The organism is Mesorhizobium qingshengii, from assembly GCF_900103325.1.
GTDB classification, from domain to species: Bacteria; Pseudomonadota; Alphaproteobacteria; order Rhizobiales; family Rhizobiaceae; genus Mesorhizobium; species Mesorhizobium qingshengii.
In genome coordinates, this window is the sequence record NZ_FMXM01000012.1 from 1 (window position 1) to 57671 (window position 57671).

Here is a 57671-nt window from a genome sequence, read left to right on the forward strand (position 1 = left end):
AGATGATGGTTGATCCGGCTCCACAGACCCGTTGCTCTCCATTCGTAGAAATAACGCTGAACGGTTGAACAGGGCGGGAAATCCTTCGGCAGCATACGCCACTGGCAACCCGTCGAGGCGATGTAGAGCAGCGCGTTCAACACCTCTCGCAAATCTGTGGTGCGGGGACGCCCGACACGTCGCGCCGCTGGCAGAAAGGGCTGCACCAGGCTCCATTCACGATCCGTCAGATCGCTTGCATAACGGGTCGCGCGCCGGGCATAGTGCCGACGGGTGATTTCAGTCCAGGCCATCGTGAGCTCCATCGAATCTTTGCAAATCCGACGGAATCACAACCTATTGAAATCACCCACTTCTTTTTGAGGCAGTCTCTTACACCGTCTCAATGATCAACATGGAGACGTTCTTCCAAAATACCTTCGTAGTAGCCTTCGCCAAGCCCGAGAGATCAAGACGCGAGACATAGGACAGGCAGTTGGCCGGACTGTATCGCTTGAAGAAGTTTTCATGGACTTGCCCATAGATCAGCAACCATTCAGCGGTTTTCTAGCTGATTTTGGCAATCTCGTCAGCACACATAGCGAACAGGACGAAGACATTGAATTGTCAGAAGACGACGAGATCGAATTTGGCAGTTTTATAGTACATTCTCATCCAAATATACTCTCGACACTTATGCATCGATCTTTTGACAAGTTCGATCCGCAGTCATGGTATCAAGAAGAATGTGATCGTAGCGATGAAAAGAGATTTCGCCGAAGGTCCGTTTTGCCCAACCGAATTGTTCTGCTCGGCGGTCCTGGTCAGGGGAAATCCACCATTGGACAATTCTTAGCGCAGCTTTGTCGCGCCAGGCTTTTGCGAGAGACTCGAAGCGCCCAGACTCCGGAAATAAATTCGGCGATTGCAGCCATCCTTAAACGCGCCGCAGTTGAGAGCATTCCGGTCGACGGCCCTCTTCGTTATCCGTTCCATGTGGAACTGCCGAGGTACGCTGATGCGTTAAGCGAGGCACACAGAGTCGATTCCAATCTCTCTATTGCTGCTTATCTCGCCAAACAGGTGGAAAAAGCTAGTGATGTTGGCGTCACGAGTGCAGCGTTTCGCCGTTGGATGAAGGAAATACCGACGGTAGTTATCTTGGATGGCCTGGACGAAGTCCCACATAGCGGCAACAGAACTCAGGTTATTTTGGCTATAGAGGAGTTCCTTGATACGCTGCACGAAGAAAATGCCGATAGTCTGATCCTCGCGACGAGTAGACCCCAAGGCTATCAAGACGAACTCTCTCCGAAGCTATGGGAACATTGGAATCTTGAGCTTTTGGACACGTCCGATGCCTTGAAACTTGCCTCTTATGCTGCCCCAATTTTGGTCAGCGAGGAGTCTCGCCGTGATGAAATAATGACGATACTATCCGAAGCAGCTCAAGAAGAGGCGACAGCACCTTTGATGAGCAGCCCGCTGCAGGTTATGTTGCTGTTTCAACTTGTTTCTACTCATAATAATATACCTAAGGATCGTTGGACATTATTCTATAGACATTATGAAACTCTTCGAGATCGAGAGATCGCCAAGGGCGGCCGAAACGGCCAGACTATTGGAAGATTTCGATCGCAGATTGATCGCATTCACTATGACGCGGGTTACCTGTTACATCTCCGAGCGGAAGGGACGGGCGGGGCAAACGCGTTCTTTACGATTGCGGAATTCTCGACGCTGGTCATGGATCACCTACGCCGAGACGGATTCGACGACGACCTACCCAGGTTAACTCACGAAATTGTTGATCTCGCGACAAACCGTCTGGTCTTTCTCCGCTGCCAAGTCGAGGGCCAGGTGGCCTTCGACGTAAGGTCACTTCAAGAGTTCATGGCTGCTGCGCGTCTAACAACAAGTCCAGAGGGCCGCATAAAAGACCGGCTTTATGAAATTGCAGGGAGAGCTCATTGGCTCCACGTTTTCAAAATCGCGTGCAGCAAAATATACGCTTCCAATGCACATGAAGCACTTCGTGAGCCGATCATAGCGTTACTAGATAGCTTAGATACAGGCGACCGGTCTCCCAACGATCGAATCGTGAAGGTCGGCGCTCGGTTGGCGCTTCAGCTCCTTACGGACGGGACCGCTTCGAGTCTTCCGATCTATCGCAGGAAGCTTACCGTAAGGGCTATCAAACTACTTTCAGTTCCCGACCGCGACGTAATTCGATCACTCGCACGCGCCTTGGACCTGAGCAACAGAGAGATACTGGAGCCTTTTTTTGTTGAAGCGATTAGTGGCGGGGACATAATCAGTCGTCACTCAGCTTTGCGCTTGCTTGGACTTGTAAGCAGAGATGATCAAGATCACAATTTTGATTGGCCCTCGGAGCTCCTTGCCAAGTCGTGGCCAACGACGCCAAGCGAAGTTTTGGAAATCTTTGATGAACTCTCTTTTATTCCTCACTCTCGTAACATCATTGATCGAATAAAAACGTCGCTTTGGCAAACAAGCCCGGCTAGATGTTTAGCATGGATAAGGGACATGGCGTCGGATTCTCCCGACGAGCGCGAAATACCGCCAGATTTACTTATATGTGAACCAGCATCGCGTCAGAAATACTCCAATTTTTATGACAAATATGGATCTCGAACCAACATTTCTTTTTCTTATGTTGGAATGAGATCGTCGGTTTTTGTGGAGCAGGTTCCTGATAGCGCACTTCCTATTTGGCGCCTCGCAAGATCCGTGTCGAGTTTTTGCGAGGATCCTACAACAGCCTCGGCCGCAGCCTTTCTCGACGAGATGTGTCGGCTTGACTTGCTGGAGGAAGCGAAGTCCCTGCAGCTTCCGTGGGTGCTTCGGGCTCTGTTGGTGAATGTCGGCGATGTCGAAGCTCTACGAAAGCGCAGCGACGAACTCCGCGCTGGGCTGCATGGAGACACTGCTGCGTGGGAGGCTGCGGAAACTCGATGGGAATCGAGCGGCGTCACGCAGTTGGAGCTAGTTCCCACCAATGGCGAGGGCGGGATTCCCAGCAACTTCATTACACAGGGCGCACCTCCTCCCACCGGCCGAAGAATTGAAAGGGGTTACGCCAACGCACTTCCCGAGCTACTCGACCTAGTCGAGCGCCTGCCGACCAGCATTTGGGCTTTGAATACACTTTTGTTCTATATTTCGCGAACTGACCTGCCCCTAGATGACGAACGGGCCAACGCGATATTGATTGGATCATCGAAGAACAAAGCCCCCTCGGGACAAACGTCAAGTTGGCTTGTTGCGGCGATTGTCGCAGCTTGGCCGACTGCGAAAAATCACGAATTACTGGCGGATCGCTTGCGTGAACTTTTACCCATTAAGCAATCGTTATTTTCTAGGTCTTCTTCACATCTTGAGACCCTTTTAAATATCTTTTCATCAAACCCCGATCTTCGAGATCTATTGCCATTGATAGCAAATCTTTATCGCGCACTGTATAGACCCTCCGAAGAGGGTAAGCTTTCGAGACTCGAGTTTCAGGAGGTACCTGGCGATAGGTCGGAGATTTCTGCGAGCATTATGATGCTGAGGATTCTCGAGGGGGACATCGATTCAAATCTGTCAACCATCGTGCAAACATTGCTCGCTTCTGAGTCTGTTCCGGTGCCTTTCTTGCTTCGAGCCCTGGCCCGAGATTCCGAACGGCGAACCCGTACAGAGCTAGCGCTCGCAATCGCGCGGGAGGTATTGACGCGACGGAAGGTTCAAGCGTCAAGGATTGCGTATGACACACTTAGCAACGCGGTGGATGCACAGCCAGTATTGCTCGCACAAGCGGCTGTTGCAGATCGGCTAGAGCTGCCACAAGCGCTGGCACCGCCATCGTCCGCCGTAAGTCAATAAGCTAGACCGAACTGGCATTTCGTAGCTAGATCGTCGGTCCGTCCGCCGCACGGACCGTTCGTCACGTCCCTGCCGTGTACGCCGCGATCGCCGCCATGTTGACGATGTCGCTATCCTTCGCGTTCAACGACACAATCTGAACCGGCTTGTTGAGGCCGACCAGCAGCGGGCCGATCACCGTCGAGCCGCCGAGTTCCTGCAGCATCTTGGTCGAGATCGAGGCCGAGTGGAACGCCGGCATGATCAGCACATTGGCCGGGCCGGTCAGGCGGATGAACGGATATTGCGCCATGGCGCGGGCGTTGAGCGCGACATCGGCGGCCATCTCGCCATCATATTCGAAATCGACGCGACGCTTGTCGAGGATGCGCACGGCTTCCTGGACGCGCTCGGAGCGTTCGCCCTGCGGATGGCCGAAGGTGGAATAGGCGAGCATGGCGAGCCTCGGCTCGTAGCCCATGCGGCGGGCGAAGCCGGCCGCCTCCTCGGCGATGTCGGCGATCTGCTCGGCGTTCGGCATGTCGTGCACGGCGGTATCGGCGACGAGCACGGTTCTGCCCCGCGCCAGCACGATCGAGACACCGATGACGCGGTGGCCGGGCTTGGCGTCGATGACGCGGCGGATGTCGTCGAGCGCGGTGGAATAGTTGCGGGTGACGCCGGTGACGATGCCGTCGGCGTCGCCCAGCGCCACCATGCAGGCGGCGAAATGGTTGCGGTCGTTGTTGATCAGGCGCTGGCAGTCGCGGAACAGGAAGCCCTTCCGCTGCATGCGCTCGTAGAGATAGTCGGTGTAGATCGCGTTGCGGCGCGACAGTCGGGCATTGATGATCTCGATGCCTTGCTTGTTGAGGTCGATGCCGGCGTTCTTGGCGTTCTCCTTGATGACGTCGTCACGGCCGAGCAGGATGGCGGTGCCGAGCCGCTGGTTCACGTAGGAGACGGCGGCGCGCATCACCTGCTCCTCCTCGCCCTCGGCGAAGACGATGCGCTTGGGCTGGCGGCGCACACGGTCGTAGATGCGCTGCAGGGTCGAGGCGATCGGATCGCGGCGGGCGGACAGTTCCTGGGCATAGCGGTCGAGGTCGAGGATCGGTTTGCGGGCGACGCCCGAATCCATAGCCGCCTTGGCCACCGCGATCGGGATGGCCGAGATCAGGCGCGGGTCGAACGGCACCGGGATGATGTAGTTGGGACCGAATTTCGGCCGGTTGCCCTGATAGGCGGCGGCGACGTCGTCGGGCACGTCCTGGCGCGCGAGGGCTGCCAGTGCGCGTGCCGCGGCGATCTTCATGTCGTCATTGATGGTGGTGGCCCGCACATCCAGCGCGCCACGGAAGATGTAGGGGAAGCCGAGCACGTTGTTGACCTGGTTCGGATAGTCCGACCGGCCGGTGGCCATGATGGCGTCGGTGCGGATCTCGGTCACTTCCTCGGGCGTGATCTCCGGGTCGGGATTGGCCATGGCGAAGATGATCGGGTTCTTGGCCATCGACTGCACCATCGCCGGGGTCAGCGCGCCTTTGGCGGAAAGGCCGAGGAAGACGTCGGCGCCGTCGAGCGCCTCGGCGAGGCTGCGCGCCTCGGTCTTGATCGCATGCGCCGACTTCCACTGGTTCATGCCTTCGGTGCGGCCCTGGAAGACGACGCCCTTGGTATCGCACAAGGTGATGTTCTCCGGTGCGAAGCCCATCGCCTTCAGCAGCTCGATGCAGGCGATGCCGGCGGCGCCAGCGCCGTTGCAGACCATTTTCGTGGTCTTCATGTCGCGGCCGGTGATTTCCAGCGCATTGATCAGGCCGGCGGCCGAGATGATGGCGGTGCCGTGCTGGTCGTCGTGGAAGACCGGAATGTCCATCAGCTCGCGCAGGCGTTGCTCGATGATGAAGCACTCCGGCGCCTTGATGTCCTCGAGGTTGATGCCGCCGAAGGAGGGGCCGAGGTAGCGCACGCAGTTGATGAACTCGTCGGCATCCTCGGTGTCGACCTCGAGGTCGATGGAATCGACATCGGCGAAGCGCTTGAACAGCACCGCCTTGCCTTCCATAACCGGCTTGGAGGCCAGCGCGCCGAGATTGCCGAGGCCAAGGATGGCGGTGCCGTTGGAAATGACGGCGACCATGTTGCCGCGCGTCGTGTAGTCGAAGGCGCGACTGGGGTCCTCGGCGATGGCCAGGACGGGAACCGCGACACCCGGCGAATAGGCGAGGCTCAGGTCGCGTTGGGTGGCCATCGGCTTGGTGGCGACGACCTCCAGCTTGCCGGGGCGACCCATGGAGTGGAATTCGAGCGCTTCCTGCGCGCTGACGGACGGACCGCTGTTCTCGGTTTTCCTGGCCATGATGTCTTGATTTCCTCACCGATGCAGCACCTCGTTGAAGCGGGTGCTTTGTTTCGGTCCGAATTAAGACCACACGCCGCCGCGTGTAAACCGCCAGCGAGCGGGAATCGCAGACGGAAGGGCAAATGCAGGCAAGCGACAGCCTCCGTCGTCCCCTGCTTTTCGCGGGCCCGGCATTAAACCGCGCGATCACTTCTGCTAGCGTGCCGCGTATGAACATGCACACCCTGAACGAGCCCGACGCTCCCGAGGCGATGACGTCATTGCCAACTGCCACTGCCGCCGTCACGCCGATGATGGAGCAGTTCATCGAGATCAAGGCGGCGAACCCGGATTCGCTTCTGTTCTACCGCATGGGCGATTTCTACGAGCTGTTCTTCGACGACGCCGAGAAGGCGAGCCGCGCGCTGGGCATCGTCCTGACCAAGCGCGGCAAGCACCAGGGCCACGACATTCCGATGTGCGGCGTGCCGGTGCATGCCGCCGACGACTATCTGCAGAAGCTGATCGGCCAGGGATTCCGCGTTGCCGTCTGCGAGCAGATCGAGGATCCGGCCGAGGCGAAGAAACGCGGCGGCAAATCGGTGGTGCGCCGCGACGTGGTGCGGCTGGTGACGCCAGGCACAATCACCGAGGACAAATTGCTGGCGCCGTCGGAATCAAGTTTCCTGATGGCGCTGGGGCGGGTGAAGGGCGGGGCGGAGCACTCCTTCGCCCTGGCCTGGATCGACATCTCGACCGGGGCCTTCCGCGTCACCGACACCACCGCCGACCGGCTGCTCGCCGACATCTTCCGTGTCGATCCGCGCGAACTGATCGTCGCCGAGCCCGTGTTCCATGATCCGGAGCTGAAGCCGGTGTTCGACGTGCTCGGCCGCGTCGCCAACCCGCAGCCACCGTCGCTGTTCGATTCGGCCTCGGCCACCGGGCGCATCACGCGCTTCTTCGACGTGGCGACGCCGGACAGCTTTGGCGCTTTTTCGCGCGCCGAGCTGTCGGCGATCTCGGGCGCCATCGCCTATGTCGAGAAGACGCAGAAGGCCGAGCGGCCGCCGCTGTCACGCCCGGAGCGCGAGGAGCAGGGCTCGACCCTGTTCATCGATCCGGCGACACGCGGCAATCTGGAACTGCTGCGCACGCTGTCGGGCAGCCGCGAAGGTTCGCTGTTCAAGGCGATCGACCGCACAGTGACCGGCGGCGGCGCAAGGCTGCTCGCCGACCGGCTGATGGCACCGCTGACCGACCCGGCGGCGATCGGCGAGCGCCTCGACTCGGTGTCGTTCTTCCGCTCCGAGACGCGGCTGTGCCAGGCGGTGCGGGCGAACCTGAAGAGCGTCGCCGACATGCCGCGCGCTTTGTCCAGGCTGGCGCTCAATCGTGGCGGCCCGCGCGACCTCGGCGCGCTGCGCGCCGGCTTCGAGGCGGCGGGCGCGATCGCCGAGATCTTCGCCGCGACCGCCCTGCCCCAGGAACTCACGGCGGCGCTGGCGGCTATTCATGCGCTGCCCCAGGCGCTTGCCCAGCATCTGACGCAGGCGCTTGGCGAGGAATTGCCGCTGCTCAAGCGCGACGGCGGTTTCGTGCGCGGCGGCTACCATGCCGATCTCGACGAGATGCGGGCGCTGCGCGACGAATCGCGCAAAGTGATTGCCGGGCTGGAGCGCTCGCTGATCGACGAGACCGGCATCCGCTCGCTGAAGATCCGGCACAACAATGTGCTCGGCTACTACATCGAGGTGACCGCCAACCATCACGCGGTCATGGCCGGCAGCGATGGCGCCAAGGCGCGCTTCATCCACCGCCAGACCATGGCCAACGCCATGCGTTTCACCACGACCGAACTCGCCGAACTCGAGACAAAGATCGCCAATGCCGCCGACCGGGCGCTCAGCATCGAGCTGGCCGCATTCGACGCGTTGACGGCGGAAGCGGTCGGCGAAGCGGAAAAGATCCGCGCCGGCGCCGATGCACTCGCCGTGCTCGACGTGTCGGCGGCGCTCGCGCTCTTGTCGGAAAGCGAGGCCTGGTGCCGGCCGGTGGTGGATTCCAGCCTCGCCTTCGAGATTGCGGGCGGCCGGCATCCTGTCGTCGAGCAGGCCCTGCGCCGCTCCGGCGAAGGCCCGTTCGTTGCCAATGACTGCGACCTGTCGCCGGAGGGGAGCGCGAAAAACGGCGCGATCTGGCTTTTGACCGGCCCCAACATGGGCGGCAAGTCGACCTTCCTGCGGCAGAACGCGCTGATCGCCATCCTGGCCCAGACCGGCTCCTTCGTGCCGGCGACGTCAGCCCATATCGGCGTCGTCGACCGATTATTTTCGCGCGTCGGCGCCTCGGACGATCTGGCGCGCGGCCGCTCGACCTTCATGGTCGAGATGGTCGAGACGGCGGCGATCCTCAACCAGGCGGGCGAACGGGCGCTGGTGATCCTCGACGAGATCGGCCGCGGCACCGCTACTTTCGACGGCCTGTCGATCGCCTGGGCGGCGGTCGAATACCTGCACGAGAAGAACCGCTGCCGGGCGATCTTCGCCACCCATTTCCACGAAATGACCTCGCTCGCCGGCAAGCTGGCGCGACTGCACAACGTCACTATGCGGGTCAAGGAATGGGAAAACGACGTCGTCTTCCTGCACGAGGTCGGCAAGGGTGCCGCCGACCGCTCCTACGGCGTGCAGGTGGCGCGGCTAGCCGGCCTGCCGGAAGCGGTGGTCGACCGGGCCAAGGAAGTGCTGCACCAGCTGGAAGAAGGCGAGGTTTCCGGCAAGACCAACCGGCTGGTCGACGACCTGCCATTGTTTTCGGTAGCCGTGAAGCGAGAAGCGCCGAAGCCGGCGAAGAGCGACGCGCTGGGTGCGGCGCTTAGCGACATCAATCCCGACGAGATGACGCCAAGGGAAGCGCTCGAAGCACTGTACCGGCTGAAGGGACTGGCGGGGAAATAGTCAGATCATCTCCAGCCCGCGCTTGCGGGTCGGTGGCGGGAAGGCACGGTCGAGATCGGCGATATCTTGCTGCGTAAGCCTGATGTCGAGCGCGGCGACATTCTGGCGGACATGCTCCTGGCTGCTGGCCTTGGGGATGGCGATGACGCCGTCCTGGTGCATCACCCAGGCAAGCGCGATTTGTGCTGGCGTCGCATTGTGGCGGGCGGCAACGGCGTCGAGCCGGGCATTGCGCGCCAGCGCGCCCTGCTCGACCGGCGAATAGGCCATCAGTGGAATGCCACGCTCGCTGCTCCAGGGCGCCAGATCGAACTCGACGCCGCGCCGGACCAGATTGTAGAGCACCTGGTTGGTCTGGACGTTGGCGCCGGACGGCAGCAATGCCAGTTCCTGCATCTCGTCGGTATCGAAATTGCTGACGCCCCAGTGGCGGATCTTGCCGGCCTTCTTCAAAGCCTCGAAGGCCGCGACCGTCTCTGTCAACGGCACGCTGCCCGGCCAATGCAGCAGATAAAGATCGATGCAGTCGGTGCGCAGGCGCTTCAGGCTGTTCTCGCAGGCGCGCAGGACGCCGGCGCGCGAAGCGTTGGACGGCAGCACCTTTGAGACCAGGAAGGTCTCGGCGCGGCGCCCGGCAATGGCTTCGGCCACCACCTCCTCGGCGCCGCCGCTGGCATACATTTCAGCGGTGTCGATCAGCGTCACGCCAAGATCGAGGCCGAGCTTCAGGGCGTTGACCTCATCGGCGCGACGGCGGGCGTCCTCGCCCATCTTCCAGGTGCCCTGACCGAGAATGGGGACGACTTCGCCGGAGGGCAGCGTAGTGGTTCTGATGATCGACGGCATGGCGGGGCTCCGGTTGGGGCTTGATCGCATCACAGCCCCGGCGAGAAATCCAGAGACAGTCCTCCCCGGATTTTCTTCGCCACCGGCAGAAAGCTCACTTCACGGGATGAGCGGCAAGCCAGTCCTGCATCTGCTTGATCTCGGCTTCCTGCGCGGCGATGACCGCCTCGGCCAGTTTGCGGATTTCCGGATCCTTGCCGTTGGCAAGCTCGACCTTGGCCATGTCGATGGCACCCTGGTGATGCGGGATCATCCCCCTGACAAAGTCGACATCGGCATTGCCGGAATATTCGATCATCATGTCGCCATGCATCTTGTCCATCGCCGCCTTGTAGGCGTCGGTCGAGGGACTGTCCGCGCCCATCGCCATGCCGGCCATGTCGTGTTTCATTTCCTCGCTCTGCGCCGGAACACTTTCGAGAAAGACGGCAAGCAGCATTCCGGCCGCCATCAGCAACAGCACGAGTTTCTTAGCCAAGGTCATTCATGGTCTCCTGTTGAGTGGATGTCGTATTTGGGGGCTTTGCTCAGAGTTTCAACGTTCTCAATCGCAACGCATTTGATATCACCGACACCGAGGACAGGCTCATCGCCGCCGCTGCCAGCATCGGCGACAGAAGCGTGCCGGTGAGCGGATAGAGCACGCCGGCGGCGACCGGCACGCCAAGCACGTTGTAGAGGAAGGCGAAGAACAGGTTCTGGCGGATGTTGCCGATCGTCGCCCGCGCCAGCGTGCGTGCCCGCACGATGCCGTTGAGGTCGCCCTTGACCAAAGTGATGCCGGCGCTCTCGACCGCGACATCGGCGCCGGTGCCCATGGCGATGCCGACATCGGCGGCGGCAAGTGCCGGTGCATCGTTGACGCCGTCGCCCGCCATTGCGACGCCAGCGCCCTTGGCGCGCAGTTCCTCGACGAGCGCTGCCTTCTGTTCCGGCAACATTCCGGCACGGACCTCGTCGATGCCGAGGCTTCTGGCGATCGCGTTGGCCGTGCGCTCATTGTCGCCGGTCGCCATGATGATCCTCAACCCGCTGTCGTGCAGCGCCTTGATCGCCTCGGCCGTGGTCGCCTTGATGGGGTCGGCGACGGCGACGATGCCAGCCAGCTTCTTGCCCGCAGCGACAAACATAACCGTCTTGCCTTCAGCCTGCAGCGTCTCCGTCCTGGCTGCGATGGATGCGATGTCGATGCCGAGATCGGCCATCATCGTCGCGTTGCCGAGCGCGACCTTCTGTCCCGACACGGCGCCGGAAACGCCCTTGCCGGTGACCGCCTCGAAATCGCTGGCCTCAGTGATCTTCAGGCCACGTGCGCCAGCCCCCTCGACGATCGCCTCGGCAAGCGGATGCTCCGAGCCTTTTTCCAGAGCGGCGGCAAGCGCCAGCAATTCATTGTCGACGATGCCCTCGACAGCGACGACATCGGTCAATCGCGGCCGGCCCTCGGTCAAGGTGCCGGTCTTGTCAACGATCAGCGTGTCGACCGAGGCAAAGCGCTCGAGCGCCGCGGCTTCCTTGATCAGCACACCTGCATGCGCCCCGCGCCCGGTGGCGGTCATGATCGACATCGGCGTGGCGAGGCCGAGCGCGCAAGGACAGGCGATGATCAGCACCGACACTGCCGAAACAATGGCGAAGATCAGGCTGGGCTCCGGTCCGAAGATCGCCCAGGCGGCGAAGGCCACGAGCGCGACAAGAACGACGGCCGGGACAAAGTAGAACGACACGCGGTCGGCCAGCCCCTGGATCGGCGCACGCGAGCGCTGCGCCTTGGCGACGAGCTCGACGATGCGCGCCAGCGTGGTCTCGGCGCCGATCCGGTCGGCACGCATGATCAGCGAGCCGTTCTTGTTGAGCGTGCCGCCGGTCAGCGCATCGCCTTCGGCCTTTTCGACCGGCAACGGTTCGCCTGTGATCATCGATTCGTCGACTGAAGAACGGCCGTCCAGAACGGTGCCGTCGACCGGCACGGCGTCACCGGGGCGAATGCGCAAGCGGTCGCCGGCCTTGACCGCGTCGAGCGGCACGTCGCTTTCCGACCCGTCGGCGGCGATCAGCCGCGCGGTCTTCGGCGCGAGATCGAGCAAGGCACGGATCGCCGAGCCGGTCATTTCGCGGGCACGCAGCTCCAGCACCTGGCCAAGGAAGACCAGCGCGACGATGACCGCAGCGGCCTCGAAATAGACCGGTACCGCGCCACCATGGCCGCGAAACTGGTGCGGGAAGATATCCGGAAACAGCGTGGCGACGACGCTGTAGAGATAGGCCGCGCCGACTCCGAGCGAGATCAGCGTCCACATGTTGGGGCTGCGGTTGAGGATCGAATCCCAGCCGCGATGAAAGAAGGGGAAGGCGGCCCAAAGCACCACCGGGCTTGCCAGGACCAGCTCGATCCAGACCTTTGTCCGATCCTCGACCAGGCCTCCAAACGTCAGGCCGATCATGGGCGCCATGGCCATGATCAGAAGCGGGACCGACAGGGCCGCGCTAACCCAGAACCGCCTGGTAAAATCGACCAGTTCGGGATTTGGCCCTTCATCGCCTGTCGGCACGCCCATCGGCTCCAGGGCCATGCCACAGATCGGGCAGGAGCCGGGCTTGTCGCGGATGATCTCGGGATGCATCGGACAGGTGTATTGCGTGCCCTTGGGCATCGGCTGCGGCGCCGGCCTGTCGCCAAGATATTTCTGCGGCTCGGCCTCGAATTTCGCCTTGCAGCCGGCGGAGCAGAAATAGAAGCCTTGGCCTTCGTGACGGACAAAGTGCTTCGCCGTGGCGCGGTCGACACTCATGCCGCAGACCGGGTCGGTGGCCGTCAGGAATTTCTCCGGCTCGGCGACAAATTTCGTGCGGCAGCCTTCGCTGCAGAAATGATAGAGGTGGCCGCCATGCTCGGCGCTTGGCTTGCCGGCCGCCGGATCGACGGTCATGCCGCAGACCGGATCGCGCACCACGCTCGTGTCGCCAGCCGCGGCTTTTGCCGCGCAGCAGCTGCCATGCGCGCCATGCGCGTGATGATCGTGATCTGAATGCGTCATTTGGAAGTGCCTCGATGCCTCTGCTTCAATGCTGGAGGTAGTGCTTCCAGTAACTGGAAGGTCAAGGGCTGTTCTGAATTTTCGCATTTCGGGTACCGCTCGCGCGATTCGCCCGGAAAAAGCCCATATCTCGTAGCGCAGCGTGTGCTAATAGACCCCGGTCTTCCAACAACGCTGCCGATCCCGTAGACAATGAAATGTCTGGTCATCAATCTCGATCGGTCTCCAGACCGGCTTGCCCATATCACGGCGGAGTTTGCCCGCATTGGCATCGCCTTTGAGCGAATCGTCGCAATCGATGCCCGTGACCATCCCGACCTGGTGCTGCAGCCACAGCATGCGATGTACGCCATCCGGCGCCTGTCCCGCAGCGAGATCGCCTGCATGCATAGCCATCGCGCCTGTTGGTCGATCATCGCGCAGGACGACGCGCCCTACGGCGCCGTCTTCGAGGATGACATGGTGTTTTCCGCGAAAGCCGGTGCCTTGCTGGCTGATGCCGGCTGGATTCCGGCCGACGCCGATGCCATCAAGCTCGAAACATTCTTCAGCAAAACCATGATCCAGCGGAAAAAGACTTCCGTTGGTCGCGGTTTTTCTGTGTTCAGGCTCCGCAGGAGCCACATGGGAACCGGCGGCTACGTCCTCTCAAGGCAGATGGCACGCGATCTCCTGGAAGCAACCGCGCAGACCAACGCCGCGGCCGACGATCTCGTCTTCAACCCGGCGTTCCCGACATCGGGCAGCAAGACGATCTACCAGCTCGTTCCCGCGCTCTGCGCGCAGGACCAGTTCGTGGACGACAGGCTGCCAAGCCTGCTTTCCGAGGAACGGGACGCCGAATGGGTCGCGAGCGGGCTGACCGTAAAGCGCAAAAAGCCGATCGCCGAGAAAATACGTATAGAGACCAGGCGGATCGTCGAGTGGATCATCGATTTCTGCAGGCTGCGGCAATATAGGGTCATCCCGCTCGATCCGCCCGCGGCAAAGGATCAGGCCGCTTGCAGGGTCGCCAGCGGAGCCCATACCCAGCGCCGTGAAAACGCGCTATAGACGCCGCCCAAAAGGCAAGGCCAACCGGTACCTATGGCGAAAATCTCCCTGAAGCTCGATGAACTGATCGACGGCGAAGCCTTGCGCCGCGAGATGACCGCGCTGACCCGGGCCACGGCCGGGGACGGCTCGGGACAGACCGCGCGCAGCGGTGTGCTCCAGCTTCTCAAGGGGCGGCTGGCGGACGGGCGCGCCATCGCCGAACGCATGCTGAGGGACGACGGCAGCGGCCGTGCCTGCTCGGCGCGGCTGTCGCATCTCATGGACGAGATCATCCGGGCGCTTTACGATTTCGCCGTCACGCATGTCTACCGGGTCAAGAACCCATCTTCGGCGGAGCGCATGGCCGTCGTCGCGGTCGGCGGCTATGGCCGCGGCACGCTGGCGCCCGGGTCCGACATCGACCTGTTGTTCCTGCTGCCCTACAAGCAGACGCCGTGGGGCGAGCAGACCGTCGAATACATGCTCTACATGCTGTGGGATCTCGGGCTCAAGGTTGGCCACGCCACCCGCAACATCGACGAATGCCTGCGCCTGTCGCGCACCGACATCACCATCCGGACCTCGATCCTCGAAGCGCGTTTCCTGTGGGGCGAGCTCAAGCTCTATGACGAACTGATGCTGCGCTTCGACCATGAGGTGGTGCGCACGACTGGCCCCGAATATGTCCAGGCCAAGCTTGCCGAACGCGACGACCGCCATGCCAAGGCTGGTGAAAGCCGTTATCTCGTCGAGCCCAACGTCAAGGACGGAAAAGGTGGCCTGCGTGACCTGCAGACGCTGTTCTGGATCGGCAAGTACTTCTACCGGGTGCGCACCGGCGAGGAGCTGGTCGACAAGGGCGTCTTCACCGAAGGCGAATACCGGGAGTTCCAGAAGGCCGAGGATTTCCTGTGGGCGGTGCGATGCCACATGCATTTCCTCACCGGCAAGGCCGAGGAACGACTGCATTTCGACATCCAGCGCGAGATCGCCGAGCGGCTGGGTTACACCAGCCACCCTGGACTGTCGGCGGTCGAACGTTTCATGAAGCACTACTTCCTCGTGGCCAAGGATGTCGGCGACCTGACCCGCATCTTCTGCGCCGCGCTCGAGGAAGAGCAGGCCAAGCATGTGCCGGGCTTCAACCGCATCTTCCTCACTTTCTCGCGGCGCAAGCGCAAGCTTGCCGGCACGTCGGACTTCATCGTCGATAATCACCGCATCAACATCGCCGACGACCAGGTTTTCCAGCGCGATCCGGTCAATCTGCTGAGGTTGTTCTGGTTCGCCGACAAGCACGGTCTGGAATTCCATCCCGATGCGCTGAAACTGTTGACCCGCTCGCTTGGCCTGGTCAACAAGTCGCTGCGGCGCGACGAGGAGGCCAACCGGCTGTTCCTCGACATCCTGACCTCGGATCGCAACGCCGAACTCAACCTGCGGCGCATGAACGAGGCCGGGCTGCTGGGCAGACTAATCCCGGATTTCGGCAAGATCGTCGCCATGATGCAGTTCTCGATGTACCACCATTATACGGTGGACGAGCATCTGATCCGCTGCATTGGCGTGCTGGCGGAGATCGAGCGTGGCGACGGCGAAAAAATCCACCCGCTGTCGCACACGCTGATTTCGGGGCTCAGGAAGAGCCGCGAGGCGTTGTATGTCGCCGTACTCCTGCACGACATCGCCAAGGGCAGGCCGGAGGATCACTCCGAGGCCGGGGCCAGAATCGCCCGCCGTATCTGTCCGCATATGGGGCTTTCGGCCGCCGACACCGAAACGGTCGCCTGGCTGGTCGAGCATCATCTCGTGATGTCGATGACGGCGCAGACCCGCGACCTCAACGACCGCAAGACGATCGAGGATTTCGCCTCGATCGTGCAGTCGGTGGAGCGGCTGAAGCTGCTTTTGATCCTGACCGTGTGCGACATCAGAGGCGTCGGACCGGGCGTCTGGAACGGCTGGAAGGGCCAGTTGCTGCGCACGCTCTACTACGAGACCGAACTGCTCTTGACCGGCGGGTTTTCGGAAGTGTCGCGCGCCCAGCGGACGGCGGCGGCGCGCGAGCGTCTGGCCGAGGCGCTCGCCAACTGGCCGGACAAGGCGCGCAAGCGCTATGTCGGCCTGCACTATGAGAACTACCTGCTGACCGTCGATCTCGCCGACCAGTTGCGCCATGCCGAGTTCATCCGCGAAGCCGACGTTGCGGGCAACAAGCTCGCCACCATGGTCAAGACCCACCAGTTCGAGGCGGTGACCGAGATCACCGTGCTGGCGCAGGATCATCCCCGCCTGCTCTCGGTTGTCGCCGGGGCCTGCGCCGGAGCCGGCGGCAACATCGTCGACGCGCAGATCTTCACCACTTCGGATGGCCGCGCCCTGGACACCATCCTGATCTCCCGCGAGTTCGACCGCGACGAGGACGAGCGCCGACGCGCCGAGCGTGTCGGGCGGCTGATCGAGGACGTGCTGTCGGGCAAGAGCTGGCTGCCGGAGATGATCGAGAAGCGCACCAAGCCGCGGCGCGGCGCCAAGGTGTTCAAGATCCCGCCGCGCGCCGAAATCCGCAACACGCTGTCGAACCGTTTTTCGGTCATCGAGGTCGAGGGCCTGGACCGGCCCGGGCTGCTGTCGGAGATCACCGGAACGTTGTCCGACCTGTCGCTCGACATCGCCTCGGCCCACATCACCACCTTCGGCGAGAAGGTCATCGACACCTTCTATGTCACCGATCTCACCGGCCAGAAGATCGACAGCCCGGCACGCATCGCCACCATTCGCAACCGGCTGATGACGACGCTCGAAGGCATCGCGCCCGAGCGCGGCGGCAAGGCCAAGGCGGCCGCCGAGTGACGATCACAATCCACTTGTCCCCATCCCGCAGGCAGTTCCCAGACCTATGAGCCTCGTCAAGAAATTCGCAACGGTCGCTTCCGGCACGCTGATGAGCCGTGCGCTCGGCTTCGGCCGCGAGATGCTGATGGCGGCGGCGCTCGGCACCGGACCTATCGCCGACGCCTTCAACGCCGCCTTCCAGTTTCCCAACACCTTTCGCCGGCTGTTCGCCGAGGGCGCCTTCAACGCCGCCTTCGTGCCACTGTTCGCCAAGGAGATAGAGACCCATGGCACCGATGGCGCCAAGCGCTTCTCCGAGGAAGTGTTCGGCGTGCTGTTCACGGCGCTGCTGGCGCTGACCATCGTCATGGAACTGGCGATGCCGCTGATCGTGCGCTATCTGGTGGCGCCGGGTTTTGCCAGCACGCCGGGGAAATTCGACACCACGGTGACGCTGGCGACGATCATGTTCCCCTACCTGATCTGCATGTCGCTGGGCGCCATGATGGCGGGCATGCTGAATTCGCTGCGCCGCTACTTCGCCGCCGCGGTGGCGCCGGTGTTCCTCAACATCATCCTGATCGGCGTGCTCGCCTATGCCTGGTACAAGGGGGCGGACGCGCGCACCGTCGGCTTCGGCCTGTCGTGGGGCGTGCTTGCCGCCGGACTGGTGCAACTGGCGATCGTCTGGGTGGCGGTGCGCCATGCCGGCATCTCGATCGGCTTCCGCCGCCCGAAAATGACGCCCGCGGTCAAGCGCCTGCTGATCCTGGCGCTGCCGGCGGCGATCACCGGCGGCATCACCCAGATCAACCAGCTGATCGGCACGGCGATCGCCTCGGCGCAGAACAGCGCGGTGTCCTCGCTCGCCTATGCCGACCGCATCTACCAGCTGCCGCTCGGCGTCGTCGGCGTCGCGGTCGCGATCGTGCTGTTGCCCGAACTGTCGCGGGCGCTGAAGTCAGGCAATCTGATCGAGGCCGCCAACCTGCAGAACCGCTCGGTCGAGTTCACGCTGTTCCTGACCCTGCCGGCGGCCGCCGCGCTCTGGGTCATGTCAGAGCCGATCGTGCGGCTGGTCTATGAGAGAGGCGCGTTCGCCGCCAACGGCTCGACGCCGACGGTGGCGGCGATCCTGGCTATCTTCGGCCTCGGCCTGCCGGCCTTCGTGCTGATCAAGGCATTCACCCCCGGCTATTTCGCCCGTGAGGATACGCGCACACCGATGATCTTTGCCGCCATCTCGGTGGCGGTCAACGTCACCACGGCGCTGACGCTGTTTCCGTCGATGGGCGCGCCCGGCATCGCCGTCGCCTCGGCCGTTGCCGGCTGGGTCAACGCGCTGATGCTGCTCGGCGTCCTGATCCGGCGTGGCCATTGGGGCCGCGACGTGCCGCTGATGAAGCGCATTCCGCGACTGGTGCTGTCGGCGATGGTGATGGCGGTCGCGCTCTATTTTGCCGAACACTGGTTCGCCGTCAGGCTCGGCCCCGGCTCACCGCTGATCGTCAAGGCGACGACGCTTCTGTCGCTCGTCGCCGGTGGGGCGCTGCTCTACTTCATTGCCGCCTTCGTCACCGGAGGCGCCGATTTCGGCATGATCCGGCGCAACATCAAGCGAGGCACGGCAAAGGGAACACCCCCCGCCGTAAAAACCGAAGCAGACGAATAGGCCAGGCAACCGACGGCGACGCCGGTCTTGATCGGAGCGCCGTGTTCGTCCATAAGCGCGCCGTCGAAAGACTTTCGCCGCGCGCGAAACGGCCCTCCACAAGCCAAGGGAACAATAATGACCGCCTTCAAGCCACTCGTCTTCTCCGGCGTCCAGCCGACCGGCAATCTGCACCTCGGCAACTATCTCGGCGCCATCAAGAAATTCGTCGCCCTGCAGGACACATCCGACTGCATCTACTGCGTCGTCGACCTGCATTCGCTGACGGCCCAGCTCGTCTATGAAGACCTCGCCGACCAGACACGGTCGATCACCGCGGCGTTCCTCGCCTCGGGCATCGACCCGAAGAAGCACATCGTCTTCAACCAGTCGCGGGTCATGCAGCATGCCGAGCTTGCCTGGATCTTCAATTGCGTGGCGCGCATCGGCTGGATGAACCGCATGACGCAGTTCAAGGACAAGGCCGGCAAGGACCGCGAGAACGCCTCGCTCGGCCTGCTTGCCTATCCCTCACTGATGGCCGCCGACATCCTGCTCTACCGCGCCACGCACGTGCCGGTGGGCGAGGACCAGAAGCAGCATCTGGAACTGACCCGCGACATCGCGCAGAAATTCAACAACGACTTTTCCGCGCGCATCGCCGGTCTTGGCGTCGGTGTCGAAATGCAGGTCGGCGAGGAGACCGTGCACGGCTATTTCCCGCTGACCGAACCGGTCATCGGCGGGCCAGCGGCGCGCATCATGTCGCTGCGCGATGGCTCGAAGAAGATGTCGAAGTCGGATCCGTCCGATCTGTCGCGCATCAACCTGACCGACGACGCCGATGCCATCTCGAAGAAGATCCGCAAGGCCAAGACCGACCCGGAAGCGTTGCCGAGCGAGTTGGATGGCCTGGCCGCCCGGCCCGAGGCGGAAAACCTGGTCGGCATCTATGCCGGTCTCGCCGAGATGTCGAAGGCCGACGTGCTGAAGGAGTTCGCCGGTCAGCAGTTTTCGGTGTTCAAGCCGGCGCTGGCCGACCTGGCGGTGGAAAAGCTGGCGCCGATCGCCAGCGAGATGCGCCGCATTTCCGATGACCGCGCCTATGTCGACGCGGTGCTCAAGGACGGCGGCGAGCGCGCCGGCGTGCTCGCCGAAGCGACGATGAAGACGGTGCGCGACATCATCGGACTGCTGCAGGACTGATCCCAGCGTTGGTGCACTGCACTACACTGGTACAAGGCCGGCGGCTTGCCGCCGGTCGGCCGCGGTGGCAGATTGCGGCCGAAACCACATCGAGCAGATAGACATGGTCTCCAAACGCCTCAGCCGCGAAGCCGGCCACCGCCGCAAGTTCCTGGCGATCATCGACGATACGCCGGAATGCGAACGCGCCGTCGCCTACGCCTCGAAGCGGGCGCAGAGCACCAACGGCACGCTGGTGCTGCTCTACGTCATCGAGCCGGACGACTTCCAGCACTGGCTGGGTGTCGAGAAGATCATGCGCGAGGAAGCAAACGCCACGGCGCGCGCGGCACTCGACAGCTATGCCAACAAGGTGCGGCAGAAACTTGGTATCGAGCCGGAGATGGTGGTGCGCGAAGGCAAGCCGACGGATGAGATCCACAAACTGATCGAGGAAGACCAGGACATCGCCATCCTGGTGCTGGCCGCCGGCGCCGGCAAGGAAGGGCCAGGGCCGCTGGTCGGCGCAGTCGCCGGCAAGGGTGCCGCATTCCCGATCCCGGTGACCGTGGTGCCGCAGAACCTGTCGGACGAGGAGATCGACAGCCTCGCCTGAGATGTATTGATATCAGGCGATGCCGGCCTGACCTGAATCTCAGCACGTCTCAAGCGTGTGAGAAGCAGCAAAAACATTCCGCCAACCGGCCATTCCGGCGACGCGTTTCGCTTGAATGTCCCGCCAATAGAGCTTATTTAGAATTATTCCAAACTAGTTGCCCGAAATGGGCGCGGAGACGGCCATGTTCATCCAGACCGAATCGACACCAAACCCGGCGACGCTGAAATTCCTGCCCGGCAAGGAAGTGCTTCTGGAAGGCACCGCCGATTTCCGCGACGCCGACAGTGCCGCCGTTGCCTCGCCGCTGGCCGGCCGGCTGTTCGAGATTCCGGGCGTGACCGGTGTCTTCTTCGGCTATGATTTCATCACCGTGACCAAGGATGGCCCCGACTGGCAGCATCTGAAGCCGGCTATCCTGGGCGCCATCATGGAGCATTTCATGTCCGGCGCGCCGGTCATGGCCAAGGCCGGCCCTGCCGCCGAAACCAGCCTGACCGGTGAGTTCTACGACAAGGCCGACGAGGAACTCGTCATCACCATCAAGGAACTGCTCGACACGCGGGTCCGCCCGGCGGTCGCCCAGGATGGCGGCGATATCACCTTCCGCGGCTTCGAGAACGGAACGGTTTTCCTGCACATGAAGGGCGCCTGCGCCGGCTGCCCGTCATCGACGGCGACGTTGAAGCACGGCATCCAGAACCTGCTCCGGCATTTCGTGCCTGAAGTGCAGCAGGTCGAGCAGGTCTCCTGAGGCTTCCCCCCGCCGGCGGGTGAAATGTTCGGCGGCCAACCACGCCAACGAAAACAAAAAACCGGGCCAAATTGCCCGGTTTTCTGTCTGGGACGTCCGTTGTTGCCTAGACGGTCCGCGTACGAAAGCTGCCTCTATCTGATCACGATTTCCGAAAACCGGTACCGGTTTTTCGGGATCATGGTCTAAAGAACAATGACCTTGGCGCCCACCGAGGCGCGGTCATAGAGGTCTATAATATCCTGGTTCATCAGGCGGATGCAGCCCGACGACATTGCCTTGCCGATAGAGTTCCATTCCGGGCTGCCATGCAGGCGATAGCCCATGTCGCCGCCCTTGTTGAACAGATACATGGCGCGTGCGCCGAGCGGGTTCTTCAGCCCAGGCTCCATGCCGCCGGCAAACTTGGCCAGTTCCGGCTGACGCTGGATCATCTGCGAAGGCGGCGTCCAGGTCGGCCACTCGCGCTTCAGCGCGATGTGGGCTGTGCCGTGCCATTCAAAGCCCTCGCGGCCGACGCCGATGCCGTAGCGCATCGCCCGGCCGTCGCCCTCGACGAAGTACAGAAACTTGTTCTGCGTATCGACGATGATCGTGCCCGGCTTTTCCTTGGTGTCGTAATTCACCTCTTGCCGATGGTACTTCATCGGCACCTTCTCGATCGGGATGCGCGGCAGCTGGTAACCGGCGTCGGTGACCGCGCCGTAGTTGTTGGAGAACATCTGCGAGCCGATGGTGCTGCAACCGGCCATAGCAGTGGAAAGCGCCAGTGCGGCGACTATTGCAAACGACTTCATGCGCATCAGGTGATCCGGTGCCCCGCCCCAGCGGCACGAGTCGGCCGCTTTCTCACCATCATTCATGCTGGCATTTGCTTTGCTTGCCAAGCACGCGATGCCTATATGATGGGGCTTACGTGCCGGTAACCGTATCACTATGGCATTTCGGCAACAGCCTTCACAGGATTGTGAAGGAAATTCAAAGGGCCAAGCTCGAGGGCTCGTTAAAAACCGAGGAAAATCGTCATGAATGTCGGTGACGCCGCCCACCGTTCAGGCCTGCCGGCCAAGACCATCCGCTACTACGAAGAAATCGGCCTGATCGCACCGGCGCGCGCCAGCAATGGCTACCGCGACTATTCCGGCGACGACATCCACCGGCTTGCCTTTCTGCGCCGCGCGCGCAACCTCGGCTTTTCCATCGACGATTGCCGGCAGCTGATGGCGCTCTACCAGGATCGCGGCCGCGCCAGCCACGATGTGCGCGAGATTGCCGCCGCGCATGTCACGGCGATCGAGGAGAAGGTGCGGGAGCTGCAGTCGATGCGCTCGACCTTGCAGAAGCTGATCCACGCCTGCCATGGCGATGCGAGGCCGGACTGCCCGATCCTGGATGACATGGCGGGAGCGCTCGGCGACAAAGCCGCTTCGGTGTCGGCATAAGGACCGCGCCGGCGGCCCGGGGGCGTTTTTGGCGGCGTCGACCAATTTCCTCGCGCATCTAGGCGCGGCAACCGACTGCTCTATTTCCTCATCGTCGCAATGATCAACGATGGAGGTTGGCATGGATCGGCGATTGTTTCTGACTGGAATGCTCGGACTGACAGGCGCTGCGGCAATTGTCGCCGTTGCGCGCCCTGGCACCGCACTGGCTGGCATCCCGAGTACGGGACCCGGCATTCTCGATGAACTCGACAAACCGTCCGACGACATTCTGGAGCCGGATGGTCCGGATACCCAGAACGGCGCCGAGCCCGTACACTGGCGTCGCAGGAGGCGCCGCCGCGGCTGGAGACGGGTTTGCCGTCGCTACTGGCGTTACGGCCATTGGCGCCGGAGATGTTTCCGCAGATCCTTCTGGATTCGCTTCTGACGAGAGCGGGCGTAGGCCTCGGCATCTGCCGGGGCCTTTGCCGCTGATCAGACGCAAGCAACGGCGAGGGATGGTGCGACTGGACTCGCGGCATCATTTTGGTCTAGTCAGCCCTCATCGGACCAAAGGCATCGCGCTATAGCCGCGCGCAATCCATGATCATCGTGAAAAGGCCGTTGCGCGAAGAAGATTTGTACTTCGTCTTCGCTGAAGAGCGCTGCGTTGCGTTCTTTTACCTCCTCTCTTCATCCGGGGACAAGCAGATATGGGCGGTGAGCGGCGACGAGAAGCCGTTGGCCGCGAATACCGACGACTTCGCCAGCTATGACGACGCTTTGAACTTCATCGTCGCCCATCAACCCCGGATAGTGGTCCCCGGTTAGCCGGAACGCGGAGCGCGCCCCGCCCGTTTCAGGGCGTGCCCCGTGGCCGGTGTGGAGCCAGGCCAAATAAAATGCCGGTCGATTCAAATGCTCGCGGCTGCTCCGACAAGCGGCCGCAGCAGTGTCACCTGGACCGCATCCCCCTATGGCTGGGTATCGCCGATAGGATTAGTTGCGTTGTCGCTAATATACCCATAGTTTAAGGAGCGCGGGGGACATAAGACCCTTCCCGCAGTGGCCGGTGCAGTCCACACCCCAATGAGCCCGAGCTGCACCGGCCATTCCCTGCGGATGGATGGCGTCCATGCCGCAGTCCGAATTGTGATGATTCATTGGACCGAGTGCCGCGAAAGGCATAGCCTAACTGGATTGCTCAAGCTTCCTGAAAGGAGCGCGAGATGCCGGTCAGCGATGCTGAGTTCATACACCGAGAGAATATCAAGCACTTCGAAAAGAGGCTGGAAACGGAAACAGACCCCGTAAATCGCGGTCTGCTGTTGAAGCTCCTTGCCGAAGAGAAGGCCTGGATGCTCCCTCACGCTGCTGCGGTTAAGACCGCGTAGGGGAAGGCCCAACCGGCGTTCAGGTTGACGCAGGTTCTGCGCCGGACAGTGTCGTGGCCAGGCGGGACAGTTTTACTCCCCTTGGGGGACCGGCCCGTCGAGGACTGCATCCCGATTTTTTCATCTGGGTTCGTCAACCAGATAATCGCCCGCATAAAACAGGTTCAAACCGTGAACAAAATCTGGCATGGTGCCCGCCATGCCGATCATCTCACCCATAGCAATCAACCCGCTCATCGACGGGCGCCAATCCGAACGCGCCATGCTGGTGCGGCGCGGGGTACAGCGGCTGTTGAGGGAAATGGGCGCCCACGTGCTGCCCGAACTGTCGCTGGCTACCGGCCGCCGCGCCGACCTCGTCGCGCTGACCCGGCAAGGCGACATCTGGATCATCGAGATCAAGTCCTCGATCGAGGACTTCCGGGTCGATCGCAAATGGCCCGACTACCGGCTGCACTCCGACCGTTTCTTCTTCGCCACCCATCCCGGCGTGCCCGCGGAGATCTTTCCCGAGGAGTGCGGCTTCATCCTCTCCGACGGCTACGGCGCCGAAATCCTGCGCGAGGCGCCCGAGCACCGCATGGCGGCGGCAACCCGCAAGGCGCTGATGCTGCGGATCGCGCGCGCCGGTGCCTCGCGGCTGCTGGCGGCGGAACTGGCAGGTGTGTCGGTGCCGGCGCTCGAGGGCGAGAGCGAGTAACTTTGGCGGAACCTGAGTTCCTCGCCCTACCCCTCGCCCTCGTTCACCCCCATAGCCGACGGCGCCATCAAAAGCACGGCGGCGCCGAGGATGGCGGCGATGAAGGAGCCGGCGAGGATGCCGACCTTGACCGCGTCCTGCAGCGCCACATCGCTGGCGAAGGCGAGCAGGCCGATGAACAGGCTCATGGTGAAGCCGATGCCGCAGAGCAGCGAGATGCCGATCATGTGCGTCCAGCCGGCATTGGCCGGCAGGTCGGCAAGGCCGAGCCTTATGGCAAGCGCGGAGGAGCCTAGCACGCCGACCAGCTTGCCGACCACGAGGCCGGCGGCGACACCCAGCGTCAACGGCTCGATCAGCGCGCCAAGGCTCAGACCGGCCAGAGAAACGCCGGCATTAGCGAAGCCGAAGATCGGGATGACGACGAAGGGCACTATCTTGTGCAGGCCATGCTCGAGCCGGTGCAGCGGCGAGTGGTCGAGATCGTGGCCGATCCCGGCGGAGCGTTCGAGCGGAATGGTCAACGCCAGCGCCACGCCGGCAAGGGTCGCATGGACGCCCGATTTCAGCACCAGCACCCACAGGATGACGCCGAGCACGAGATAGGGCACCAGCGTCATCACCCGCATGCGATTGAGCACGACGAGCACGGCAATGACGGCGAAGGCAGCGCCGAGGTAAGCGATCGACAGGCCGCTGGTGTAGAATATGGCGATGATGATGACGGCGCCGAGATCATCGATGATGGCGAGCGCGGTGAGGAAGACCTTCAGCGAGGCCGGCACACGGCTGCCGAGCAGCGACAGCACGCCGAGCGCGAAAGCGATGTCGGTGGCGGTTGGTATAGCCCAGCCGGAGAGTGCCGCCGCATTGTCGCGGTTGACGGCGACATAGACGAGTGCCGGAACCAGCATGCCGCCGGCGGCGGCGATGCCGGGCAGCGCGCGCCTCGGCCAGGTGGACAGCTGGCCGTCCAGCATCTCGCGCTTGATCTCGAGCCCGACGAGCAGGAAGAACACCGCCATCAACCCGTCATTGACCCAGTGCGAGATGCTGAGTGGACCGAGATAGGCGTGGAGAACCGAGAAATAGGTTTGCGAGAGCGGCGAATTGGCGACGATCAGGGCAAGGGCCGCCGCCGCCATCAGGATGATGCCGCCGGCCGCCTCGCCATCGAGAAATTCGCGGAAGACGGAAACCGGCCGCTGCTTCAAGTCCCGCATGTCGCCTCCGTTAGCCGGGTCATTCGCGATGATGCTCAAACTCCGACCTCCGGGCAAGCATCGAACCGTGCTTCAGCGTCTCAGAGGCTATTTCGAAATTCGCTCTGGCGAGTCATGTAGTGGTGGTTTCGAGAACCGTAGCGCAGCGGACATTTGGTCCGTGAGCACCGGAAGCGCAGAAAACGCCATCAGAGGCCGGCAGTAGAATTCCCAACCGGTCTCTCAACGCGGCGCGCGCTTGGCCAGGATCCGCTGCAAGGTGCGGCGATGCATGTTGAGCCGGCGCGCGGTCTCGGAGACATTGCGCTCGCACATTTCGTAGACGCGCTGGATATGCTCCCAGCGGACGCGGTCGGCCGACATCGGATTTTCCGGAGGTGCCGCGCGCTCGCCGGCGGTGCGGGTAAGTGCGGCAAAGATGTCGTCGGCGTCGGCCGGCTTCGACAGGTAGTCGACGGCGCCAAGCTTCACCGCCGTCACCGCGGTGGCGATGTTGCCATAGCCGGTCAGGATGATGGTGCGGGAATCGTCGCGCTTCTCGCGGATGGCCGCGACCACGTCGAGGCCGTTGCCGTCGCCGAGACGCATGTCGACCACGGCATAGGCGGGCGGATTAGCGCGTGCCTTGGCGACTGCTTCCTCGACGCTCTCGGCCGTCTCGACCACAAAGCCCCTGGTTTCCATGGCGCGAGCCAGACGCGTAAGGAACGGCTTGTCGTCATCGACGATGAGCAGCGAGGTGTCCTCGCCTTCAACCATTGCGCCAATAATTTCGTCGCCTGTCATAGTCTCAAAATTCCTGCTGCCTCAATTTTACGCAGATATAGTTCCTGAGCCCCGTTGTCCAATTCTTAGAGCCCCCGAAGGGCTGTCAGGCGGTGTCGAACATACTAGCCGAGGTGACTTCCGGATTGAGGAACACGCCGCGCGGCCATGATATCTGTACCACGGCGCCCTCGCCCAGGCCGCTCGAATTGCGAAAATCGAGCGTCGCCCCCGAGCGTTCGAGCAGCGTCTTGGCGATGAACAGACCCAGCCCCAGTCCGCCGCCGGCTTCGGTGCCCTGGCGCGTCGACATGTAGGGTTCGCCGATACGGTCGATGATCTCGGCCGGGAACCCGGGCCCGTCATCGATGATCGAGAAAGTGACGGTGGCCTCGTCCCAGCTCCAGCTCACGGTGACGCTCTTGCGGGCAAAATCGACGGCGTTCTCGACCAGGTTGCCGAGGCCGTAGATGACGCCCGGATTGCGGCGTCCGACCGGTTCGGGGCCGATGCGTTCGCCGGGCCGGAGCTTGATCGAGATGCCGAAGTCGCGATGCGGGGCGGTGACCTCCTCGACCAAAGAGGTCAGCGGCAGCCGGGAAAGATGCGCCTCGCCCTCGGAGGACAGGCTGGTCAGGCGCTTGAGGATCTCGCGGCAGCGCTCGCTCTGCGAGCGAAGCAGCTTCACGTCTTCCCCGTATTTCGGATCGTTGCCGAGCGCCTTTTCCATCTCCTTGGCGACAAGCGTGATGGTGGCGAGCGGCGTGCCGAGCTCGTGCGCGGCCGCCGCGGCCAGTCCATCAAGCGCCGACAAGTGTTGTTCGCGCTGCAGCACCAGTTCGGTGGCGGCAAGTGCGTTGGCCAGAAGCCGCGCTTCGGCGGCCACCCGGAAGGCGTACATGGCGGTGAAGGCGATCGAGGACAGCACCGCCATCCACATGCCGGCGACATAGATGAAGGGCATTGCCAGCGGCGCGCCTTCATACCAGGGCAACGGCAGATGGATGAAAACCAGGAAGGTCGCCGCCGACATCACCAGCCCGCCGAGGATGGCGGTCAGACGCAGCGGCAGCGATGTCGCCGAAATGACCACAGGCACGGTCATCAGCAGCGAGAACGGATTGGTGAGGCCTCCGGTCATGTAGAGCAGGCCGGCAAGCTGCAGGCTGTCGAAGATGAGGATGCCGAAGGCCGCGAGCGGGGTGAGCCGGTGCGCCGCCGGAAACCGGAAAGCCAGAAACAGGTTCATCCAGGCCGAACAGGCGATCAAGGCAAAGCAGATGCTGACCGGCAGCGGGAATTTCAGGCCATAGGCGACGACGAGCACGGTCAGGCTCTGGCCGACAATGGCAAGCCAGCGCAGCCGGATCAGCGTGTTGAGGCGCAGTCTCTGGCTCTGCTGGAAATCGGGCGAACGCAAAACGTTGATCATAGCCATGGATTACAGGCGCTGGGCCAGGAACGCTAGGTCCCGCGCGGCTTGGCGCGGGCGGTGGCGGCGGCGAGCAAGGGGTTTTCCGGCCAGACATGCCGAGGGTAGCGGCCGCGCATGTCGGCGCGCACGTCGGCCCAGGAGCCGCGCCAGAAACCGGGCAGGTCGCGCGTCGTCTGGATCGGCCGGTGCGCGGGCGACAGGAGTTCGAGCGTCAGCGGCACGGTGCCATTGGCGATGGCAGGATGGCGGTCGAGGCCGAACAGTTCCTGCACGCGAACCGCCAGCACCGGCCATTCGCCTTCATAGCGGATCGGCACATGGCTGCCCGACGGAACATCGAAATGGGTGGGCGCCAGCGTATCGATCCTGCGCTGCAAGTCGTGCGGCACGAGCGCGGCGAGCCCAGCCGAGACAGTGCCCGGATCGATGGCGGCAAAGGATGCCGCGCCGGACAGGAACGGCAGCAGCCAATCGTCGAGGCGCTCGATGAGCGCGGCATCGGCCATATCGGGCCACGGCGCGCCAAGACCGCGATGCAGCCAGGACAGCCGCTGGCGCAGCGTCTGCGCCTCCTTGCTCCAGGTCAGCAGCGAAAGCCCATGCTCGCGCAAGGCGTCGAGAATGGCGCGATCGGCGTCCGCGCCGGTTGGCGGCGGCAGCATGCGCTCGGACAGGGCAATGGCGCCGAGGCGCACCGTTTCGCGCACGCGCACGGCGCGGCGGTCGCGGTCGAAGCTTGTTTGCCTGCGGGTCTCGATCCTGTCCGCCAGCGTGGCGCGGATATCGTCCTCGCTGATTGCCGCGGCCGCCGTGATACGGGCATTCTGCGCCTTGCCCTGCAAATCGGCGACGACCAGAAACGACTCGCCCGCCAGCGGGTCGGCGGCGTCGAGCATGGCGCCGGAGCCGTTGGCCAGCACGAAGCGGCCACGCTCGCCGCGCGCCTTCGCCACCCGGTCCGGCCAGGCGTGAACAAGCAGGAGGCCGGCAGAAACCGCTTCGCTGTTCTTCGCGCCGCCTGCCTGTCTCGCCAGCCTCTCGGCGAGCTGCCGCGCGGCGGTCGCACGCGGCGATCGCTCGGATCGAAACCGCATCAGCCGCCGTTCGAGATCGGCACCTTCGCCGCCAAGCCCACGCTCGGTTAGCAGCACGGCAAGCATGGCCGCCTCGTCGGCATGGCCGCTCCGGGCCGCCTCGGCAACCATGTGCGCCAGCCGCACCGGCAGGGCGAGTTTGCGCATCGCCATGCCCGCTTCCGTCAGGCGTCCCGCCTCGTCGACGGCATCCAGCGCACGCAGCAGAGTCCTTGCCTCGTTGAGCGCCGGAGCCGGCGGCGGATCGAGGAAGGCGAGCGCCGTCGGATCGGCGACGCCAAAGGCGGCGCAGTCGAGCAGCAGGCCGGAGAGGTCCGCCTCGAGGATCTCCGGCGGGGTGAAGGCGGGGAGTGCAGCCGTCTGCTCGGCGCGCCACAGCCGGATGGCGACGCCAGCTTGTGTGCGCCCGGCACGGCCGGCGCGCTGGTCGGCCGACGCCTTGCTGACGCGCACGGTTTCCAGCCGGGTGAGGCCGCTGGCCGGCTCGTAGCGCGGCAGCCGCGACAGGCCGGAATCGATGACGACGCGCACCCCGTCGATGGTGATCGACGTCTCGGCGATCGAGGTGGCCAGCACCACCTTGCGGCGACCCGCCGGCGCCGGCTTGATCGCCGCGTCCTGTGCCTTGCCGTCGAGCATGCCGTAGAGCGGCACGATGTCGGTGCCGGCCCCGACCTTGCCCGCCAGCCGCTCGGCGGTGCGCTCGATCTCGCGCTGGCCGGGCAGGAAGGCGAGCACGCTGCCGCTCTCGTCGGCGAGCGCCGAGCGGATCGCCTTGGCCATGGCATCCTCGATTGCCACGCCGGCCGGCCGTTCGTCGTAGCGGACATCGACAGGGTAAGCGCGGCCCTCGCTTTCGATCACCGGCGCGCCCGACAGCAGTTTCGCGACACGCGCGCCGTCGAGCGTCGCCGACATCACCAGCAGCCGCAGGCCCGGCCGCAGCGCCCCTTGCACGTCGAGCGCCAGAGCGAGGCCGAAATCGCCATCGAGCGAACGCTCGTGGAATTCGTCGAAGATCACTGCCGAGACACCAGGCAGTTCGGGATCGTCGAGGATCATGCGCGCCAGCACGCCTTCGGTGACGACCAGTATCCTGGTCTTGGCCGAGGTGCGATTTTCCATGCGCATGGCGTAGCCGACGGTGGCGCCGGGTTCCTCGCCGATGAGTTCGGCCATGCGGCGAGCGGCGGCGCGGGCGGCGAGCCGGCGCGGTTCGAGCAGAACGATCTTGCCGACACCAAGCCACGGCGCGTCGAGCAGCGCCAGCGGCACCAGCGTTGTCTTGCCGGCGCCCGGCGGCGCCACCAGCACAGCGCTGTTGCCACGGCCAAGCGCTTCAGTCAGAGCCGGCAGCACGGCGGATACCGGAAGCTCCGGCAAGGGGTTTGTCGTCATCGGTCCAGGAATGCGTTCATCCAATCGCGGCAGGCCCGCCTCGCCCGCATATCAGCGGTCGCGGTCGCCGTGCAACTCATGGGATCGCGGCCAGTTCAAAGCCGGGTCCGCGAAAACGGATTCCAGCGCACCGTGCCCAGCCGTGCTTCCTCGCGCACCATGGTCAGCAGGCCGGAGCCGCCGACGACAGCGAGACCGACCAGGGACAGCCAGTCGGGATACTCCTGGAAGAACAACGCACCGAGGATCACCGCCCAGACGATCTGCGAATAATGCGTCGGCGCGACCCGGTTGGCGGGCGCGTATTTGACGGCCAGCAACTGCAGCAATTGTCCACAGGCGGCGAGCGCGCCCGACAGCACCAGCCAGGCCAGTTGCCGCGCATCCGGAAGCGTGAAGGATGTGGCAGCGGCGCCGATGCCGTTGAAGAACAGGCCGTAGCCGATCAGCACGCCCAGCATGGTCGTGCGCTTTTCCTGCTGTGCGAGCGAGCGCATCAGGATGACGCTGGCGGCGGCGAGGATGGCAACGCCGAAGGCGGCAAGATGGCCGAGATGCAATTCGCGAAAGCCCGGCCTCACCACCAGCATGACACCGGCAAAACCGGCGACCACCGCCAGCCAGCGCCAGGGGCCGACTTTCTCCTTGAGGATGACCGTGGAGAGGATTGTGACGCACAGCGGCGCCAGGAAGATCAACGCGTAGGACTCAGCCAGCGGAATGGTGGTGAAGGCGTAGACGCTGAGCACGCCGGAAGCGATGCCGGACCAGGCACGGGCCTGCACCGCCCAGGGCCGGCCGGTGCGCCAGAAGTCGCGCCAGCGTTCGCCGTTGGGGCGGGTGAAGAACAGGAAAAAGCCGGCAAACAAGGTCGTGAAGAAGCCGATTTCAAAGACCGTGAACTGGCCGCCCAGGCTTTTGACAACGGCGTCGTTGAACGAATAGCTTGCATAGGCGATCAAGGCGAGCAGGATTCCGTTCGTCACGTTTTTCCATTTCCGGGGAGAGAGTAGCGTGAAAATACTGGCTCTCGGTGCGCATCCGGACGACATCGAGATCTTCATGTTCGGTACGATGGCAGCCTATGCCGCGCAAGGCGCAGAACTCACTTTTGCCATAGCCACGGACGGCGCCAGGGGCGGCAAGGGTGATCCCGGCGCGCTTGCCCGGGCGCGCCGGCAGGAGGCGGCCCAAGCGGCGGCCCTGCTTGGTGCCGTGCCACGCTTCCTCGACTTCCCGGATGGCGAACTGGTGGCCGACGCGGCACTGATCGCGGCGCTGAAGAGGCTGATCGGCGAGATCGGCCCGGATCTCGCGATCACGCACGCGCCGAACGACTATCACGGTGACCACCGCGCGCTGTCGGATGGCGTGCGCATCGCCGCCTCGTTTGCCGTCCCGGTGCTGCATGCCGACACACTCGGCGGCACCGGTTTTTCGCCGACGCACTATGTCGATATTTCCGCGCATGCCGCCGTCAAGGCCAAGGCGATCCGCATGCATCAGTCGCAGGACCCGGAACGCTTCGTCGACGCCGCCCGGACGCAGAACGCCTTCCGTTCCGGCCAGTGCAACGGTGCGCAAGAGTCGCTGGCCGAAGCGTTCCGCTTCGAACCGACGTTCCCCTTCGCCGACATCCGCGCCCTGCTGCCGGCGGCGCCGCCGATACGGACGGTGATGGTCAGCACCAGACGGGTCGACTGAGCAATTCCAGGAAAATGTGAAACGGTTTTCCGTCCGGAATTGCGTCAAGACAGAGAGAAGAAGCGACCTTCAGGTCTGCTCGGGATCAGCCTGCACGGCTCCCACGTTCCACAGGGGCCCAACCGGCGATTCGAACTTTTCCTAACGATTTCAGACGCCGGCGCCGGTATGCTGCGGCGCAGCAACGAATTCGCTTGCCTTGTTTAGTAAAAATTGCATCACTAAACAAATTACTAAACATCTGCCGCGCTCCGGCGCCGCCATGTTTAGGCCCCTGAGGAGAGGGGTTGAGAGCTCTTGAAACCGTCATCCGGGCGCGTTTCGCAAATGGGAGGAAGGCATGAAATCGAGCTTGAAAATGGCGTTGGGACTGGCCTCGGCGATGGTTGCGTCGACAGCGGTTTCGAATGTCGCGCACGCTGAAGACCTGACGCTGTGCTGGGCCGCCTGGGACCCGGCCAACGCGCTTGTCGAACTGTCCAAGGATTTTACCAAGGAAACCGGCATCGGCATGAAATTCGAATTCGTGCCGTGGACCAACTATGCCGATCGTTTCCTCAACGAGCTGAATTCGCACGGCAAGCTGTGCGACCTGATCATCGGCGACAGCCAGTGGATCGGCGGCGCGGCCGAGAACGGCCACTACGTCAAGCTGAACGACTTCTTCGACAAGGAGAAGATCAGCATGGACGATTTCGTGCCGGCAACGGTCGTCGGCTATTCGGAATGGCCGAAGAACACGCCGAACTACTGGGCGCTGCCGGCGATGGGCGACGTCGTCGGCTGGACCTATCGCAAGGACTGGTTCTCCAAGCCGGAACTGCAGAAGGAATTCAAGGAGAAATACGGCTGGGATCTCGGCCCGCCGGCGACCTTCGACCAGTTGAAGCAGATCGCCGAATTCTTCCAGAAGCGGCAGATCGACGGCAAGACCGTCTATGGCGCCTCGATCTACACCGAGCGCGGCTCGGAAGGCATCACCATGGGCGCCATGGACGTGCTCTACAGCTACGGCTTCCAGTACGAGAACCCCAAGAAGCCCTACGAGATGGAAGGCTACGTCAATTCCGACAAGTCGGTGAAGGGCCTGGAGTTCTACAAGGCGCTCTATGATTGCTGCACCCCGCCGGGCGCCTCGAACAGCTACATGGGCGAAGGCGTCGATGCCTTCAAATCCGGCCAGGTGGCGATGCACATGAACTTCGCGTTCACGTGGCCGGGCCTGCAGAAGGACGAGAATGTCGGCGGCGACAAGATCGGCTACTTCGTCAATCCCAAGGGTCCCGATGGCGACCAGTTCGCCCAGCTCGGCGGCCAGGGCATCTCGGTGGTGTCCTATTCCGACAAGCAGGAATCGGCGCTGAAATACATCAAATGGTTCGCCAACAAGGACGTCCAGGCCAAGTGGTGGTCGCTCGGCGGGTATTCCTGCCTCAACGCTGTGGTGAAGGACCCGAAGTTCCCGGCCAGCCAACCCTACGCGCAGACCTTCCTCGACTCGATGGCCATCGTGAAGGACTTCTGGGCCGAACCGAGTTACGCGCCGCTGCTGCAGGCCTCGCAGAAGCGCTTCCATGACTATGTCGTCGCCGGCCAGGGTTCGGCCAAGGATGCGCTCGACGGCCTGGTCAAGGACTGGACCCAGGTCTTCCAGGACGATGGCAAGATGTAACCGGCTCCTCCCGAGCTAGGCCGAAGCGTCCCGTGCCGCCCTTGGCACGGGACGCAGTTCAGATAAATTCATGACAGAGACGACCCAAGTGACCGAAGCAGGACTGACCATGCTCAATCGGACCGCGGAGAACGTTGCCCGGGCGACCCCGGAGCCGTTGGCCCGCAAGGTCCGGGGCATCAGCGACAAGGGGCTCGCCTGGCTGTTCATCTCGCCGACGATCCTGTTGCTGCTCGCCATCAACATCTTTCCGCTGTTCTGGGCGATCTATCTGTCGTTCACCAATTACCGCGCCAACCGGCCCAACGAGGTGGTGAAGAATCTCGGCTTCGCCAACTATCAGCGCATCCTCGGCGACCAGGATATCTGGATCGCCATGCAGACGACGGCGCATTTCGTGTTCTGGACCATCCTCTTGCAGACGCTGATCGGCTTCACGCTGGCCTGGCTGATCGACAGGAAATTCCGTGGCCATGCCTTCTGGACGACGCTGATCCTGGTGCCGATGATGCTGTCGCCGGCGGTGGTCGGCAATTTCTGGCGCTTCCTCTACGAGCCGCAGATCGGCCTGTTCGCCTATGCCATCTCCTTCGTGTCAGGCATTCCGCCAACAAACATCCAGATGCTCTCCAACGTCTCGTTGGCGCCGTGGTCGATCATCATCGTCGACACCTGGATGTGGACGCCTTACGTGATGCTGATCTGCCTCGCGGGCCTGCGCTCCATCCCCGAATACATCTATGAAGCGGCCGAGGTCGACCGCGCCTCCAACTGGCGGCAGTTCTGGTCGATCACGCTGCCGATGGCGCTGCCCTTCATCATGCTGGCGGTACTGTTTCGCGGCATCGAGAACTTCAAGATGTTCGACATGGTCAATCTGCTGACCGGCGGTGGGCCGGGCTCGACCACCGAGGTCGCCTCGATCACGCTGAAGCGGCAGGCTTTCGAGAGCTGGCGCACCGGCTATTCCTCGGCCTTCGCCATCATTCTGTTCGTCGCCGTGTTCGGGCTGGCCAACATCTACGTCAAGGCGCTCAACAAGGTGAAGCAGAGATGAGCCTGACCACTGCCCATTCGGTCGTCGCACCCTCTGCGAATTCGAAGCGGATCGCGGGCGCGATCATCATCGCCTACGCGCTGATCTCGATCGTGCCGCTGCTGTGGATCTTCGCCACCAGCTTCAAGACGCCGCCGGACTCGATCGCCTATCCGCCCAAGATCCTGTTCCAGCCGAGCCTCGAAGGTTACTGCAACCTGTTCACGACGCGGACGCGGCAGACACCGGAATACATCAACTCGCTGGGCCCGGCCACGAGCTTCTGCGACGAGACCACGCGCATGCGCAACATGGTCATCGCCGGCCCGTCCAACTTCGTGCCGCGCTTCGTCAATTCGCTGATCATCGCCTTCGGCTCGACCTTCTGCGCGGTGTTTCTCGGCACGCTGTCGGCCTACGGCTTCTCGCGCTTCAAGGTGCCGCTGGCCGACGACCTTCTGTTCTTCATCCTGTCAACGCGCATGATGCCGCCGATAGCCGTCGCCATTCCGATCTACTTGATGTACCGCGAGCTCGGCCTGTCGGACACGGCGCTCGGCATGATCCTGCTCTACACGGCGGTCAACGTGTCGCTGGCGGTGTGGCTGCTGAAAGGCTTCATCGACGAAATCCCGCGCGAATATGAAGAGGCGGCGATGATCGACGGCTATACGCGGCTGCAGGCCTTCTGGCGCACCGTGCTGCCGCAGGCGACCACCGGCATTGCCGCGACCGCCATCTTCTGCCTGATCTTCGCCTGGAACGAATACGCCTTCGCCGCCCTTTTGACCTCCGGGACGGCGCAGACCGCGCCACCGTTCATCCCGACCATCATCGGCGAAGGCGGCCAGGACTGGCCGGCCGTGGCAGCCGGCACGACGATCTTCCTGGTGCCGATCCTTGTCTTCACCATCCTGCTTCGCAAGCAGCTGCTGCGCGGCATCACCTTCGGCGCGGTGCGCAAATGAGCATGACCAATCCCGTAAAACGCAAATCGCGCTGGCCGGTCTGGGCACGGCGCGGCCTGATGGAAAACATCGCCACGGCGCTGATCGCCATCGGCTTCCTGATGCTGTTTCAGCCCTTCGCGCTGTCGCTCTACACCTATTCCTTTGTCACCATGCTCGCCGGCACCGTGATGTTCATCATCGTCTCGAAATTTCCGGAGTAGGTGATGGCCGAGATCCGTGTTCAGCATCTGAGAAAGGCGTTCGGCGATTTCGTCGCCGTGCAGGATTCCAACTTCGTCGTCGAGGATGGCGAGTTCTTCGTCATGCTCGGACCATCGGGCTGCGGCAAGACGACGACCTTGCGCATGATCGCCGGGCTCGAATTGCCGACGGGCGGCGAGATCCTGCTTGGCGGCGAGGACGTCACCATGCGCCGCGCCCGCGAGCGCGACATCGCATTCGTCTTCCAGCTGTTCGCGCTCTATCCGCACATGAACGTGCGCAAGAACATCGGCTTCCCCTTGCTGGCGCAAGGCATGCCTTCGGCCGAGATCCGCACCCGGGTCGAGGAGACGGCAAAGCTGTTGCGCATCGATCATCTGCTCAACAAATCCGTCTCTGGCCTTGCCGGTGGCGACCGCCAGCGGGTGGCGCTGGGGCGCGCCATCGTGCGGCGGCCAAAATGCTTCCTCATGGATGAACCCCTGGGGACCCTTGATACCGAATTCCGCGATTTGATGGTCCATGAGTTGCGCGAGTTGCACAACCGCATCCACGCTACCACCGTCTACGTCACGCATGACCAGATGGAAGCGATGTCGATGGCCGACAAGATCGCGGTGATGAACCATGGCGTCATCGAACAGTTCGGCACGCCGCGCGAGATCTACGATCGTCCGGCAACCATGTTCGTCGCCGACTTCATCGGCTCGCCGCCGATGAATTTCTTGAGATTTGGCGGCGGATTGGCAAAGGGCGCCAACGAGATCGTCGTCCAGGGCGCGAAGGTCGTGGTGCCGGAAGTGCGCGAGGATATCGCGCCCGGCGACATGGCGCTCGGCATCCGGCCGGAACACATCCGCTTCGACGATACCTCCAAGCTGCGGGGCGCCATCTACGGCACCGAATATCTCGGCACCACGCAGATCGTCGCGGTGGAGACGGCGGATGGCATCATCAAGGCACGCGTGCCGGCCGAGATCCGCCTCGCCACCGGCGATCATGTCGGCCTGGCGCTGAGCAGCGCCCGCCTGTCGCTGTTCGAGAAGGGATCCGGCCGCGCGGTGAGGACCGCGATCTATGATGTGGCTTCGGAACGGAGGGCGCAGCATGGCTGAGGTGCACATCAAGAACGTGACCAAGAGTTTTGGTGACCATGTCGCCGTTGACGGTCTCGACCTGCATATATCAGATGGTGAATTCGTCGTGCTGCTCGGGCCGACCGGAGCCGGCAAGACGACGACGCTGCGGCTGATCGCCGGGCTGGAACGGCCGGACAGCGGCACCATTCGCATTGGCGGCCACGATGCCACGACGCTGTCGCCGGCCGAGCGCGACACCGCCTTCGTGTTCCAGCAATATTCGCTCTATCCGCATCTGTCGGTGTTCGACAATCTCGCCTTCCCGCTGCGCTCGCCGGCGCGGAAAATGCCGGAAGACCAGATCCGCCGCCGGGTCGAGGATGTCGCCAGGATGGTGCGTATCCATCACAAGCTCGCCAACCGCTCGACCAAGCTTTCGGGCGGCGAAATGCAGCGCGTCGCCATCGGCCGCGCGCTGGTGCGCAAGCCGGCCATCTATCTGATGGACGAGCCGCTGTCGTCGCTCGACGCCAAGCTGCGCGCTGATCTGCGGCTCGAACTGAAGCGCATCCAGTCCGAACTCGGCGCCACCATGCTCTATGTCACGCATGACCAGATCGAGGCGATGACCATGGCCGACCGCATCGGCATTCTCGCAGATGGCGTGCTGGTGCAGATCGGCACGCCGAGGACGATCTATTCCGAGCCGGCAAACCTGCATGTCGCGGCGAGACTCGGCCAGCCGGCGATCAATCTGCTGCCGGCCGGTCTGCTGCCTGACGGCGGCGCGCCGGCAGGAACGAAGACAATCGGCGCGCGCACCGAACATCTGTCGATCGACAAGGCCGCCAATGGCCATGCCGATGGCGTTGTCGACTGGGTCGAGCATCTCGGCGACCAGAACCACCTGCATGTGACGGTGGGTTCCAGGAAGCTGGTGACGCTGACCGATCCCGACACGGATTTGGAACAGGGCGACAAAGTGGTGATCCGCTACCGGTCGCCGCTCTATTTTGGTGCCGACGGACAACGGCTGATGTGAACGGTTTTCGGTGTTCCCTGCCAAGGGTCAACGCCGGCTCTGATTGACGATTGCGACAGACTGGACGAATTCGATGAAGCACTTTTTCAATCGCAGGGAAACGATCGTCACGGAGGCGCTGGATGGCCTCCTGAGGACAATTGGCGCAGGCGACCTCGCGCGTCTGGACGGCTATCCCGAGATCAAGGTCATCCTGCGCGCCGATTGGGACAAGACGAGAGTCAGCGTCGTTTCCGGTGGTGGCGCCGGGCATGAGCCGTCGCATGCCGGCTTCGTCGGCAAGGGCATGCTGACGGCGGCGGTCTCGGGCGAGATCTTTGCTTCGCCCAGCGTGGAGGCGGTGCTGGCAGCCATTCGCGCGGTCACCGGCCCGGCCGGCTGCCTGCTGATCGTCAAGAACTACACCGGCGACCGCCTCAATTTCGGCCTGGCCGCCGAGAAGGCGCGCGCCGAAGGTTTTCGTGTCGAGATGGTGATTGTCGCCGACGACATAGCTTTGCCGGATATCAACCAGCCGCGCGGCGTTGCCGGCACCTTGTTCGTGCACAAGATATCAGGCCATCTGTCGGAGGCCGGCCACGATCTGGCCGACATCGCGGCGGCGGCGCGGGCGGCGGCAACGGACATCGTTTCGCTCGGCATGTCGCTGTCGTCCTGTTCGATCCCGGGCCAGCCTCATGAAGACAGGTTTGGCGCGGACGATGGCGAGCTTGGTCTCGGCATTCACGGCGAACCGGGAGTCGAGCGCATCGCCGTGCAAGGCGTCGACAGGCTGGTCGCGATCATGGCGGAGCGCCTCGCGGCAGGGCTCGACCCGAACGCCGGCTATGCCTTGCTGATCAACAATCTCGGTTCCGTACCACCGCTCGAAATGTCGCTTGTCGCCAATGCCGTGCTTGCCTCGCCGCTCGCTCGGACAGTCAAGCTGACGATCGGCCCTGGACCGCTGATGACGGCGCTCAACATGAACGGCTTCTCGCTGTCGCTGATCCGGCTCGATGCAGCGCGCGAGGCGGCGCTGCGCGCGCCCGTCGGCCCGCACGCCTGGATGCAGGCAAAGCCCGTTGTCGCGCCTTCTGTCATGCCGCTGGCGAAACCCGCCACCCAAAGCGCGGCCCGCAAGCCCAGCCAGGATGCACGCAGCAGGCGCCTTGTGGTCACCGTCTGCGAAAGGCTGATCTCGCTCGAAGCCACTTTGAACGGGCTGGACGCCAAGGCTGGCGATGGCGACACCGGCTCGACGGTGGCGACCGGCGCGCGCAGTGTCCTCGACCGGCTTGATACGCTGCCGCTTGCCGACCCCGCGGCGACCCTTGGCGCGGTCGGCGACATTCTGAGCGCATCCATGGGCGGCTCCAGCGGGGTGCTGCTGTCGATCTTCTTCACGGCGGCGGCGCAGGCTCTGGACGGCGGTGCCAGCATGGCCAGGGGGCTGCTTGCGGGCCTCGAACGGATGACCTTCTACGGTGGCGCGAGAATTGGCGATCGCACCATGGTCGATGCCCTGGAGCCAGCGCTTAAAGCGCTCCACGCCAAGGGGCTGGAGGAAGCGGCAACCGCGGCCCGACGCGGCGCCGAGGCCACCGCCGCGATGGACAAGGCGAAGGCCGGACGGTCCGCCTATGTCGGCAGCAAGCTGCACGGCGTGGTCGACCCCGGCGCTCATGCCGTGGCCGAGGTCTTCGCGGCCGTGGCCGCACTGCATGCAGCGGCTTGACGCATGCTTCAGTTGTCGAACGACAGTTCTTTCGATACTGCCGGCGGGATGGAAACCGGGAATTTGCGCGACATGGCGGAGTTGAACCTTTCCAGGCTGATCACGACCGCCGCGGACACGATTGCCGCTCATGCCGAGGAGCTGACGGCGCTCGACCAGGCGATCGGCGACGGCGACCATGGGCTGAACATGAAGCGTGGCTTCGAGGCCGTGCGCAGCGAGGCGGAAGCGTTTTCGGCCAAGCCGCTGCCCGAGGCCCTGAAGGCGATTGGCACCAAGCTGGTGATGACGGTCGGCGGCGCTTCAGGTCCCTTGTTCGGAACCCTTTTCATGGCGCTCGGCAAGGAGATTTCCGCCGCGCCCGATCGCGCAAATCTGACGGGGGCCTTTGGCAAGGCGATCGAAGCGGTGGCGGCGCGAGGCAAGTCGCAAGTTGGACAGAAGACAATGCTCGACGTGCTGCAGCCCGTGCATGACGCTTTGCTGCAGGGAAGAGCCCCCTTTGAAATCGCCGATATCGCCGACGCGGCCGCCGAGGCAACCGTGCCAATGAAGGCCCTGCGTGGCCGCGCCTCGTTCCTCGGCGACCGTTCGATCGGCCATATGGACGCTGGCGCGCGCTCAACCGCGCTGCTGGTGCGGACAGTGGCGAAAACCGTCGGGGAAAGCGCATGAGCAATGTCGGCATCGTCATCGTGTCGCATTCGCCGCTGGTCGCCGAGGGCACGGCCGACATGGTGCGGCAGATGGTGGGCGACGAAGTGCCGCTTGCATGGTGCGGCGGAAACGGCCATGGCGGGCTCGGCACCAATGTCGAGGCGATCATGGGTGCCATCGACAAGGCCTGGTCTGAAGCCGGGGTCGCCATTCTGGTCGATCTCGGCGGTGCGGAGACCAACAGCGAAATGGCGGTGGAGATGATCGGTGAGCCGCGTTCGCAGAAGATCATCGTCTGCAACGCGCCGATCGTCGAAGGCGCGGTGATGGCCGCGACGGAGGCTTCCGGCGGCGCCTCGCTGAAGGAAGTGGTGGCGACGGCGCATGAATTGTCGCCGTCGTGAGCGAACGGGAATTTTGAAGACATGTCCGCATCCGCCGAAGCGAGCGTCCTGATCACCCACGAGGTGGGTCTGCACGCGCGTCCTTCGGTGAAGTTCACCAAGCTTGCCAAGACCTTTGCCGCCGACGTGGAAATAGCGCTTGCCGCCAATGGGCCGTGGTTCGACGCCAAGAGCATCGTCAAGGTGATGGCGGCCAAGGCGCCGAAGGGGACCGTGCTGCATATCAGGGCCAGCGGCGATGGCGCCGATGATGCCGTCGACGCGCTGGTCGAACTGGTGCGGCGCGATTTCGACGAAGGCGCGGATCATGTCCGGACCGCATAGGCTGCAGGGCATTTCGGCCTCGGCCGGTTATGCCGAAGGTCCGCTGTTCGACCTCGACCGGACTGCCGCACACTACACCGTCAGGGCCACTGCCGCAGATGAAAAGGCTGCGCTCGAAGCCGCAATCGATGCCGCGACGGCTCGTCTCGCGGCATTGATCGAGACCGCTGATAGCGCCGCCGCCGACATTCTCGAATTCCAGATCGCCATGCTGGGGGATGATGCGCTGGGCAGGCCGGCCTTTGCCGCGATTCACGCCGGCCAACCGGCCGACAGGGCCTGGCGGCAGGCGCTCGACGCGGAAATCGCCGGCTACGATGCTTCCGACCAGGATTATTTCCGGGCGCGGGCGGCCGACATCCGAGACATCAGGGATCAGGTGCTGCGGGCGCTGACCGAGGATGGCGACGTCCAGGCACCGGCCGGCGCAATTCTCTACGGCGAGGACATCGCGCCGACACGTTTTCTCGAAACCGACTGGAGTTGTGGTGGTGGCATCGCGCTGAAGGCAGGCAGCACGGCGAGCCACGTCGCCATGCTGGCCCGGTCGCGTGGCGTGCCGATGGTTGTCGGGCTTGGGGTGGTTGGCCTTGGCGGTCCGCCAGCCAAACTTGCCGGCCCGGCGCTGCTCGACGCCGAGCACGGCGGGATCGTGCTGTCGCCCTCCAGGGCCGAGATCGACGCCTTTCGCCGATCGTCCTCATCATTCTCGGCGCGCCGCGACCTGGCCGGGACTTTCCTGGCCCGGCCGGCGATGACCAAGACCGGCACGGCGGTGCGCGTGCAGGTCAACATCGCCGACCCGTCCGATGTCGACGGCATCGACATCGCGACCTGCGACGGTGTCGGGCTGATGCGCACCGAATTCCTGTTCGGCAAGGCGCTGCCCGACGAGGAGACGCAGTATCGAGCCTATCGCAAGGTGCTGGAGTGGGCCGGCGAAAAGCCGGTGACGATCCGCACCGTCGATGCCGGCGGCGACAAGCCGGTGCCTGGCTTCACCGTCAAGGAAGGCAATCCGTTCCTCGGCCTGCGTGGGATCAGGCTATCGCTGGCGCGGCCTCAGGTGTTTCGTGTACAAATCCGTGCGCTGCTGCGCGCCGCTGTCCACGGCAGCCTGAAAGTGATGTTCCCGATGATCGCCGTTGTGGAGGAATACAGGCAGGCCGTGGCAATGTTCGCCGAGGAGCAGGCAATGCTCGCCGCGCGTGGCATCGCGCATGAAATGCCGCCGCTTGGCATCATGGTCGAGGTGCCGTCGGTGGCGATCGTGCCGGAGGCGTTCGCCGAAGCCGCCTTCTTTTCGATCGGCTCCAACGACCTCACCCAGTATGTCATGGCCGCCGCCCGCGACAACGCTGCCGTAGCGCATCTCAATTCGGTCCGCCATCCGGCGGTGCTGCGGCTTGTCGCTGCCGTAACCGCGTTTGGCGAGCGCGAAGGAATCCCGGTCAGCCTGTGCGGTGACGCTGGCGGCGATCCCGCCTCGATACGGTCACTGCTCGAGGCCGGCCTGCGCGATCTTTCCGTCGCTCCGGCTCAACTCGCCATGGCCAAGGCGGCCGTCGCGGACGTTTCGGTCTAGGCTCGGCTGGCATGGTCGACAAGATACCTGAACCCGGCTCCGAAGAGGCGATCCGCGCCTACAAGACGATCCTGTCCCAGGTCATCGACCAGCGGCCGTCCGGCATGCGCCAGCGCCTTGCCGACGCGCTTGGCAAGCACCGCAGTTTCGTCACGCAGATTTCCAGCCCGGCCTATTCGATCCCGATTCCATCGAAACATTTGCCTTCCATCTTCTCAGTCTGCCATTTCAGCCCGGCCGAGCGTGATCAGTTTCTCGCCGCCTATCACCAGGCGCATCCAGGCAAGATGTCTGTCGCGGCAGGCATGCGCAAGACGCGGCATGTTTCGCTGATCGTGCCGGATTTCGGCGACGACAAGCAGAACGCCGCGCTCGACAGGGCGGTGAATGATTTCATCCAGAAGATCACCAGCATCACCGGCAAAGGCAGCTGATCGCCTATTTCGGGAGGAGACGGCCGTGAAGAAATTTATCAATTCGGTGGACACGGTGCTGACCGAGAGCCTCGATGGTTTCGTTTCCGCCCACGCCGACATCCTCGTGCTCGGCGACGGGCACAAATTCGTCCGCCGCAAGACCTTGCGGCCGGGCAAGGTGGCGCTGATCTCCGGTGGCGGCTCCGGCCACGAGCCGCTGCATGGCGGCTTTGTCGGCCGCGGCATGCTGGACGCCGCCTGCCCCGGGCAGGTGTTCACCTCACCGACGCCGGACCAGATGATGGCGGCGGCGGAGGCCGTCGACACCGGCGCCGGCTGCCTGTTCATCGTCAAGAACTACGAAGGCGACGTGATGAATTTCGACATGGCGGCCGAAATGTCGGAAGGCGTCCTGCAGGTGGTCACCAATGACGATGTCGCCGTCGAGAACTCGTCCTATACGACCGGCCGGCGCGGCGTCGCCGGCACGCTGGTGGTCGAGAAGATCGTCGGCGCGGCCGCAGAGCATGGCATGGCCTTGCCACTGCTGAAGGCGCTGGGCGATCGCGTCAACGGCGTGACCCGCTCGATGGGCGTGGCGCTGACCAGTTGCACGGTGCCGGCCGCCGGCAAGCCAACCTTCGACATCGGCGACGGCGAGATGGAATTCGGCGTCGGCATCCACGGCGAGCCCGGAAGGCGGCGCGACACATTGAAAAGTGCCGATGCCATTGCCGAGGAGATATGCGCGGCGATCCTGGGCGATCTGGGCGACAGGGCGAAAGGCCCGGCGCTGCTGTTCGTCAACGGCTTCGGCGGCACGCCGCAGATGGAGCTCTACCTGATGTACAACAGCGCCCGCCGGATTTTCGAGAAACACGGGGTGACTATAACCCGCTCGCTGGTCGGCACCTATGTGACTTCACTCGACATGGCCGGCTGCTCGATCACGCTGACCATGCTCGATGACGAGACGACCGGCTGGTGGGATGCGCCCGTCCACACGGCGGCACTGCGCTGGGGCATGTAGAGCAGTTCCAGGAAAAGTGTGTAACGGTTTTCCCGGGAAAAGCGCGTAGCGCTTTCCCTTGGGAATTGCGTAAAGCAAATGACCAGAGCGCTGGCTTCCACCGCGCTTTTCTGCAACCATCCTGGACAATCCCCTATCCGTAACATTGTCCGGTTGATGCTGCCATCTCTCACCTCCGCCGAAGAAAAGCTCTTGCTGCGCTACGCCGATCCGGAGGCCGCGACAGTCGGGGAGGATTTGTCGGCAAAGACGCTGACGGCGCTGCTCGACAACGCCGAATTCCATGGCGTCCTGCCGATCATGCTGCGCAAGCTCCAGGAGCGTGGCGACGCGCATCTGCCACCGGATGCGGACCTGCAAGGCAAGCTGCACGACCTGCGCCAGAAGGCGACGATCGCCACCGGCCAGTCGATGCTGCTGCAGTACCATGGCGACCGCATCATGAAGGGCCTCGCCGCGGAAGACATTCCGGCGCGGATCGTCAAGGGACCGGTCTTCGCGCGAAAGCTCTACCGCAACATTTCCGACAGGCCGTTCACCGACATCGATATCCTCGTCGAACCCGCCAACCTGTCGCGGGCAAACCAGGTAATCGCGGCATGCGGCTTCGAGCTTGGCAGCAATGAGGCCGAATCCTATGCGCTGCAGGAATTCAAATGGCTCGAAAAGGAGAATTCGAGCCTGCTGATCGAACTGCATGGCGACCTGGTGCATGATACCGGCATGCGGCGGCGCCTGTCGCTGGGGTTCCGGGAACTGCGCGTCATCGACGGCGACGCGACGGACACACCGGCCGCGCTTTTGACGATCGCCATCGTGCACGCCGCCGGCGGGCACAAATTCCACCGGCTGCAGCTTTGCGTCGACGTGCTGCAAGGCGTGCGGGCGCTGCGGTCGCCGGAATCGGAAGCCCGCCTGCTCGACGCTGCCCGTATGACCGGCATCGAGCTTGAACTGGCGATTGTGCTCAATGTGACCGGCCGGTTGTTCGACGAACAGCGCGCGCTTGAACTCGCGGGCCAGATCAAGCCCGACCTGTCGATACGACTGGCCAGACGATTGATCACCACGAACACGCTGCTCAGCGTCAATTCCAGGGACAAGATCGGCTCGCGGCTGCGCCGCGATGCCTTCCGATGGATCCAGCGGCTGGCCAAGGCCCGGCCGCACGCCGCCTGACCGGCTCGATCAGTCCCGTGCTTTCAGGGTATCGCTGATCAACGCCGCAGCATCGGCCGGACGCGCGCCCACTTCCAGCCTGAAGGTAGGCACCGAAGAAACCAGCCCGGCGATCGTCGCCAGCCGGCGTTTCTGCAGCGGTAGCAGGCCGGTCATGCCGGTGCGGACATTGTCCATCGCCAGCGCCACCATCGCGTCGGTCCGGGCCATGGGCACAAGCCGGGTCTCACTGTCGGCGGATCGCGCCAAGTGGAGAAGTGCCGCCACCGGCCTGGCGGCCGGGCTTTCGATTCGGACAATCTCGCTCAATCGCTCCAGCGTGACGGCCTGTTCGCCGTTGCGGTCCCATGAAGGACCGAGGCATGGCGACACCTGCGGGATCATCCGCGCGGTTTTCTGGTGGATCTTGACGTGGCGCGGCAGCCCCCAGGCGACGGGCCTGGGGGCTGCCGCGTCCAGGATCATGGCATCGTCGGAGCACAGGCCGAAACCTTGCGTGGCCAGCGCCAGCGACGTCGTGGTCTTGCCGGTGCCGCTCGGGGCGTGGATCAGCACGACGGAGCCGCGGTCCGGCAGTGTCAGGCCCGCGGTGTGCAGCATATGCTGGCCGCCGGCGTCGAGCGCGGCGTCGAGCACCAGCATCGATGGCGTCCAGGCGGCTTTCGCATCGGGGCGAATCCGGATTTCGGCCCAGCCTTCCTCACCATTGATCGACACAGTCTGGCGTTCAGGAAAGACGAGATGGACGGTGCCACCGTCCTCGATCATCCGGCAGTAGCCATCCTCCGGGATTTCGCCATCGAAGACGGGGGATCCATCCGGTGCCTCGTCCAGAACATCCGTCTCGGTGATATCGAGACGAAAATCCGGCTCGACGGGACCTGTGATGCGCAGGCTGGCGAGCATCCTGTCGAAGTCCCGCCATAGATCGGGACGCTCGGCCGATATGCCGAGGATCTGGCCGTTGAGGCCATAGCACGCTGAAGGTCTGGTCAAGCGGGACGCACCTTTGTGGCATCGGCATGGTGGCGATAGATCTCGACCATGCCGGGAAGGCTGTCACTGACCACCGGCCTGCCGTCGAGGCAGACCCAGCAATGCGCCGACATGCGCGGCGCCTGCATCGATTTCGGGTCAACCCCGAAGCGCAGATCCGGATCGAAGCCGGCGAGGCGCAGGAAGCGATGACCGAGCAGACCCTCCCGCAGGCATCTGCGGTCGCGCATCAGCCAGGGATGGCGCACGGTGCGGTTGACGCTGGCGACGACGTAGGCGGAGGGCAAGCCGCGATAGGGCGTCGACGAGGCGAGCGGCGCCCACTTCAGCACCTCCTCGAAGCTGCGGTTGACGAGCAGGACCGGCATCAGCCGCGCGCTCGCCCAGAGATGGCAGCGAAACAGGGCGCGCAGGAGAGGACGGTCAGTCATCATGCGGTACCCTTAGCCATCAAGCGACTGGGGCGGCGAGGATACCTTCCGAGACCAGATCGGTGGCCAGTGCCGCCATGTCCTGATCAAGCGTGCCCTTGTCGACCTCGAACTCCTCGCAAAGCAGGTCGATGATCTGGTCGAGACTGCGCGCGCCATCGACCTTGTCGAGAAAGGCCTCGGTCGTGCCGTTGCACGTATAGAGCTGGCCGCTGCGTGCCAAAAGCACGACGGCACCATCGCCGGCATGCTGAACCGAGGCATCGTCCGCCAGCCGCAAAACAGTTCCAGAGGCAATTTCCATCACGAACCCCACCAAGCCATGCCAAACCCCGAAATGAGATAGCGCGGTGGTGGGGCGCTGTCCATTGGCCGACCAGCTCCACCTTCCTTGGCATCGCCCAGCTTGATGCCCGTTGCCGCGGATCGATATCGCGCCGCTGCCGGCTCTCGACGGGAACCGTCCCAGAAATAGTCGCGGCAGCAGGGGGCTATCCGTGAGCAGTCCGAGCAGGGCCGTTGCTTTTCTTCCCCTAAGTAAGGTAAGGAAGCCGCGGGTCTTGGGGAGATAGAGTATGCGTTACAATTGGGAGCGGGCTCCGACGAGCTTCGAACGTCATCGGAAAGCCTTGGCGGCAGCGATTTTGATCGCCGGCGGTGTTGGCCTGATGCTTATGGCTCTGCCGCTATAGAGCAATCCCCGGAAAAGCGTGAAACCGTTTTCCGTCTGGAATTGCGTCAGGTCAAGGAGATCGGGCGGTTCGGCGTTTCCGTGAAACGATGAACCGCTTCAGGTCCAATCGACCTTCACGCCACCGAGGAGGACGCTGCTGGGCAGCCGCCGCGTGCCCCGCGCTGGCGCTGCCGGCCGAGACAGCCTGCACGGTGTCGATCACCGGCGCGAACACCGGTGTTGCCGAACACCGGTTTTGCCATGGCCGCCCGCGGATGGCGCATTCGTTCACATCCTCCCCGTCACGGCCGCAGTTCACGACGCCACGCATCCGTGGTCAAGACGAGACCGGCTCAGACGAAAATGCAGGAGACATCGCCGGAAAAAACAGCATAGGCTATTCACCAGGACGGCAAATCGTTCCTGGGGAGGGTAAGGATGGCTTCACGCTATCATGAGGTCTATGACGGCTGGAAACGCGATCCGGAAAAGTTCTGGGCGGATGCGGCTGTCGCTATCGACTGGTACTCGCCCTATGACAAGGTGTTCGACGCCACGGCAGGCGTCTACGGACGCTGGTTTACCGGTGCGACCTGCAACACCTGCTTCAACGCCGTCGACCGCCATGTCGCGGGCGGGCGCGCCGACCAGATCGCGCTGATCCATGACAGCGCCATCACCGGAACGGTCAGGAAATTTACCTATGCCGAGCTGAAGCGCGAGGTGGTCGCGCTGACCTCGGTGCTGAAGAACCGCGGAATCGGCAAGGGCGACCGCGTCATCATCTACATGCCGATGGTGCCGGAGGCGGCCTTCGCCATGCTTGCCTGCGCCCGCATCGGCGCCGTGCATTCGGTCGTCTTCGGCGGCTTTGCCTCGCATGAGCTTGCCACCCGCATCGACGACGCCAAGCCGAAGCTGATCATTTCGGCCTCCTGCGGCCTGGAGCCGGGCCGTGTCGTGGCCTACAAGCCGCTGCTCGACAAGGCGATCGAGATTTCCAGGCACAAGCCGGACGCCTGCCTGATTCTGCAGCGCGACCAGCTGCGCTGCGAGTTGAAGGACCATTTCGACATCGACTATGCCGACGCTGTCGCCCGCGAGCGCGCCGCTGGCGCCAATGTCGACTGCGTGCCGGTGCTGGCCACCGATCCGCTCTACATCATCTACACATCGGGCACGACCGGCCAGCCCAAGGGCATCGTGCGCGACAATGGCGGCCACATGGTCGCGCTGAAGTGGACGATGGAAAACGAGTTCGGCGTCAAGCCGGGCGAAGTGTTCTGGGCGGCCTCCGACGTCGGCTGGGTGGTTGGCCATTCCTACATCGTCTACGGGCCGCTGCTGCATGGCTGCACCAGCGTCCTGTTCGAAGGCAAGCCGATCGGCACCCCCGATGCCGGCACCTACTGGCGGGTGATCGCCGAGCACGGCGTCGTCGCGTTGTTCACCGCGCCGACCGCGTTTCGGGCCATCAAGGGGCAGGACCCGAAGGGCGAGTTCATTCCCCAATACGACCTTTCGACGTTCCGTACGCTCTTCCTCGCCGGCGAACGCGCCGATCCCGAAACCATCAAATGGGCGGAGCAGAAGCTGAACGTGCCGGTGATCGACCATTGGTGGCAGACCGAGACCGGTTCGCCGATGACGATAAATCCGGCCGGTCTCGGCCTGTTGCCGGTCAAGTACGGCTCTCCCGGCGTGCCGATGCCCGGCTACGACATCCGCGTGCTCGACGATGCCGGTCACGAAGTGACACGCGGCACGCTGGGCAATGTGGTGGTCAAGCTGCCGCTGCCGGCCGGCTGCCTGCCGACGCTGTGGAATGCGGACGAACGTTTTCACCAAGCCTATCTCGACGAGTTCCCCGGCTTCTACAAGACGGCCGACGCCGGCATGATGGACGAGGACGGCTATCTGTTCGTCATGGCCCGCACCGACGACATCATCAATGTGGCCGGCCACCGGTTGTCGACCGGCGCCATGGAGGAGGTGCTCTCGGCGCATCCGGACGTTGCCGAATGCGCCGTCATCGGCATCGCCGACCAGATGAAAGGCCAAATCCCCCTCGGCTTCGTCGTGCTCAATGCCGGCGTCGCGCGCGACATCGGCGCCATCGAAAGCGAGGTGGTGAGGCTGGTGCGCGAGCGGATCGGCCCGGTCGCCGCCTTCAAGACGGTGGTGACGATCAAGCGCCTGCCGAAGACGCGTTCTGGCAAGATCCTGCGCGGTACGATGCAGAAGATCGCCGACAAGGAAGAATGGGCGATGCCGGCGACCATCGACGACCCTGTCATTCTCGACGAGATCACCGCCGCCCTGAAGGAGCGCGGCATCGTGCTTTGAGCAGCCGGCGCGGTTGGCAGCGGACCAGCGTGGATAGCGCCGCCTCACGGAAAGCCGTGACCGGCATCTAAGCAATACTTCTATTGTGCAATGCAGCAATGCACCCTACAGCTCATGGGCGGGGGGCCATCGACAAGGTTCGCATGGCTCAGCACAAGATCACATTTGGCGGCGTCGACATCCTGCGGTTTCTCGCCGCCGTACTGGTCATGGTCTACCACTATGGCTTCTGGGTGTGGGCCTACCCGGACGGCGTTTCGGCCCAGGCCACGGGCGGCATTCCTCCGCATCCGGAAATAGGCGCGTGGGTCGAATCCGGCTGGGTCGGCGTCCAGATATTCTTCGTCATCAGCGGCTTCGTCATTGCCTTCAGTGCCGAGAAGTCGACGCCCCTGCGCTTTTTCGAAGCCAGGGTGAAGCGGCTGGCGCCAGCGGTCTGGATCTGTGCGCCCATAACCGCAATCGTGCTGTTGATCGTCGGCCTGAGCTGGCCGACCGATGCGGTCATCAGGCTGGTCCGCACGGGCCTGTTTGTCCCCTACGGCCCATGGGTCGACAGCGTCTACTGGACGCTCGGTATCGAGATCGCCTTCTATGCAGTCGTCTGGACCCAGCTGCTGCTCGGCCGCTTCCATCTGATGGAAGTGGTGGCCCTCGCGATCGGGCTGATCAGCACGCTTTTCTGGTGCCTCTACTATCCGCTCGGCTGGTCGGGCCTCGCCGAAACGCGCTCGCTGGACCTGCTCTTGGTGCATCACGGCGCTTTCTTCGCGACCGGCGTCTTGCTGTGGCTGATGCGGTTCAAGGCGGTGACGGCCACTCGCCTTGCCTTCTGCGCCCTGTTCCTGGGCGGCTGCGTGCTGCAGATCGCCAGTTCGGTCGACGTTCATATGCTGAAGGTCGGGCAGCAGATGCCCTTGGCGCCGCCAATCCTCATCTTCCTCACCGCCATCGCGCTGATGGCGTGGTCGCTGCGGCTCGATCTGTCCTGGAGCGGCTGGCGCCGCATCGGCCTGATGACCTATCCGCTCTACCTGCTGCATGACGTCGTCGGCGCCGCCATGCTCGGCATCCTGGTCCGCGCGGGACTGCCGCATCTCTTGTCGATGGCCGCGGCCGGCGCGACGATGATCGCGGCAAGCTGGCTGGTGGCGACAGAGGCCGAGCCGCGCATCCGGCGGATGCTCGACCACACCGTTTTCCGCTATCGTCTCAAGGTAGCCTGACTGCAATCGGCTGGCAGGTCGGTCCCATCGCCGACGCGGCCGCTCAAGCATGCGGAATGACCGAGATGGGGTGGACAACGGCCTGTCCGCTTCTGGCGGTCAGAAGGGACAAGCCGCCGTCCAGCGGTGCTATTTCAGCGGCAGGAACAGCTCCGCGACCGTCTCATGCTCCGGCACCTCCGGGAAGAATGCGAGGCGTTGGCAGTAGAGAGGGAAATCCCTTGCTTCTTCGCCGCTGGCCGGCAGCCAGTCGCGATAGAGGTAGAGAGCGGCAGGCTCCAGATTGTCGGTATTGCCGACGACGCGCAGCACAGCGCAGCGCCCACCGGGGATAAAGCCAGCCTCAACGCCCTCGTCATTCGGTCCTATCAGGCAATCGGTGCCCGCACACAGGTCCATCCGGTATTCGGCTGGGGACGCGGGCCGCCGCTCGGAACGGAAGACGTTGAAGATTGGGCTGGTCTTTGGGGATGATAGGCCAGCGGCCTTTCGCCAGGCGATGAATCGCTGGATGGTATCGCCAATCGTCGCGGGATCCCCCCGATGCTCCATGATCGCCACCGGAGTCGTGGCCACATCGCGGATCGTCACATCTTCATGGCTATAAGACTTCTGCATGAGCTTGCTCCTGGCGTTGTCGAGAGGCCCGAAGGCCGCAAACCACGGTTCCCATTTGGGAGACTTTCGGAACGACGAGGGCGATTGTCCGAACCGTTGCCGAAAGGCGCGGGCGAAAGCATCCGGTGCGTCGTAACCGGCATCCATCGCTATGTCCGTGACGCTTTCGGCGTCTCTGTAGGCCAGCCGGTACGAAGCGCGCTTCATGCGGGCGAGTTGGACATAGCGATGCACCGACAACCCGAAGGTGGACATGAACTGCCGGTGGAAATGGTATTTCGAGAACGCCGCGACGTCGCTCAACGCTTCCAAGCCCAGATCGTCGTCCAGATGCTGGTCTATGTGGTTCAGCACCCGTTGCATTCGGGCATGGTAGTTTTCAAGTGACGCCTTCACCGTCTCTTCTCCGTGGCGACACCAGCTAGGCCCTTCCGGATATGTCGCGCTCGACCGATCTTGCGATTTGGCATGGATCAACAGGTGCCTGCCATACGGGCGAGCCCGATCTACAGTTGAACGGCGGAATGGGTCGTTTTCCGAGTGGTGGCTTTCATATTTCCCCTAAAGGCGGGCGTGTGGGGCCGCATGATGGATGCCCATCATGGCAACAGCGACGTTCAAATGATCGGCAGCGCATCAAGCCGGCGCACCAACAGGCTGCGACAGCAAAAGGGGTATCGAGATCACCGTCTCGGCCGATCACGCGGCGGGCCCACCACGAAAATACATACCGTCATCGATGCGCAAGGGCTTCCGGTCTGCCTCGGCCTGGTGGAGGCCGTGCTTCAGCAAGCGGCTCCATCGTGAGCGCAACTCATCGAGTGCTTCTTCTCAAGGCTGAAGCATTTCCGCCGCATTGCCACTCGCTACGACAAATTGGCCGACAACTTCCTCGCCATGATCATCCAACTCGCCTCGATGGGCCTCTGGGCTCCGCGATTATGAGTCTACAACCTAGGCGGCTGCCTTGCTACGCACTTCGGATTTTTCCAGATAGTAGGTCGAATATTTGTCGAAGAACTTTTCCGAACCTCCGAACGATCCGTATTTGGCCAGTTTCTTCAGATCGACCTTGTTCAGCACCGCCCCAATGATCTTGTTGGCGACATAGGGCTCCGCGGTGAGCAGCGACTGCACCATCGCGCGCGGCGTACGTCCCCACTCGGTGACGAGCACGAAACCGTCGACCAGCGGCGCGAAGGCCTTGGCGTCGACCACCGGTCCGAGCGGCGGCAGATCGACGACGATGTATTCGAACGTCTCCTTGGCGTTCTCGATGAAGCGCCGCATCCCGGCCGAGGAGAGAAGTTCGCTCGTGTGGGAGAAGTGACCGCGCAATACGGCGGGGACAATCGCCAGCTTCGTCTGCCGGTCGATCTTGCCGACGGACTGCCAGGTCTGGCCGCTCACCACCGCTTCCATCAAGCCTTGCTCGGCCTCCATGCCAAGACCGCGGCTGAGGCCGGGGTTGCGCAGATCGCCGTCGATCAGCAGCGTCCTGGCGCCGTTGGCGGCAAGCAATCCGGCGAGATTTGCCGCGACCGTCGACTTGCCCTCGCCGGGAAGGACCGAGATGACGCCGATGACGCGGCTGCCTTGCCCTTCCATCACGACGTCGAAGGCGATCTTGGCGCTGCGCAAGGTTTCGGAGAACATCGACGCGGGCGAATCGATGCTGACCCGCATGCGCGCCCGCCTTTCGGCGGCCGACAGCGACTTGGCGGTCTTGGCATCCACCTGGGTTTCGCCCGGCTGTTCTTCCTTGCCGAGCTTGCCGCCGATCGTCGGCAGATAGCCGAGGAATTTCAGACCAACGCGGTCGCGCACATCATCGCCGGTCCTGAAGAAGCGTTCGTTGAATTCGTTCAGGCCGCCGAAGCCGGCGCCCATCAGCATGCCAAGCACCAGCGAAAGTCCAAGCACGACGACCGTACGCGGGCTTGATGCGGCGAACGGCATCGAGGCGTCCGAGATGATGCGGATCTTGCCGACCGGGAAGGATTGCTGCTGCGCGGCTTCCTCGTAGCGGCCAAGGAATGTCTGATAGAGCGTGGTGAGCGCCGTCGCCTGCTGGTCGAGTTCGCGCAGCTTGACCTGCGTCTGGTTGTCGATGGAACTCTTGCCTTGTGCGGCCGCGACATTGGCCCTGAGCGCGGTCTCGCGCGCCAGCGCCACTTCATACTCGTTGCGATAGCTTTCGGTCAGCTGCTTGAGCTCGCCGAAAATCTGCGCCGAGATGTCGGCCTTCTCCTTGGTAAGCGCCACCGCCTGCGGATGCTGGGGGCCGAAATTCGCCTCGACATCCTGCAAGCGCTTCGCAACCGTCAGATAGCGGGTCTTGAGCGCGGCGATGACCGAACTGCTCGGCTGGTCGCTCGATATGGCGGCATCCTTGAAAGCATTGTCGGAGCCGCTTTCGACGATCGCCTTGTATTGCTGGTAGCGGGCACTGGCGCGTGCGGTGTCGGCCTGCGCCACGATGAGCTGGGCGTTGAGATCGGAGAGCTGCTTGTCGCTCATCAGCTGGCCATCGCTGTTGGCGGCCAACCCATGTTCGGCCCTGAATTTCTCGACCGCGAGCGACGCCGCCTGCGAGCTCTCGCGCAGTTCCGTCAGCCGGCCCTGCAGCCAGACCGCCGCGCGCTCGGTGGCGTCGAAACTGGCGTCGAGCTGATCGGCGAGATAGGCGTCGGCATAGGCCTTGGTGATCGCGTTGGCCAATACGGGATCCGTGCCCTGATAGCCAAGCGCGATGACGAAGCTTCGTCCGACGCGCTCCGCCCGAATCTCGCTCTGCAGCTTGAGGATGGCGTAGTCACGCCCCGAGGCAGCAATTAGCGCATCGCGGGCGGCAGGGTCGAGCTTGCTGATGTCGCCTACGCCCGGCGTGGAGGGGCTGGGGCGAACATACTGGATCAGGCCGCGGACCAGGCCGACGCCCCGGGCAAGTGCCGACTGGGGCGGATTCATGAAGGCTTCGTTCTGGCTGAGCTTCAGCTTGTCGACGACCACGGCGGCAAGCCGCGTCGAGGTCAGAATTTCGATCTGGCTCAGAATGGCGGAATCGGTCTGCATGCTTGTCGACGCCGCCGAGATGTCATCGACGATCTTGTTCAGACCCTCGTCGATCAGCACGCTGGCGACCGACTGATATTTGGGCGGCGTGGTCTGCAGATAGAGCATACCCAGGAAGAGACCGATGACGGCGCACACGGCAACCACTTTGGCCTGCCGTGCGGCCATGCCAAGCAGCCGCTCGATATCGATGAAGTCTTCGCCGTTTCCTGCGTCTGAATTCGGCAATGGCATCCTCTTGTCGAGAGGAAAGTTGGCATAATTCATCTTCGGTCCAATTCTAGAGCCTGTTCCATCCCGATGATCGGGATGGGGATCTATCTGTTTGTTTGAGCATGATCTTTTCCGAAAACCGGTACCCACTTTTCGGAATCATGCCTTGGCTTGCAGGCGCCGCGAAGATCGGGAGCTTTGCGTAAAGCAACGCAAGCTTCATGCCAGACAGCGCGGGGCTATCGCCTCGCGCCATCAGCCATCTAAGAATACTCCCGAAAGATGGGCATTATGCGGCTTCTTCCTGGCGTTCATGCGACCGGACGAACTCCTGAAGCATCTCGAAAACCGGGCCCTTCATGTCGTCGCGCGCCAACGCGAAGGCGATGTTGGCCTGGATGAACCCTTCCTTCGAACCGCAGTCGAACATTCGACCCTTGAAAGGCTGCGCGAAGAACGGCTGGTCCTGCGACAGGCGGACCATGGCGTCCGTCAGCTGGATCTCGTTGCCGGCGCCACGCTGCTGATTGCCCAGCAACGCGAAGATCTCGGGCTGCAGGATGTAGCGGCCGTTGATGTAGAAGTTCGACGGCGCGTTGGCCGGCGCCGGCTTTTCGACCATCGCCGTCACCTCGAAACCGCCGCCGATATCGGCACCACGGCCGACGATGCCGTATTTGTTGGTCTCGGTCGGATCGCAGCGCTCGACGGCGATCACATTGCCGCCGGTTTGGGCATAGAGGTCGGTGATCTCGGCCAGGCACCCGCGCCCGCCGAACGACACCATGTCGGGCAGCAGCAGGGCGAAGGGCTCGTTGCCGATAACCTCGCGCGCGCACCAGACGGCGTGGCCAAGGCCTTGCGGCGACTGCTGGCGGATGAAGCTGGTGGCACCGGCTACCGGCAGCAGGCTTTCCAGCGACTGCAACTGCGCCTTCTTGCCGGTCTGCTCCAGGGTTCCGATCAGTTCAGGATGGAGGTCGAAATAGTCCTCGATGACTGCCTTGTTGCGACCGGTCACGAACACGATGTGTTCGATGCCGGCCTCGAAGGCCTCGTCCACCGCATATTGCACGACAGGCCTGTCGACGACGGGAAGCATTTCCTTCGGCATCGACTTGGTCGCCGGCAGGAACCGTGTTCCAAGCCCCGCCACCGGTATCACGGCCTTCCTGATTTTCTTCATTGCAAATTCCTTCTGAGGAGATCGACTTCAGTCCATTCACAGGCCACGAAAAATCCCTCCATGTGCCTGCATCTTCACCTCCCCACCCCCACGGCAAACTGTGCCGCTACTCTTCGCAACCGCACGGCGATCGGCATGCTCATATGCCTGACCGCCGCCGGATCGCTGAGCGCCGTCCGGATCGCCTTGAGCGGGGACCGCGCCTTGATGTGTTGAACCATTGACAGGAACGATGCGGCCTTGCGCAGACTGCGGCCGCGCCGGGCGAACGCGGCCAGCGCGGCTGGATCCATCGAATGGGTCTGAGCGAACACGGCATCGGCCTTGCGCATCGCCTCGACATGATGAAGCTCAAGCACGCGCGAGATGGAGCCGCTGCGGATATGATAGGCATAGCCGATCGTCGGCTCGACCACGCATTTGCCACCTTTGGCCAAGGCGTCGGCAAGCAGGATGTAGTCTTCGCCGATGATCAGTTCTTCATCATAGCGAAGTCCGTTCTCATCCAGGAACCGGCGCTGGAAGATCGGCTTGAGATAACCGAGATTGAACTTCGATTCGAAAACGATGTTGCCGGCGATGTAGCTGGCCAGCGAGATTTCACTCAGGCTCTCCAGATAGCGCGTCGGAAACATCGCGTCTTCAACGACACCGTCCTCGCGAACGACCTGGAGGTTGTCGACGGCGATTTGGGCATCCACCCTTTCGGCTCGGGCGATCATGGTGGCGATGCGGTCCGGAAAGACCGCGTCGTCGGAATCGAGAACCGCGATCCATCTGCCGCGGGCGAGGTCGAGCCCGGCATTCCTGGCGCCGCCGGGACCGCGATTGCTGGCCAGGGCGACGACACGAACGATATCCTGCGGGTAGGCCCTTGCCACATCGAGCGTCGCGTCGCGCGACTTGTCGTCGACGACGATGATCTCGACGCTGACGTTTTTCTGGGCGATGGCGCTGGCGATCGCCCGGTCGAGGGTTGCCTCGGCGTTGTAGGCGGCAACGACAAAGGAGACATCAGGCTGCACGCTTGCCTCCTTCCTGTGGCGAAGGCTGGCCGTAGAGGCGGATTTCACGGATGCCGACGAGGCCACTGACAACGCCGACATGCATGATGCCGCGCAGCACGCTGCGGTTCCTGCGGACCGGGTTGACGACAACCGGGATAGCCGAGGCGAAGCAATATATGGCCTTTGCCGACGCCAGGCCGACCTGCTTGATCAGACTGATGCCGCTTGCGCTGCTACCCAGAAGATGGCCATGCGTCTGCCCGACGCGGAAACGGCGGCGGCCGAGCCAGTCGAATGCCGCCCTGGTGCGCGGCACCACCTCGTCCACCCAGGCCTCGGG

The 57671-nt window shown here is 63.3% G+C and carries 48 protein-coding genes and 2 pseudogenes (1 of these 50 running past the window's edge); 31 read left to right on the plus strand and 19 right to left on the minus strand.

What is annotated here, in order from left to right:
• The coding region (locus BLS48_RS19195; protein ID WP_143019445.1) for a transposase at positions 1-293 on the minus strand (293 nt) is incomplete at its 3' end.
• 214 nt (positions 294-507) lie between these two features.
• On the opposite strand from BLS48_RS19195, the gene BLS48_RS35015 reads away from it, so the two are divergent.
• Complete coding sequence (locus tag BLS48_RS35015) at positions 508-3867, plus strand: NACHT domain-containing protein (protein ID WP_143019446.1); 3360 nt, start codon at positions 508-510, stop codon at positions 3865-3867.
• Between the two features lie 61 nt (positions 3868-3928).
• Here BLS48_RS35015 and BLS48_RS19210 read toward each other — a convergent pair whose 3' ends face one another.
• A complete protein-coding gene (locus BLS48_RS19210; RefSeq protein WP_091580629.1) occupies positions 3929-6208 on the minus strand; it encodes an NADP-dependent malic enzyme in 2280 nt (759 codons plus the stop codon).
• 212 nt (positions 6209-6420) lie between these two features.
• On the opposite strand from BLS48_RS19210, the gene mutS reads away from it, so the two are divergent.
• Positions 6421-9150 carry a DNA mismatch repair protein MutS gene (gene mutS / locus BLS48_RS19215; protein WP_091580631.1) on the plus strand — a complete coding sequence of 910 codons (2730 nt, stop codon included), beginning with the start codon at positions 6421-6423 and terminating at the stop codon, positions 9148-9150.
• On the opposite strand, the gene BLS48_RS19220 is transcribed toward mutS, so the two are convergent.
• From BLS48_RS19220 to BLS48_RS19230, 3 genes are all read right to left on the minus strand, one after another.
• Positions 9151-9996, minus strand: a complete 846-nt coding sequence (locus BLS48_RS19220; RefSeq protein ID WP_091580634.1) for an aldo/keto reductase — start codon at positions 9994-9996, stop codon at positions 9151-9153. It lies immediately after the preceding gene.
• A 94-nt stretch (positions 9997-10090) separates the two neighbouring features.
• A complete protein-coding gene (copM, locus tag BLS48_RS19225; protein ID WP_091580637.1) occupies positions 10091-10480 on the minus strand; it encodes a CopM family metallochaperone in 390 nt (129 codons plus the stop codon).
• Between the two features lie 43 nt (positions 10481-10523).
• On the minus strand, positions 10524-13034 hold the full coding sequence (locus BLS48_RS19230) for a heavy metal translocating P-type ATPase (protein ID WP_091580639.1): 2511 nt from the start codon (positions 13032-13034) through the stop codon (positions 10524-10526).
• A 192-nt stretch (positions 13035-13226) separates the two neighbouring features.
• On the opposite strand from BLS48_RS19230, the gene BLS48_RS19235 reads away from it, so the two are divergent.
• The 6 genes from BLS48_RS19235 (at position 13227) to BLS48_RS19260 (ending at position 21110) form a co-directional block, all read left to right on the plus strand.
• Positions 13227-14087, plus strand: coding sequence for a glycosyltransferase family 25 protein (locus BLS48_RS19235; protein WP_091580642.1), 861 nt, complete (start codon positions 13227-13229; stop codon positions 14085-14087).
• Between the two features lie 33 nt (positions 14088-14120).
• Positions 14121-16922 (plus strand): [protein-PII] uridylyltransferase, encoded by a 2802-nt coding sequence (locus BLS48_RS19240; protein WP_091580644.1) that lies wholly within the window; start codon positions 14121-14123, stop codon positions 16920-16922.
• 46 nt (positions 16923-16968) lie between these two features.
• The gene (murJ, locus tag BLS48_RS19245; RefSeq protein WP_091580647.1) at positions 16969-18576 is read left to right on the plus strand and encodes a murein biosynthesis integral membrane protein MurJ; all 1608 of its coding nucleotides are present in this window, start codon (positions 16969-16971) and stop codon (positions 18574-18576) included.
• 117 nt (positions 18577-18693) lie between these two features.
• Positions 18694-19761 carry a tryptophan--tRNA ligase gene (gene trpS / locus BLS48_RS19250; RefSeq protein WP_091580650.1) on the plus strand — a complete coding sequence of 356 codons (1068 nt, stop codon included), beginning with the start codon at positions 18694-18696 and terminating at the stop codon, positions 19759-19761.
• A gap of 103 nt (positions 19762-19864) precedes the next feature.
• Positions 19865-20356 (plus strand): universal stress protein, encoded by a 492-nt coding sequence (locus tag BLS48_RS19255; protein WP_091580652.1) that lies wholly within the window; start codon positions 19865-19867, stop codon positions 20354-20356.
• A 184-nt stretch (positions 20357-20540) separates the two neighbouring features.
• Positions 20541-21110 carry a NifU family protein gene (locus BLS48_RS19260; protein WP_091581039.1) on the plus strand — a complete coding sequence of 190 codons (570 nt, stop codon included), beginning with the start codon at positions 20541-20543 and terminating at the stop codon, positions 21108-21110.
• A gap of 185 nt (positions 21111-21295) precedes the next feature.
• On the opposite strand, the gene BLS48_RS19265 is transcribed toward BLS48_RS19260, so the two are convergent.
• Positions 21296-21913, minus strand: coding sequence for a L,D-transpeptidase (locus BLS48_RS19265; protein ID WP_091581041.1), 618 nt, complete (start codon positions 21911-21913; stop codon positions 21296-21298).
• A 222-nt stretch (positions 21914-22135) separates the two neighbouring features.
• Here BLS48_RS19265 and cueR point away from each other — a divergent pair, with 222 nt between their 5' ends.
• From cueR to BLS48_RS19285, 4 genes are all read left to right on the plus strand, one after another.
• On the plus strand, positions 22136-22552 hold the full coding sequence (gene cueR / locus BLS48_RS19270) for a Cu(I)-responsive transcriptional regulator (protein WP_091580655.1): 417 nt from the start codon (positions 22136-22138) through the stop codon (positions 22550-22552).
• A 585-nt stretch (positions 22553-23137) separates the two neighbouring features.
• Positions 23138-23365 (plus strand): hypothetical protein, encoded by a 228-nt coding sequence (locus BLS48_RS19280; RefSeq protein ID WP_091580657.1) that lies wholly within the window; start codon positions 23138-23140, stop codon positions 23363-23365.
• Between the two features lie 398 nt (positions 23366-23763).
• Positions 23764-23928: a hypothetical protein gene (locus BLS48_RS35705; protein ID WP_167365150.1), complete on the plus strand. Its 165-nt coding sequence runs from the start codon at positions 23764-23766 to the stop codon at positions 23926-23928.
• Between the two features lie 199 nt (positions 23929-24127).
• Complete coding sequence (locus BLS48_RS19285; protein WP_167365151.1) at positions 24128-24628, plus strand: MmcB family DNA repair protein; 501 nt, start codon at positions 24128-24130, stop codon at positions 24626-24628.
• Between the two features lie 26 nt (positions 24629-24654).
• Here BLS48_RS19285 and nhaA read toward each other — a convergent pair whose 3' ends face one another.
• The 5 genes from nhaA to BLS48_RS19310 form a co-directional block, all read right to left on the minus strand.
• Positions 24655-25851, minus strand: a complete 1197-nt coding sequence (nhaA, locus tag BLS48_RS19290) for a Na+/H+ antiporter NhaA (protein ID WP_091580662.1) — start codon at positions 25849-25851, stop codon at positions 24655-24657.
• Between the two features lie 222 nt (positions 25852-26073).
• Positions 26074-26637, minus strand: a complete 564-nt coding sequence (locus BLS48_RS19295) for an ActR/PrrA/RegA family redox response regulator transcription factor (RefSeq protein ID WP_091580665.1) — start codon at positions 26635-26637, stop codon at positions 26074-26076.
• A gap of 85 nt (positions 26638-26722) precedes the next feature.
• On the minus strand, positions 26723-28054 hold the full coding sequence (locus BLS48_RS19300) for an ActS/PrrB/RegB family redox-sensitive histidine kinase (RefSeq protein ID WP_091580668.1): 1332 nt from the start codon (positions 28052-28054) through the stop codon (positions 26723-26725).
• 26 nt (positions 28055-28080) lie between these two features.
• Positions 28081-30543: an ATP-dependent helicase HrpB gene (gene hrpB, locus BLS48_RS19305; protein ID WP_091580670.1), complete on the minus strand. Its 2463-nt coding sequence runs from the start codon at positions 30541-30543 to the stop codon at positions 28081-28083.
• Positions 30544-30638: 95 nt separating this feature from the next.
• The gene (locus BLS48_RS19310) at positions 30639-31529 is read right to left on the minus strand and encodes a DMT family transporter (protein WP_091580673.1); all 891 of its coding nucleotides are present in this window, start codon (positions 31527-31529) and stop codon (positions 30639-30641) included.
• 28 nt (positions 31530-31557) lie between these two features.
• Between BLS48_RS19310 and BLS48_RS19315 the strand changes: the two genes are divergently transcribed.
• The 15 genes from BLS48_RS19315 (at position 31558) to BLS48_RS19385 (ending at position 45560) form a co-directional block, all read left to right on the plus strand.
• On the plus strand, positions 31558-32247 hold the full coding sequence (locus BLS48_RS19315; RefSeq protein WP_091580676.1) for a PIG-L deacetylase family protein: 690 nt from the start codon (positions 31558-31560) through the stop codon (positions 32245-32247).
• 340 nt (positions 32248-32587) lie between these two features.
• Positions 32588-33919 (plus strand): ABC transporter substrate-binding protein, encoded by a 1332-nt coding sequence (locus BLS48_RS19320; protein WP_091580678.1) that lies wholly within the window; start codon positions 32588-32590, stop codon positions 33917-33919.
• Between the two features lie 109 nt (positions 33920-34028).
• The gene (locus BLS48_RS19325) at positions 34029-34976 is read left to right on the plus strand and encodes a carbohydrate ABC transporter permease (RefSeq protein WP_091581047.1); all 948 of its coding nucleotides are present in this window, start codon (positions 34029-34031) and stop codon (positions 34974-34976) included.
• A complete protein-coding gene (locus BLS48_RS19330) occupies positions 34973-35923 on the plus strand; it encodes a carbohydrate ABC transporter permease (RefSeq protein ID WP_091580681.1) in 951 nt (316 codons plus the stop codon). Before BLS48_RS19325 ends, BLS48_RS19330 begins: the two co-directional genes overlap by 4 nt.
• A complete protein-coding gene (locus tag BLS48_RS19335) occupies positions 35920-36126 on the plus strand; it encodes a hypothetical protein (RefSeq protein WP_091580684.1) in 207 nt (68 codons plus the stop codon). Before BLS48_RS19330 ends, BLS48_RS19335 begins: the two co-directional genes overlap by 4 nt.
• Positions 36127-36129: 3 nt before the next feature.
• Positions 36130-37242, plus strand: coding sequence for an ABC transporter ATP-binding protein (locus BLS48_RS19340; RefSeq protein WP_091580686.1), 1113 nt, complete (start codon positions 36130-36132; stop codon positions 37240-37242).
• Positions 37235-38248, plus strand: a complete 1014-nt coding sequence (locus BLS48_RS19345) for an ABC transporter ATP-binding protein (RefSeq protein WP_091580689.1) — start codon at positions 37235-37237, stop codon at positions 38246-38248. The genes BLS48_RS19340 and BLS48_RS19345 overlap by 8 nt, the downstream gene beginning before the upstream one ends.
• A 73-nt stretch (positions 38249-38321) precedes the next feature.
• On the plus strand, positions 38322-39965 hold the full coding sequence (locus BLS48_RS19350) for a dihydroxyacetone kinase subunit DhaK (RefSeq protein WP_091580691.1): 1644 nt from the start codon (positions 38322-38324) through the stop codon (positions 39963-39965).
• Between the two features lie 72 nt (positions 39966-40037).
• Positions 40038-40640 (plus strand): dihydroxyacetone kinase subunit DhaL, encoded by a 603-nt coding sequence (dhaL, locus tag BLS48_RS19355; RefSeq protein WP_091581050.1) that lies wholly within the window; start codon positions 40038-40040, stop codon positions 40638-40640.
• On the plus strand, positions 40637-41026 hold the full coding sequence (gene dhaM / locus BLS48_RS19360) for a dihydroxyacetone kinase phosphoryl donor subunit DhaM (RefSeq protein WP_027040441.1): 390 nt from the start codon (positions 40637-40639) through the stop codon (positions 41024-41026). The genes dhaL and dhaM overlap by 4 nt, the downstream gene beginning before the upstream one ends.
• Before the next feature lie 21 nt (positions 41027-41047).
• On the plus strand, positions 41048-41350 hold the full coding sequence (locus BLS48_RS19365; protein ID WP_091580694.1) for an HPr family phosphocarrier protein: 303 nt from the start codon (positions 41048-41050) through the stop codon (positions 41348-41350).
• A complete protein-coding gene (gene ptsP, locus BLS48_RS19370; RefSeq protein WP_091580696.1) occupies positions 41334-42935 on the plus strand; it encodes a phosphoenolpyruvate--protein phosphotransferase in 1602 nt (533 codons plus the stop codon). Before BLS48_RS19365 ends, ptsP begins: the two co-directional genes overlap by 17 nt.
• A gap of 11 nt (positions 42936-42946) precedes the next feature.
• Positions 42947-43369 (plus strand): hypothetical protein, encoded by a 423-nt coding sequence (locus BLS48_RS19375; protein WP_091580699.1) that lies wholly within the window; start codon positions 42947-42949, stop codon positions 43367-43369.
• 25 nt (positions 43370-43394) lie between these two features.
• Positions 43395-44381, plus strand: coding sequence for a dihydroxyacetone kinase subunit DhaK (gene dhaK / locus BLS48_RS19380; RefSeq protein WP_091580700.1), 987 nt, complete (start codon positions 43395-43397; stop codon positions 44379-44381).
• 156 nt (positions 44382-44537) lie between these two features.
• The gene (locus BLS48_RS19385; RefSeq protein ID WP_091580703.1) at positions 44538-45560 is read left to right on the plus strand and encodes a nucleotidyltransferase family protein; all 1023 of its coding nucleotides are present in this window, start codon (positions 44538-44540) and stop codon (positions 45558-45560) included.
• Positions 45561-45569: 9 nt separating this feature from the next.
• Here the strand turns inward: BLS48_RS19385 and BLS48_RS19390 are convergent, their stop codons facing one another.
• The 3 genes from BLS48_RS19390 to BLS48_RS19400 are packed head-to-tail and all read right to left on the minus strand — an operon-like array spanning position 45570 to position 47291.
• The gene (locus BLS48_RS19390) at positions 45570-46556 is read right to left on the minus strand and encodes a phosphoenolpyruvate carboxykinase (ATP) (protein ID WP_091580706.1); all 987 of its coding nucleotides are present in this window, start codon (positions 46554-46556) and stop codon (positions 45570-45572) included.
• Positions 46553-46987, minus strand: coding sequence for a lasso peptide biosynthesis B2 protein (locus BLS48_RS19395; protein WP_091581053.1), 435 nt, complete (start codon positions 46985-46987; stop codon positions 46553-46555). The genes BLS48_RS19390 and BLS48_RS19395 overlap by 4 nt, the downstream gene beginning before the upstream one ends.
• A gap of 19 nt (positions 46988-47006) precedes the next feature.
• The gene (locus BLS48_RS19400; protein WP_091580708.1) at positions 47007-47291 is read right to left on the minus strand and encodes a PqqD family protein; all 285 of its coding nucleotides are present in this window, start codon (positions 47289-47291) and stop codon (positions 47007-47009) included.
• 807 nt (positions 47292-48098) lie between these two features.
• Between BLS48_RS19400 and BLS48_RS19405 the strand changes: the two genes are divergently transcribed.
• The gene (locus BLS48_RS19405) at positions 48099-50006 is read left to right on the plus strand and encodes a propionyl-CoA synthetase (protein WP_091580711.1); all 1908 of its coding nucleotides are present in this window, start codon (positions 48099-48101) and stop codon (positions 50004-50006) included.
• 143 nt (positions 50007-50149) lie between these two features.
• On the plus strand, positions 50150-51232 hold the full coding sequence (locus tag BLS48_RS19410; protein ID WP_091580713.1) for an acyltransferase family protein: 1083 nt from the start codon (positions 50150-50152) through the stop codon (positions 51230-51232).
• 129 nt (positions 51233-51361) lie between these two features.
• Here BLS48_RS19410 and BLS48_RS19415 read toward each other — a convergent pair whose 3' ends face one another.
• A complete protein-coding gene (locus tag BLS48_RS19415; protein WP_091580715.1) occupies positions 51362-52246 on the minus strand; it encodes an AraC family transcriptional regulator in 885 nt (294 codons plus the stop codon).
• A gap of 153 nt (positions 52247-52399) precedes the next feature.
• On the opposite strand from BLS48_RS19415, the pseudogene BLS48_RS36785 reads away from it, so the two are divergent.
• Positions 52400-52606 (plus strand): annotated as a pseudogene (locus BLS48_RS36785) (IS5/IS1182 family transposase); the annotation flags it as partial.
• A 22-nt stretch (positions 52607-52628) separates the two neighbouring features.
• Positions 52629-52808, plus strand: a pseudogene (locus BLS48_RS36790) (transposase); the annotation flags it as partial.
• Here the strand turns inward: BLS48_RS36790 and BLS48_RS19425 are convergent.
• The 4 genes from BLS48_RS19425 to BLS48_RS19440 form a co-directional block, all read right to left on the minus strand.
• Entirely contained in the window at positions 52805-55192 is a 2388-nt protein-coding gene (locus tag BLS48_RS19425) for a polysaccharide biosynthesis tyrosine autokinase (RefSeq protein WP_091580719.1), read from the minus strand. The pseudogene BLS48_RS36790 and the gene BLS48_RS19425 overlap by 4 nt on opposite strands.
• A 235-nt stretch (positions 55193-55427) precedes the next feature.
• Positions 55428-56324, minus strand: a complete 897-nt coding sequence (locus BLS48_RS19430; RefSeq protein WP_091580721.1) for a UTP--glucose-1-phosphate uridylyltransferase — start codon at positions 56322-56324, stop codon at positions 55428-55430.
• Positions 56325-56398: 74 nt separating this feature from the next.
• Positions 56399-57349 carry a glycosyltransferase family 2 protein gene (locus BLS48_RS19435; RefSeq protein WP_091580724.1) on the minus strand — a complete coding sequence of 317 codons (951 nt, stop codon included), beginning with the start codon at positions 57347-57349 and terminating at the stop codon, positions 56399-56401.
• Positions 57339-57671: the 3' end of a glycosyltransferase family 2 protein gene (locus BLS48_RS19440; protein ID WP_091580727.1), read on the minus strand. Its footprint extends 615 nt past the window's final position; only the last 333 of its 948 coding nucleotides appear in the window; its start codon lies off the right edge, out of view; the stop codon is at positions 57339-57341. Before BLS48_RS19440 ends, BLS48_RS19435 begins: the two co-directional genes overlap by 11 nt.

Bases quoted from the DNA above. Each gene is read 5' to 3' on its own strand.
- BLS48_RS35015 (WP_143019446.1), top strand. From the start codon at position 508: ATGGACTTGCCCATAGATCAGCAACCATTCAGCGGTTTTCTAGCTGAT.
- BLS48_RS19210 (WP_091580629.1), bottom strand. From the start codon at position 6,208: ATGGCCAGGAAAACCGAGAACAGCGGTCCGTCCGTCAGCGCGCAGGAA.
- mutS (WP_091580631.1), top strand. From the start codon at position 6,421: ATGAACATGCACACCCTGAACGAGCCCGACGCTCCCGAGGCGATGACG.
- BLS48_RS19220 (WP_091580634.1), bottom strand. From the start codon at position 9,996: ATGCCGTCGATCATCAGAACCACTACGCTGCCCTCCGGCGAAGTCGTC.
- copM (WP_091580637.1), bottom strand. From the start codon at position 10,480: ATGACCTTGGCTAAGAAACTCGTGCTGTTGCTGATGGCGGCCGGAATG.
- BLS48_RS19230 (WP_091580639.1), bottom strand. From the start codon at position 13,034: ATGACGCATTCAGATCACGATCATCACGCGCATGGCGCGCATGGCAGC.
- BLS48_RS19235 (WP_091580642.1), top strand. From the start codon at position 13,227: ATGAAATGTCTGGTCATCAATCTCGATCGGTCTCCAGACCGGCTTGCC.
- BLS48_RS19240 (WP_091580644.1), top strand. From the start codon at position 14,121: ATGGCGAAAATCTCCCTGAAGCTCGATGAACTGATCGACGGCGAAGCC.
- murJ (WP_091580647.1), top strand. From the start codon at position 16,969: ATGAGCCTCGTCAAGAAATTCGCAACGGTCGCTTCCGGCACGCTGATG.
- trpS (WP_091580650.1), top strand. From the start codon at position 18,694: ATGACCGCCTTCAAGCCACTCGTCTTCTCCGGCGTCCAGCCGACCGGC.
- BLS48_RS19255 (WP_091580652.1), top strand. From the start codon at position 19,865: ATGGTCTCCAAACGCCTCAGCCGCGAAGCCGGCCACCGCCGCAAGTTC.
- BLS48_RS19260 (WP_091581039.1), top strand. From the start codon at position 20,541: ATGTTCATCCAGACCGAATCGACACCAAACCCGGCGACGCTGAAATTC.
- BLS48_RS19265 (WP_091581041.1), bottom strand. From the start codon at position 21,913: ATGCGCATGAAGTCGTTTGCAATAGTCGCCGCACTGGCGCTTTCCACT.
- cueR (WP_091580655.1), top strand. From the start codon at position 22,136: ATGAATGTCGGTGACGCCGCCCACCGTTCAGGCCTGCCGGCCAAGACC.
- BLS48_RS19280 (WP_091580657.1), top strand. From the start codon at position 23,138: ATGATCATCGTGAAAAGGCCGTTGCGCGAAGAAGATTTGTACTTCGTC.
- BLS48_RS35705 (WP_167365150.1), top strand. From the start codon at position 23,764: ATGCCGGTCAGCGATGCTGAGTTCATACACCGAGAGAATATCAAGCAC.
- BLS48_RS19285 (WP_167365151.1), top strand. From the start codon at position 24,128: ATGCCGATCATCTCACCCATAGCAATCAACCCGCTCATCGACGGGCGC.
- nhaA (WP_091580662.1), bottom strand. From the start codon at position 25,851: ATGCGGGACTTGAAGCAGCGGCCGGTTTCCGTCTTCCGCGAATTTCTC.
- BLS48_RS19295 (WP_091580665.1), bottom strand. From the start codon at position 26,637: ATGACAGGCGACGAAATTATTGGCGCAATGGTTGAAGGCGAGGACACC.
- BLS48_RS19300 (WP_091580668.1), bottom strand. From the start codon at position 28,054: ATGGCTATGATCAACGTTTTGCGTTCGCCCGATTTCCAGCAGAGCCAG.
- hrpB (WP_091580670.1), bottom strand. From the start codon at position 30,543: ATGACGACAAACCCCTTGCCGGAGCTTCCGGTATCCGCCGTGCTGCCG.
- BLS48_RS19320 (WP_091580678.1), top strand. From the start codon at position 32,588: ATGAAATCGAGCTTGAAAATGGCGTTGGGACTGGCCTCGGCGATGGTT.
- BLS48_RS19325 (WP_091581047.1), top strand. From the start codon at position 34,029: ATGCTCAATCGGACCGCGGAGAACGTTGCCCGGGCGACCCCGGAGCCG.
- BLS48_RS19330 (WP_091580681.1), top strand. From the start codon at position 34,973: ATGAGCCTGACCACTGCCCATTCGGTCGTCGCACCCTCTGCGAATTCG.
- BLS48_RS19335 (WP_091580684.1), top strand. From the start codon at position 35,920: ATGAGCATGACCAATCCCGTAAAACGCAAATCGCGCTGGCCGGTCTGG.
- BLS48_RS19340 (WP_091580686.1), top strand. From the start codon at position 36,130: ATGGCCGAGATCCGTGTTCAGCATCTGAGAAAGGCGTTCGGCGATTTC.
- BLS48_RS19345 (WP_091580689.1), top strand. From the start codon at position 37,235: ATGGCTGAGGTGCACATCAAGAACGTGACCAAGAGTTTTGGTGACCAT.
- BLS48_RS19350 (WP_091580691.1), top strand. From the start codon at position 38,322: ATGAAGCACTTTTTCAATCGCAGGGAAACGATCGTCACGGAGGCGCTG.
- dhaL (WP_091581050.1), top strand. From the start codon at position 40,038: ATGGCGGAGTTGAACCTTTCCAGGCTGATCACGACCGCCGCGGACACG.
- dhaM (WP_027040441.1), top strand. From the start codon at position 40,637: ATGAGCAATGTCGGCATCGTCATCGTGTCGCATTCGCCGCTGGTCGCC.
- BLS48_RS19365 (WP_091580694.1), top strand. From the start codon at position 41,048: ATGTCCGCATCCGCCGAAGCGAGCGTCCTGATCACCCACGAGGTGGGT.
- ptsP (WP_091580696.1), top strand. From the start codon at position 41,334: ATGTCCGGACCGCATAGGCTGCAGGGCATTTCGGCCTCGGCCGGTTAT.
- BLS48_RS19375 (WP_091580699.1), top strand. From the start codon at position 42,947: ATGGTCGACAAGATACCTGAACCCGGCTCCGAAGAGGCGATCCGCGCC.
- BLS48_RS19385 (WP_091580703.1), top strand. From the start codon at position 44,538: ATGCTGCCATCTCTCACCTCCGCCGAAGAAAAGCTCTTGCTGCGCTAC.
- BLS48_RS19395 (WP_091581053.1), bottom strand. From the start codon at position 46,987: ATGACTGACCGTCCTCTCCTGCGCGCCCTGTTTCGCTGCCATCTCTGG.
- BLS48_RS19400 (WP_091580708.1), bottom strand. From the start codon at position 47,291: ATGGAAATTGCCTCTGGAACTGTTTTGCGGCTGGCGGACGATGCCTCG.
- BLS48_RS19405 (WP_091580711.1), top strand. From the start codon at position 48,099: ATGGCTTCACGCTATCATGAGGTCTATGACGGCTGGAAACGCGATCCG.
- BLS48_RS19410 (WP_091580713.1), top strand. From the start codon at position 50,150: ATGGCTCAGCACAAGATCACATTTGGCGGCGTCGACATCCTGCGGTTT.
- BLS48_RS19425 (WP_091580719.1), bottom strand. From the start codon at position 55,192: ATGAATTATGCCAACTTTCCTCTCGACAAGAGGATGCCATTGCCGAAT.
- BLS48_RS19430 (WP_091580721.1), bottom strand. From the start codon at position 56,324: ATGAAGAAAATCAGGAAGGCCGTGATACCGGTGGCGGGGCTTGGAACA.